54 protein-coding genes and 1 pseudogene (1 of these 55 running past the window's edge) are annotated in these 56,041 nt (G+C 72.6%); 33 read left to right on the forward strand and 22 right to left on the reverse strand.

Annotation, left to right across the window (positions count from 1 at the left end):
- The first annotated feature begins 206 nt into the window (after positions 1-206).
- From JK359_RS13540 to lnt, 5 genes are all read left to right on the forward strand, one after another.
- The gene (locus JK359_RS13540; RefSeq protein ID WP_201835324.1) at positions 207-386 is read left to right on the forward strand and encodes a hypothetical protein; all 180 of its coding nucleotides are present in this window, start codon (positions 207-209) and stop codon (positions 384-386) included.
- 52 nt (positions 387-438) lie between these two features.
- Entirely contained in the window at positions 439-939 is a 501-nt protein-coding gene (locus tag JK359_RS13545) for a hypothetical protein (protein WP_201835326.1), read from the forward strand.
- 177 nt (positions 940-1,116) lie between these two features.
- On the forward strand, positions 1,117-3,219 hold the full coding sequence (locus JK359_RS13550) for a restriction endonuclease (RefSeq protein ID WP_201835328.1): 2,103 nt from the start codon (positions 1,117-1,119) through the stop codon (positions 3,217-3,219).
- Between the two features lie 150 nt (positions 3,220-3,369).
- Positions 3,370-3,846, forward strand: coding sequence for a nuclear transport factor 2 family protein (locus JK359_RS13555; RefSeq protein WP_201835329.1), 477 nt, complete (start codon positions 3,370-3,372; stop codon positions 3,844-3,846).
- A 167-nt stretch (positions 3,847-4,013) separates the two neighbouring features.
- The gene (gene lnt, locus JK359_RS13560) at positions 4,014-5,612 is read left to right on the forward strand and encodes an apolipoprotein N-acyltransferase (RefSeq protein WP_201835330.1); all 1,599 of its coding nucleotides are present in this window, start codon (positions 4,014-4,016) and stop codon (positions 5,610-5,612) included.
- On the opposite strand, the gene JK359_RS13565 is transcribed toward lnt, so the two are convergent.
- Both JK359_RS13565 and JK359_RS13570 read right to left on the reverse strand, forming a co-directional pair.
- A complete protein-coding gene (locus JK359_RS13565; protein WP_201835331.1) occupies positions 5,530-6,441 on the reverse strand; it encodes a Gfo/Idh/MocA family protein in 912 nt (303 codons plus the stop codon). The two genes, lnt and JK359_RS13565, sit on opposite strands and share 83 nt — an antisense overlap.
- Positions 6,442-6,452: 11 nt before the next feature.
- Complete coding sequence (locus tag JK359_RS13570) at positions 6,453-7,628, reverse strand: FAD-dependent monooxygenase (RefSeq protein ID WP_201835332.1); 1,176 nt, start codon at positions 7,626-7,628, stop codon at positions 6,453-6,455.
- Between the two features lie 74 nt (positions 7,629-7,702).
- On the opposite strand from JK359_RS13570, the gene JK359_RS13575 reads away from it, so the two are divergent.
- Complete coding sequence (locus tag JK359_RS13575; RefSeq protein ID WP_201835333.1) at positions 7,703-8,293, forward strand: TetR/AcrR family transcriptional regulator; 591 nt, start codon at positions 7,703-7,705, stop codon at positions 8,291-8,293.
- Between the two features lie 319 nt (positions 8,294-8,612).
- Entirely contained in the window at positions 8,613-9,083 is a 471-nt protein-coding gene (locus tag JK359_RS13580) for a hypothetical protein (RefSeq protein ID WP_201835334.1), read from the forward strand.
- 37 nt (positions 9,084-9,120) lie between these two features.
- On the opposite strand, the gene JK359_RS13585 is transcribed toward JK359_RS13580, so the two are convergent.
- The 7 genes from JK359_RS13585 to JK359_RS13615 all read right to left on the reverse strand — a co-directional run bounded on the left by JK359_RS13585 (position 9,121) and on the right by JK359_RS13615 (position 15,260).
- Positions 9,121-9,633, reverse strand: a complete 513-nt coding sequence (locus JK359_RS13585; RefSeq protein WP_201835336.1) for a hypothetical protein — start codon at positions 9,631-9,633, stop codon at positions 9,121-9,123.
- 164 nt (positions 9,634-9,797) lie between these two features.
- Positions 9,798-10,481 carry a uracil-DNA glycosylase gene (gene ung, locus JK359_RS13590; protein WP_201835338.1) on the reverse strand — a complete coding sequence of 228 codons (684 nt, stop codon included), beginning with the start codon at positions 10,479-10,481 and terminating at the stop codon, positions 9,798-9,800.
- A gap of 98 nt (positions 10,482-10,579) precedes the next feature.
- Positions 10,580-12,157 (reverse strand): ABC transporter substrate-binding protein, encoded by a 1,578-nt coding sequence (locus JK359_RS13595; RefSeq protein WP_201835339.1) that lies wholly within the window; start codon positions 12,155-12,157, stop codon positions 10,580-10,582.
- A gap of 188 nt (positions 12,158-12,345) precedes the next feature.
- Positions 12,346-13,107, reverse strand: coding sequence for an SDR family oxidoreductase (locus JK359_RS13600; RefSeq protein WP_201835340.1), 762 nt, complete (start codon positions 13,105-13,107; stop codon positions 12,346-12,348).
- 21 nt (positions 13,108-13,128) lie between these two features.
- Positions 13,129-13,890: a 3-oxoacyl-ACP reductase FabG gene (gene fabG / locus JK359_RS13605; protein ID WP_201835341.1), complete on the reverse strand. Its 762-nt coding sequence runs from the start codon at positions 13,888-13,890 to the stop codon at positions 13,129-13,131.
- Between the two features lie 147 nt (positions 13,891-14,037).
- Positions 14,038-14,487 carry a DUF3037 domain-containing protein gene (locus JK359_RS13610; RefSeq protein ID WP_201835342.1) on the reverse strand — a complete coding sequence of 150 codons (450 nt, stop codon included), beginning with the start codon at positions 14,485-14,487 and terminating at the stop codon, positions 14,038-14,040.
- Positions 14,484-15,260 carry a HipA family kinase gene (locus tag JK359_RS13615; RefSeq protein ID WP_201835343.1) on the reverse strand — a complete coding sequence of 259 codons (777 nt, stop codon included), beginning with the start codon at positions 15,258-15,260 and terminating at the stop codon, positions 14,484-14,486. The genes JK359_RS13610 and JK359_RS13615 overlap by 4 nt, the downstream gene beginning before the upstream one ends.
- 170 nt (positions 15,261-15,430) lie before the next feature.
- Here JK359_RS13615 and JK359_RS13620 point away from each other — a divergent pair, with 170 nt between their 5' ends.
- Positions 15,431-15,925, forward strand: a complete 495-nt coding sequence (locus JK359_RS13620; RefSeq protein WP_201835344.1) for a Rieske (2Fe-2S) protein — start codon at positions 15,431-15,433, stop codon at positions 15,923-15,925.
- A 6-nt stretch (positions 15,926-15,931) separates the two neighbouring features.
- Here the strand turns inward: JK359_RS13620 and JK359_RS13625 are convergent, their stop codons facing one another.
- Positions 15,932-16,576 carry a cysteine hydrolase family protein gene (locus tag JK359_RS13625; RefSeq protein WP_201835345.1) on the reverse strand — a complete coding sequence of 215 codons (645 nt, stop codon included), beginning with the start codon at positions 16,574-16,576 and terminating at the stop codon, positions 15,932-15,934.
- A gap of 147 nt (positions 16,577-16,723) precedes the next feature.
- On the opposite strand from JK359_RS13625, the gene JK359_RS13630 reads away from it, so the two are divergent.
- On the forward strand, positions 16,724-17,185 hold the full coding sequence (locus JK359_RS13630; RefSeq protein ID WP_201835346.1) for a pyridoxamine 5'-phosphate oxidase family protein: 462 nt from the start codon (positions 16,724-16,726) through the stop codon (positions 17,183-17,185).
- 13 nt (positions 17,186-17,198) lie between these two features.
- Here JK359_RS13630 and JK359_RS13635 read toward each other — a convergent pair whose 3' ends face one another.
- Positions 17,199-18,101: a LysR family transcriptional regulator gene (locus JK359_RS13635; protein WP_201835348.1), complete on the reverse strand. Its 903-nt coding sequence runs from the start codon at positions 18,099-18,101 to the stop codon at positions 17,199-17,201.
- Positions 18,102-18,175: 74 nt separating this feature from the next.
- Here JK359_RS13635 and JK359_RS13640 point away from each other — a divergent pair, with 74 nt between their 5' ends.
- Positions 18,176-19,102 (forward strand): DMT family transporter, encoded by a 927-nt coding sequence (locus tag JK359_RS13640; RefSeq protein ID WP_236677742.1) that lies wholly within the window; start codon positions 18,176-18,178, stop codon positions 19,100-19,102.
- Positions 19,103-19,350: 248 nt separating this feature from the next.
- Here the strand turns inward: JK359_RS13640 and JK359_RS13645 are convergent, their stop codons facing one another.
- Positions 19,351-20,682: an aminotransferase class I/II-fold pyridoxal phosphate-dependent enzyme gene (locus tag JK359_RS13645; RefSeq protein ID WP_201835352.1), complete on the reverse strand. Its 1,332-nt coding sequence runs from the start codon at positions 20,680-20,682 to the stop codon at positions 19,351-19,353.
- Positions 20,683-20,731: 49 nt separating this feature from the next.
- Between JK359_RS13645 and JK359_RS13650 the strand changes: the two genes are divergently transcribed.
- Entirely contained in the window at positions 20,732-21,445 is a 714-nt protein-coding gene (locus tag JK359_RS13650) for a pyridoxamine 5'-phosphate oxidase family protein (RefSeq protein WP_201835354.1), read from the forward strand.
- Between the two features lie 52 nt (positions 21,446-21,497).
- Complete coding sequence (locus JK359_RS13655) at positions 21,498-22,970, forward strand: sugar transferase (RefSeq protein ID WP_201835356.1); 1,473 nt, start codon at positions 21,498-21,500, stop codon at positions 22,968-22,970.
- Here the strand turns inward: JK359_RS13655 and JK359_RS13660 are convergent.
- Positions 22,964-23,947: a GDP-L-fucose synthase family protein gene (locus tag JK359_RS13660; RefSeq protein ID WP_201835358.1), complete on the reverse strand. Its 984-nt coding sequence runs from the start codon at positions 23,945-23,947 to the stop codon at positions 22,964-22,966. The two genes, JK359_RS13655 and JK359_RS13660, sit on opposite strands and share 7 nt — an antisense overlap.
- A 103-nt stretch (positions 23,948-24,050) precedes the next feature.
- Between JK359_RS13660 and JK359_RS13665 the strand changes: the two genes are divergently transcribed.
- The 3 genes from JK359_RS13665 to gmd are packed head-to-tail and all read left to right on the forward strand — an operon-like array spanning position 24,051 to position 26,787.
- Entirely contained in the window at positions 24,051-24,572 is a 522-nt protein-coding gene (locus JK359_RS13665) for an LbetaH domain-containing protein (protein WP_201835359.1), read from the forward strand.
- On the forward strand, positions 24,569-25,750 hold the full coding sequence (locus tag JK359_RS13670; RefSeq protein ID WP_201835361.1) for a glycosyltransferase: 1,182 nt from the start codon (positions 24,569-24,571) through the stop codon (positions 25,748-25,750). The genes JK359_RS13665 and JK359_RS13670 overlap by 4 nt, the downstream gene beginning before the upstream one ends.
- A complete protein-coding gene (gene gmd / locus JK359_RS13675) occupies positions 25,729-26,787 on the forward strand; it encodes a GDP-mannose 4,6-dehydratase (protein WP_201835363.1) in 1,059 nt (352 codons plus the stop codon). Before JK359_RS13670 ends, gmd begins: the two co-directional genes overlap by 22 nt.
- Positions 26,788-26,928: 141 nt before the next feature.
- Here the strand turns inward: gmd and JK359_RS13680 are convergent, their stop codons facing one another.
- The gene (locus tag JK359_RS13680; RefSeq protein ID WP_201835365.1) at positions 26,929-28,191 is read right to left on the reverse strand and encodes a glycosyltransferase; all 1,263 of its coding nucleotides are present in this window, start codon (positions 28,189-28,191) and stop codon (positions 26,929-26,931) included.
- A gap of 126 nt (positions 28,192-28,317) precedes the next feature.
- Between JK359_RS13680 and JK359_RS13685 the strand changes: the two genes are divergently transcribed.
- The 5 genes from JK359_RS13685 (at position 28,318) to JK359_RS13705 (ending at position 35,490) form a co-directional block, all read left to right on the forward strand.
- Positions 28,318-29,898, forward strand: coding sequence for a hypothetical protein (locus JK359_RS13685; RefSeq protein WP_201835367.1), 1,581 nt, complete (start codon positions 28,318-28,320; stop codon positions 29,896-29,898).
- A 13-nt stretch (positions 29,899-29,911) separates the two neighbouring features.
- Entirely contained in the window at positions 29,912-31,888 is a 1,977-nt protein-coding gene (locus tag JK359_RS40120; RefSeq protein WP_201835369.1) for a hypothetical protein, read from the forward strand.
- Positions 31,885-33,426 carry an oligosaccharide flippase family protein gene (locus JK359_RS13695; protein ID WP_201835371.1) on the forward strand — a complete coding sequence of 514 codons (1,542 nt, stop codon included), beginning with the start codon at positions 31,885-31,887 and terminating at the stop codon, positions 33,424-33,426. The genes JK359_RS40120 and JK359_RS13695 overlap by 4 nt, the downstream gene beginning before the upstream one ends.
- 61 nt (positions 33,427-33,487) lie before the next feature.
- The gene (locus JK359_RS13700) at positions 33,488-35,008 is read left to right on the forward strand and encodes a fibronectin type III domain-containing protein (protein WP_201835373.1); all 1,521 of its coding nucleotides are present in this window, start codon (positions 33,488-33,490) and stop codon (positions 35,006-35,008) included.
- Positions 35,005-35,490 (forward strand): FAD synthase family protein, encoded by a 486-nt coding sequence (locus tag JK359_RS13705; protein ID WP_201835374.1) that lies wholly within the window; start codon positions 35,005-35,007, stop codon positions 35,488-35,490. Before JK359_RS13700 ends, JK359_RS13705 begins: the two co-directional genes overlap by 4 nt.
- Here the strand turns inward: JK359_RS13705 and JK359_RS13710 are convergent.
- A complete protein-coding gene (locus JK359_RS13710) occupies positions 35,465-36,136 on the reverse strand; it encodes a CDP-alcohol phosphatidyltransferase family protein (protein WP_201835376.1) in 672 nt (223 codons plus the stop codon). The two genes, JK359_RS13705 and JK359_RS13710, sit on opposite strands and share 26 nt — an antisense overlap.
- 96 nt (positions 36,137-36,232) lie before the next feature.
- On the opposite strand from JK359_RS13710, the gene JK359_RS13715 reads away from it, so the two are divergent.
- Positions 36,233-37,501: a glycosyl hydrolase family 28-related protein gene (locus JK359_RS13715; RefSeq protein WP_201835378.1), complete on the forward strand. Its 1,269-nt coding sequence runs from the start codon at positions 36,233-36,235 to the stop codon at positions 37,499-37,501.
- Between the two features lie 38 nt (positions 37,502-37,539).
- On the opposite strand, the gene JK359_RS13720 is transcribed toward JK359_RS13715, so the two are convergent.
- Positions 37,540-38,544 (reverse strand): EamA family transporter, encoded by a 1,005-nt coding sequence (locus tag JK359_RS13720; protein ID WP_201835380.1) that lies wholly within the window; start codon positions 38,542-38,544, stop codon positions 37,540-37,542.
- A gap of 69 nt (positions 38,545-38,613) precedes the next feature.
- Positions 38,614-39,261 (reverse strand): Clp protease N-terminal domain-containing protein, encoded by a 648-nt coding sequence (locus JK359_RS13725; protein WP_307788094.1) that lies wholly within the window; start codon positions 39,259-39,261, stop codon positions 38,614-38,616.
- A 261-nt stretch (positions 39,262-39,522) separates the two neighbouring features.
- Here JK359_RS13725 and JK359_RS13730 point away from each other — a divergent pair, with 261 nt between their 5' ends.
- Positions 39,523-39,951 carry a type II toxin-antitoxin system Rv0910 family toxin gene (locus JK359_RS13730; protein ID WP_201835387.1) on the forward strand — a complete coding sequence of 143 codons (429 nt, stop codon included), beginning with the start codon at positions 39,523-39,525 and terminating at the stop codon, positions 39,949-39,951.
- A 199-nt stretch (positions 39,952-40,150) separates the two neighbouring features.
- Here JK359_RS13730 and JK359_RS13735 read toward each other — a convergent pair whose 3' ends face one another.
- Positions 40,151-40,777, reverse strand: coding sequence for a PadR family transcriptional regulator (locus tag JK359_RS13735; RefSeq protein WP_201835388.1), 627 nt, complete (start codon positions 40,775-40,777; stop codon positions 40,151-40,153).
- Positions 40,778-41,397: 620 nt separating this feature from the next.
- Between JK359_RS13735 and JK359_RS13740 the strand changes: the two genes are divergently transcribed.
- Both JK359_RS13740 and JK359_RS13745 read left to right on the forward strand, forming a co-directional pair.
- A complete protein-coding gene (locus JK359_RS13740) occupies positions 41,398-41,760 on the forward strand; it encodes a MarR family winged helix-turn-helix transcriptional regulator (RefSeq protein ID WP_201835471.1) in 363 nt (120 codons plus the stop codon).
- Positions 41,757-43,190, forward strand: a complete 1,434-nt coding sequence (locus JK359_RS13745) for an MFS transporter (RefSeq protein ID WP_201835390.1) — start codon at positions 41,757-41,759, stop codon at positions 43,188-43,190. The genes JK359_RS13740 and JK359_RS13745 overlap by 4 nt, the downstream gene beginning before the upstream one ends.
- A gap of 158 nt (positions 43,191-43,348) precedes the next feature.
- On the opposite strand, the gene JK359_RS13750 is transcribed toward JK359_RS13745, so the two are convergent.
- On the reverse strand, positions 43,349-44,074 hold the full coding sequence (locus JK359_RS13750; protein ID WP_201835392.1) for a DUF2625 family protein: 726 nt from the start codon (positions 44,072-44,074) through the stop codon (positions 43,349-43,351).
- A gap of 74 nt (positions 44,075-44,148) precedes the next feature.
- On the opposite strand from JK359_RS13750, the pseudogene JK359_RS13755 reads away from it, so the two are divergent.
- A pseudogene (locus tag JK359_RS13755) lies at positions 44,149-44,430 on the forward strand (hypothetical protein); the annotation flags it as partial.
- 44 nt (positions 44,431-44,474) lie between these two features.
- Positions 44,475-45,287: a PhzF family phenazine biosynthesis protein gene (locus JK359_RS13760; protein ID WP_201835395.1), complete on the forward strand. Its 813-nt coding sequence runs from the start codon at positions 44,475-44,477 to the stop codon at positions 45,285-45,287.
- Between the two features lie 37 nt (positions 45,288-45,324).
- Here the strand turns inward: JK359_RS13760 and JK359_RS13765 are convergent, their stop codons facing one another.
- Together JK359_RS13765 and JK359_RS13770 are read right to left on the reverse strand one after the other, a co-directional pair.
- Entirely contained in the window at positions 45,325-46,125 is an 801-nt protein-coding gene (locus JK359_RS13765) for a CPBP family intramembrane glutamic endopeptidase (RefSeq protein WP_201835397.1), read from the reverse strand.
- Between the two features lie 172 nt (positions 46,126-46,297).
- Positions 46,298-47,815 carry a glutamate-cysteine ligase family protein gene (locus JK359_RS13770; RefSeq protein ID WP_201835399.1) on the reverse strand — a complete coding sequence of 506 codons (1,518 nt, stop codon included), beginning with the start codon at positions 47,813-47,815 and terminating at the stop codon, positions 46,298-46,300.
- 571 nt (positions 47,816-48,386) lie between these two features.
- Here JK359_RS13770 and JK359_RS13775 point away from each other — a divergent pair.
- The 7 genes from JK359_RS13775 to JK359_RS13805 all read left to right on the forward strand — a co-directional run bounded on the left by JK359_RS13775 (position 48,387) and on the right by JK359_RS13805 (position 54,327).
- Positions 48,387-48,971: a hypothetical protein gene (locus JK359_RS13775; protein ID WP_201835401.1), complete on the forward strand. Its 585-nt coding sequence runs from the start codon at positions 48,387-48,389 to the stop codon at positions 48,969-48,971.
- A 322-nt stretch (positions 48,972-49,293) separates the two neighbouring features.
- Positions 49,294-49,500, forward strand: coding sequence for a DUF5999 family protein (locus JK359_RS13780; RefSeq protein WP_201835403.1), 207 nt, complete (start codon positions 49,294-49,296; stop codon positions 49,498-49,500).
- 286 nt (positions 49,501-49,786) lie between these two features.
- Complete coding sequence (locus tag JK359_RS13785) at positions 49,787-50,317, forward strand: universal stress protein (RefSeq protein WP_201835405.1); 531 nt, start codon at positions 49,787-49,789, stop codon at positions 50,315-50,317.
- A 148-nt stretch (positions 50,318-50,465) separates the two neighbouring features.
- Positions 50,466-50,888 carry a hypothetical protein gene (locus JK359_RS13790; RefSeq protein WP_201835407.1) on the forward strand — a complete coding sequence of 141 codons (423 nt, stop codon included), beginning with the start codon at positions 50,466-50,468 and terminating at the stop codon, positions 50,886-50,888.
- Between the two features lie 408 nt (positions 50,889-51,296).
- Complete coding sequence (locus tag JK359_RS13795) at positions 51,297-53,255, forward strand: APC family permease (RefSeq protein WP_201835409.1); 1,959 nt, start codon at positions 51,297-51,299, stop codon at positions 53,253-53,255.
- 64 nt (positions 53,256-53,319) lie between these two features.
- Complete coding sequence (locus JK359_RS13800) at positions 53,320-53,715, forward strand: TOBE domain-containing protein (RefSeq protein WP_201835410.1); 396 nt, start codon at positions 53,320-53,322, stop codon at positions 53,713-53,715.
- A gap of 192 nt (positions 53,716-53,907) precedes the next feature.
- Positions 53,908-54,327 carry a TOBE domain-containing protein gene (locus JK359_RS13805; RefSeq protein WP_201835411.1) on the forward strand — a complete coding sequence of 140 codons (420 nt, stop codon included), beginning with the start codon at positions 53,908-53,910 and terminating at the stop codon, positions 54,325-54,327.
- A gap of 78 nt (positions 54,328-54,405) precedes the next feature.
- Here JK359_RS13805 and gcvP read toward each other — a convergent pair whose 3' ends face one another.
- Positions 54,406-56,041: the 3' portion of an aminomethyl-transferring glycine dehydrogenase gene (gcvP, locus tag JK359_RS13810; protein WP_201835413.1), read on the reverse strand. It continues 1,250 nt past the right edge of the window; 1,636 of the gene's 2,886 nt are visible here — the last part of the coding sequence; the start codon falls outside the window, past its right edge; its stop codon occupies positions 54,406-54,408.

Consider the following 56,041-nt stretch of genomic DNA (forward strand, 5'->3'; position numbering starts at 1 on the left):
TGTTTCCGACGGCCCTGCCCCCCGCAGCCCCGGTTTAGGACAACTTCCGGGCGCGGGCGGCACGCGCCCGACCTGCACAACACCCGGAGGCCGCCGAGCAGTTCGACGCCAGGAACCGGCTCCCGCCCGGCGCCGGTGACCAACCCCATACCTTCTGCGTAGCCACGCGGTAGCGCACGGTCAGTGCTTGCCCCTAGGCTGTCCGCATGTCCCCCGATTCCCTGCCCCCTGGTTCCGTGCGGTCTGCTGCCGAGGTCAACGAGCAGATCCGGGCGCTGTGGCTGCGTGCGGGCGGCACCCTGTCGGCCCAGGAGCGCGCGGAGTACGAGCTGCTGGTGATCGAGTGGGCCGCGGCGATCCGCTGCCAGGTCATCGAGGCGGCCTGACCACCTGCCAGGGCAAGGCACTTCGGTGAGGCCCGGCTGTCACACTGCCCTCATGGACACCACACCCGAGCAGATAAGCACCCGGACGGCGGCCGCATGGACCGTGGCGCTCGCCGTCCTCGGCGGATTCACCGGCCTCGCCTGGGACGGGCCGTTCCTCGCCGTGACCTGTGCCCTCTCCCTGGGCGGCGGCGCGGCCCTGGGAACGGCCCTGTCCCGCCGTCGCATGGTCGCGTCCATCCGGGAGGGCCAGGGCAGGGCCGCCGCTCTCGGATACGCCGACGGCATCGCGGACATGATGGTGCTGGGCATCACCGCGTACCGGGACTCCGTCTTCCCGCTGTCCGGCCCCGGCGCGGTGGACACCGCCGAGCGCGTGGCACGCCGTGAGGCCGCCTACCGGCTCACGGCCGCCGACGGGCTCCCCCACCACCTTCGCGAGGCCGCGGCCGCCGCCCTCGAAGCGATCGACGAAGGGCATGATCCCGACGCCACCCGGTCCGCCGTCGAGGACCTCATGAAGGCCGTACGGGAGCAGCGCCGGGCCCCGTGACCCCGGCGGGACCGGCGCCGGGCGTGAACGTGAAGCACGGTCCTGTCCCGCCCTCTCGGGAGTGGTGGCCCCCACTGTTGCCGAGCGGATATGCGAGACGGCCGTCGCTGACTAGAGTCTTCCCGTTACACCTGGTTGTGGGGACAGCCGGAGCGCGTTGGGGAGGGCCTGCAGCACATGAGTCGTCGTTCCACCGGCTTGGTCGGCATCTGGGCCGAAATGCAGCGGCAGCAACAGCGGCAGCTGGAGGCCGAAGCCAGACGACGCAGACAACAAGAGCAGCAAGCACGCGCACGACATCGACGAGCTGCCCAGGACTACCGGGACTACCGGCAGGCGGAGGCACTGCGCCGCACCCAGGAGCTGGACGCGCAGGTCGTGTCGCTGCAGCACCTTCTCGCCACGGGTTGCCAGGCTCCGCCCTTCAGACCTTCCTCACTCATGCGCCCTGAAGAACTCGAGCCCTTCACGCCGGGCGCCCTGGCGCAGCCCGTGCCCCTGCCGGACATCGATCACTACCAGGCGCAGAGCGGGTGGACTGCCGGCCGCCGCGCCCAGGCACAGGCGGAGGCTCGGGCACGCTTCGAGCGGGACCGGCAGGCGGCCCAGGCCGCGGAGGCCCAGCGGCTGCGGCAGTTGGCGGCGTACCAGAGGCAGTACCAGCAATGGGCGGACGCCCGGCTGGCCGAGGTACGACAGCACAACGCCGGTGTCGTCGAGCTGACCGAGGGCGTCCGGCGCCGTGATCCCGACGCCGTGGTGGAGTACTTCTCCGCCGCGCTGTACGCCTCGACGGCGTGGCCGGAAGGCTTCCCCCGGCAGGTGACCGCTGCCTACGACGCGGCGGCAGGACAGCTGGTGCTGGACTGGGAGCTGCCCGCCTACGACGTCGTACCCGAGGCCAAGTCCGTTCGGTACGTGTCCGGAGCGGACCAGGACAAGGAGACCGCCCGTCCGGTGGGCCAGCGGCGGGCCCTGTACCGGGACGTGCTGGCGCAGTGCATGCTGCTCGTTCTGCACGAGCTGTTCACCGCGGACGACTCGGGCGCGCTCGCCTCGGTGGCACTGAACGGGTTCGTGGACGGCCATGACCCCACGACAGGGCGGCCGGGCCACATCTACCTGGCCACCGTGCTGGCCGCGCGCTCGACCTTCGGCGACCTGCACCTGGCCCAGGTGGACGCGGGCAGTTGCCTGGCCGATGCCCTGCGCGGGCAGCTCTCGGCCCGGCCCGACCAGCTCGCGCCGGTGCGTCCGGGCCGCCGGCCGCAGGAGGCCGGGAACCGTGTCGTCACGCACGGCGGCGACGGCGAGCCCGACCTCCTCGAGATGGATCCGATCGCCTTCGAGAATCTCGTCGCCGATCTCTTCCGGGCCATGGGGATGCAGGCGGTCACCACCCAGCGCTCGAACGACGGCGGCGTGGACGTCGACGCGGTGGATCCGACGCCGATCCGAGGCGGCAAGATCGTCGTGCAGGTGAAGCGCTACCGCAACACGGTGCCGCCGACCGCCGTGCGCGACCTGTACGGAACCGTCCAGGACGCCGGTGCCAACAAGGGTGTGCTGGTGACGACATCAGGGTTCGGGCCCGGCTCGCACACCTTCGCCCAGGGCAAGCCCCTGGAGCTGATCCCGGGAACCGAACTCGTCGACCTGCTGCACCGCCACGGACTGCGTGGCCGCCTGGGCGACGGGGCAGATCGCGCCGCGCAACAGCCGCAGCCGGCACCGGCACCGGCACCGGCACCGGCAGGGGCATCTACGCCGACGGCTCCGGACACCCGATCGTCCGACGACCACGTCATCCTGGGGATGTCGTGGACCGGAAGCGTCGCGCTGGACGTGTGCGCGCTCGTCTGCCGTGGCAACCGTGTGCTCGGCGACGACCACTTCGTCTTCTACAACAACCCGCAGACACCCGACGGCTCCGTACGCACGCTTCCCGCCACCGCCCCCGACAAGGCGGCCGTCCGCGTCTCCTTCGACGCGCTGCCGGCCGAGGCCGACCGGCTCGTCCTGGTGGCGGCCGTCGACCCGGAGGCCGACCCGGAAGCCGACCTCTCCGGCTTCACGGACGCCCGTGTCCGCCTGCTCGACCCGACGCGGGCCGAGGTGGACCGTCTGGAGGTCTCCGACGGCCGACCGGGCGAGACCGCGCTGGTACTCGGCTCCTTCCGGCGCAGGTCGAACGGGGACTGGACCTTCGTGCTGGGCGGCAGGGGCTACCCGGGAGGGCTGGAGGAACTGGTGCAGGATTTCGGCATCCAGGTCGACTAGGAATCCCCGCACTCGCGCTCAGGTGCGGGGCGCTCGTGACGGATCCGGCGCCGTGAAGCGGCGCGGAGCCGGAGCCGGAAGCCGTGCGACACCCCATATTCACCTCGCACACCTCTTGGCTCCGCGTCCGCCGTGCCCAACACTGTGCCGATGACGCAGCGTGCGGAGTTCGCGACCGTGAGGGACCGACTGGCCGTGGACGACCTGGTCACCGCGTATGCGGTGGCGGTGGACGACGGCGACTGGGCGGCGTACCGGAGGCTGTTCACGGCGGACGGGAGAGCCGACTACCGGTCGGCGGGCGGCATCGAGGGCGACGCCGAACGGATCGCCGTCTGGCTCGCCGAGAGCCTGGCCCTGTTCGGCATGCGCCAGCACCTGATCGTCAACCGGCAGGTGCGGTTCGGGGCCCTGGAGCACGACACCGGGGACACCGCCCGGGTACGGGCCGACTATCTCAACCCCATGCGCTTCGCCGGCCCGGGCGGCGCTGCCGCACCGGACCTGGTGTGCGGTGGCCGTTACGACTTCGGACTGCTGCGCACCACGGACGGCTGGCGGCTGCGCGAGGTCGTCGTGCACGAGAAATGGCGCGAACTACGGGCCGCGAACGCGCCGGTTCCCTGAGGGACGTGAGGGGTAGCCGGCCCCGGCCCTGAACGCGCCGCAGGCGCCCCGTCACGCCGTGCACGGCGACGCGGCCCACCACCACCTGCACAGCCCCTCGCTCCGAGGCGCAACGGTGACGTCCCGCGACGCACACTGGAGGCAGGTGCTGGGTAGGAAGGGTCCCTATGAGGACGTTCGACCACTGGCTGACCTCCCCCTGGCGGCGTTCCGGCGCCGCCGCCCTCGTGGGTGCCCTGCCCGTACTCGCCTTCCCCGCACCCTCGCTGTGGTGGTTCGCGTACGTGGCCCTGGTTCCCTGGATCCTGCTGGCCCGCTCGGCGCCGACCGCGCGACGGGCGGCCTACGACGGCTGGTGGGGCGGCTTCGGCTTTCTGGTGGCCGTGCACCACTGGCTGCTGCCGAGCCTGCACGTGTTCATCTTCCTGATAGCCGTCCTGCTGGGCGCGCTCTGGGCGCCCTGGGGCCTGCTGGTGCGCCGGTTCCTGGGCGGGGTGCCGTCGGCGGGCCGGGGTGCCGCGGCGCTGCTGGTGCTGCCGTCCGGCTGGCTGCTGGTGGAGCTGGTGCGCTCCTGGCAGGGGCTCGGCGGGCCGTGGGGGATGCTCGGCGCCAGCCAGTGGCAGGTGGGTCCGGCACTGCGGCTGGCGTCGGTGGGCGGGGTCTGGCTGCTCAGCTTCATGGTGGTGATGGTCAACGTGGCGGTGGCCGTGCTGGTGTCCGTCCGTGCGTGGCGGGCACCCGCCCTTGCCTCGCTCCGGGCCACGGCCGCCGCGGCGCTGGTGGCCACGGTCGCCGCGGCCTGTGCTGCCTGGGCGTGGGCGCCGCGCCCGGACATGGCAGGGCGGGTCCGGGTCGCCGTCGTACAGCCGGGTGTCGTGGCCGGGCAGGACAGCGGTGACAGGCGGTTCGACCGGGAGGAGCAGCTGAGCCGGCGGCTCGCCGGGCAGGGTGTCGACCTGGTGGTGTGGGGCGAGTCCAGCGTCGGCTTCGACCTGGGCGACCGGCCCGACCTGGCCCGGCGGCTCGCCGCCCTGTCCCGCGAGACCGGCGCCGACGTCCTGGTGAACGTGGACGCCCGTCGCTCCGACCGGCCCGGGATCTACAAGAGTTCGGTGGTGGTCGGCCCGGACGGAGCGACCGGCGACCGGTACGACAAGATGCGGCTGGTCCCGTTCGGCGAGTACATACCCGCCCGTTCGCTGCTCGGCTGGGCCACCTCGGTGGGCCGGGCCGCCGGTGAGGACCGTCACCGCGGCACCGGACAGACGGTGATGAACGTCGGGCACGGGCTGCGGATCGGCCCGCTGATCTGCTTCGAGACCGCGTTCCCCGACATGAGCCGGCATCTCGCCGAGGACGGCGCCGACGTCCTGCTCGGCCAGTCCTCCACCTCCTCGTTCCAGGGCAGCTGGGCGCCGGAGCAGCACGCCTCGCTGGCCGCGCTGCGGGCCGCGGAGACCGGCCGCCCGATGGTGCACGCCACCCTGACCGGCGTCTCCGCGGTGTACGGCCCCGACGGCGGGCGCCTCGGCCCGTGGCTCGGCACGGACGCGAGCGCCGCCCGCGTGTACGACGTACCGCTGGCGCACGGCAGCACGCCGTACGTCCGCCTCGGCGACTGGCCGGTGCACGGCGCGCTGCTGGTGCTGGCCGCGCTGGGCGTCGCCGAGGGGGTGCGGGCGTTCAGGCTGCGGCGGGGTGGTCCTGAACCGCTCGTACCACCCGCTCGCACAGCTCATGGGTCGCCAGCGCGTCACGGGCGCTGAGCGGCTTGCCGGCCCGCACGGCGTCGAGGAAGGCGAGGACCGCCTGCTCGATGCCGCGCTGACGGGCCACCGGCACCCAGTCGCCGCGCCGCCGCACGGTCGGCTGCCCCTTGTGGTCGATCACTTCGGCGAGGTTGACCACCTGGCGCTTGGTGTCCTGCCCGGAGACCTCCAGGATCTCCTCGTTGGAGCCGCTGAGCCGGTTCATCACACCGAGCGCGGTGAAGCCGTCGCCGCCGAGCTGGAGCACGACGTGGTGGAGCAGCCCGTCCTCCACGCGGGCGCGCACGGTCACGTCGTCGACCGGGCCGGGCACCAGGAAGCGCAGGGTGTCGACGACGTGGATGAAGTCGTCCAGGATCATCGAGCGCGGTTCCTCGGGCAGTCCGATCCGGTTCTTCTGCATGAGGATCAGCTCGCGCGGGTGGTCCAGGCACTGCGCGTACCCGGGGGCGAGGCGGCGGTTGAAACCGACGGCCAGCGGGACACCGCGCTGCTCGGCGAGGGCCACCAGCCGCTCGGAGTCGGCGAGTTCGTAGGCGAGCGGCTTGTCCACGTACGTCGGGACGCCGGCCTCCAGCAGCCTGGTGACGATGTCCGGGTGGACGGCGGTGGGGGCGTGCACGAAGGCCGCGTCGAGTCCGGCGCCGAGCAGCGAGTCCAGGCTCGTGTGCCGCTGCTCGCGGGGCAGGTGGAGGGTGTCGGCCACCCGGTCCAGCGTGGCCGGCGTGCGGGTCTGCAGGTGCAGGTCGATCCCCGGCCGTGTGCCGAGCACCGGCAGGTACGCCTTCTGCGCGATGTCCCCGAGTCCGATGCAGCCGACCTTCACGTGCGCTCCCTCTACCGCTGGCCTGCGTGTTCCCTGCCGGAAGCATACGGGGGCCGCCAGTCGGCGATGCCGTCGAAGCCACGCAGGAAGAGCGCCGGTCCGGCCTTCGAGAGGACGGCGACGGCGGTGTCGCGTACGACGACGGCGGCGCGGTTGCCCGCCATGTTCAGGCGGGCGACCCGGACGGCCCGGCGGGCGACGGCGGTCGTCCGCGGCAGGCGGGCGGCGGAGTAGGCGGACGGTTCGGCGGCGTGGTGCGCGAGGACGACCGCGTCCTCGATGGCCTGGTTGCCGCCCTGCCCGAGAGTCGGGGGCATGGCGTGGGCGGCGTCGCCGAGGAGGACGGTGCGGCCCGAGTGGTGGGCGGGCAGCGGCCGGTCGATGTGGTGGACGTCGTGCCGGAGCACGTCCTCGGGGCGGGCGGCGGCGAGGACGGCGGGGATCGGGTCGTGCCAGTCGCCGAAGCGGCGCAGGAGTTCGGCCTTCTCGTCGTCCGGCGCCCGCTCCCCCGCCGGTGCCACGGCCGCGGCATAGGCGTAGACGCGGCTGTCCTTGAGGGGGTGCGTGCCCCAGATGCGCCCCAGCCCCCAGGTCTCGTGCGAGGCGAACTCCGCGCCGGGCACCGGGATCAGCACCCGCCAGGTGGTGAATCCCGCATAGGCCGGTCCGGGGTGGGACGGGAACAGTGCGCCCCGGACCCGTGAGTTGATGCCGTCCGCGCCGACCACCAGCTCCGCCTCCAGCTCCTCGTCCCCGGCGGTCACCCGGGCGGGGCGGGCGCGGTCGCCGGGATCGGCCAGGGCCGCGGTGGCTCCGGTGCGGACGGCGCCGGGCGGCAGCAGGGCGGCGAGCCGGTCCAGGAGGGTGGCCCGGGGCAGCAGCACCAGCGGGCCGCCGAAGCGGGCGGCGGCGGCCTCGGCGTCGGCCCGGGACAGCCAGCGCCCGCGCGGGGTGCGCAGTCCCCCGTCGCCCTGCCAGGCGGCGAGGTCGCGGATCTCGTCGCCGACGCCGATGACGTCCAGGGCGCGCAGGGCGTTCGGGGCGAGTGAGATGGCCGCGCCGACGGGCTCCAGGGAGGGAGCGCGCTCCAGCACGGTCACGGTCCAGCCCCGCTGGTGCAGCGCCGCCGCCGCGGTCAGACCTCCGATACCGCCGCCGATGACGATCACACGCTCCGACCGTGCCATGACCCCTCCTTCGAACTACATCTGTAGTGAGGACGACGTTACTACAGTCGTAGTGAGGTGGGTAGGGTCAGCTCATGCCCGCAGTCACGCCCGGCCCCTCCCGCGCCGATCTCGTCGCCGACACCGCCCTCGCCCTGCTCGCCGAGCGCGGCATGCGCGGCCTCACCCACCGGGCGGTGGACGAGGCGGCCGGACTGGCGCAGGGTTCGACGTCGAACGTGGCGCGCACCCGGCAGGCCCTGCTGGAACTGGCGGTACGACGGCACGCCGAGCGCGAGGCGCGGGTGCTGGCGGTGGAGGGGATGCCGGACCCGAGCGGCGGACTCGACGCGCTGGCCGAGGGCCTGGCGCTCGCGGTCCACCGGTCCCTCACCGACAACCGCGACCTGTTGATCGCCCGCTACGAACTCGCCCTGGAAGCCACGCGCCGCCCCGAGCTGCGCGCCTTCTACGACCGCACCGGCGCCGTCTTCAGGGAGCAGCTGGCCGCCCTGCTCACCGCGGCCGGCTCCGCCGATCCGGACCGCCACGTCCTGTCCCTGGTCGCCTGGGCGGACGGGCTGATGTTCTCGTGCGCGGCGGGGTCCTTCGGCGCATGGACACCGGGCCCGGACGAGATCCGCACGGGCCTGCGGGAACTGCTGACCGCACTGCTGGGCCGGTGACGGCTCCGGACGGAGAACCCGTCCGGAGCGGGAGCGGCCGACCGGACGACCGGTCCGGTGAGAGAACTGCTCGCCGGCCTGCTGGGCGATGAGCGCTCCGGGCGGAAGACCGGTCCGGTGTGATCTTCGGTGAGGAAGGCCTCGCCCGACGGCCTGATCACCCCGGCCGGCAACGAGACGGCGGACGGCTGCACGGGCGGCTGGTTCGTCACCCTCGGCGCCGCGCAACCCCTCGCAAGGGGCACGAGATCACCCGTGCGGGGTCACATCGTCCGCTCCCTGCTGCCGAACGGGGCGGCGACCCAGCAGAGTTGCGTGGGTGCATCGAACGACGACCACCGCAGCGCTCCTGGTCACCGTGGCCGTCTCGGCCCTCTCCGGCTGCGTGACGGTGCAGCGCCCGGCGGTACCGGAACCGCAGCCGGACAGCGCGCCCTCCCAGCCGACGGCGCCCCGTCCGGAGGGCGGCGCGCAGCCCCGCGTGGTGCAGGCACCCGTCCGGGAGGCGCTGGAGATGGCCGTCCCGTCCCGGCGGCCGGGGCCGTCCACGCCGTCCGCCCGGCACCGGCCCCCGGCCACGCCGGAGGCCACCCACCGCCGGCCGGCCCCGGCCGAGGCTCCACGCCCGGCCCCACGCCCCGGCCCCACCGGGCGGCCGGTCACCGACACCCCCGGCCCGGTCCCGGCGGTACCGGGCGCCCCGGACGTGTGCGCCCTGGGCAGGACGTACGGCGGCTGGCACCAGGACAGCCCCGAGGCGCGGATCTGCGCCCAGGCGTACGGGCGGTGATACGGGCGGTGACCCGTGCCCGGAACCCGCGGAGCGGCTACCGCTGGCGGGGCGGCCCCCAGCCCTCGCCCTGCGGGGTGCCGTCCTCCCCCAGCCGGAGTTCCAGACGGCTGATCGCGGACCGGACCCCGTCGCCGTAGCCGTCGTCGGCCAGGGCGACCGCTGCCGTGCGCGCCCGGCGCAGATGGCTGCGAGCCGCCTCGGCCCGGCCCAGCTTCACGTAGTCGGCGGCCAGGTTGAGGTGCAGGGAGGGGAAGAAGCCCCGGAGGCCCGAGGGGTCGCCGTCCGCGCGGCCGTCGGTCAGTTCCTCCGCCGCCGACAAGGCCCGCAGGTCCCAGGCGAGTTCGTCCGCCGGGTCGTCCTGGGTGTCGGCCAGGTAGTGGGCGAGGGTGCAGCGGTGCAGCGGGTCGCCGCTCTCGCCGATCTCCGCCCACAGGTCCAGGAAGCGACTGCGGGCCTCCTCGCGGTCGCCGCCGTGGTGCAGCATCACGACCTGCCCGATCCGCGTCAGAACGGCATCCGGTGCCGCCTGCTCCTGTCGCTCCGCCACGGTGCCCTCCGGGCCGTCGTTGGGTGTCCGTTCCCGACGCTAGCCGGGAGCGTCGGGATTCCCGGTCAGGCGGCGCCGGTGTGCGGTGCGGCGGGACCGGCCCCGGTGTGCGGTGCGGCGGGACCGGCGGCGGGCGTCCGCGCCGGTCCCGCTGCGCGCACGCGTCAGCCCAGGTTCGGGATCCGCCAGTCCACCGGGTCGTGGCCCTGGGCGGCGATCGCCTCGTTGATCTGCGTGAACGGCCGGGAGCCGAAGAACTTCTTCGCGGACAGCGGCGAGGGGTGCGCGCCCTTGACCACTACGTGCCGGGTCTCGTCGATCAGCGGGAGCTTCTTCTGGGCGTAGTTGCCCCACAGGACGAAGACGGCCGGGTCGGGGCGGGAGGCCACCGCGCGGATGACGGCGTCGGTGAACTTCTCCCAGCCCTTGCCCTTGTGCGAGTTGGCCTCGCCGGACCGGACCGTGAGGACCGCGTTGAGCAGCAGGACGCCCTGCCGGGCCCACGGCATCAGATAGCCGTTGTCCGGGACGGGCAGGCCCAGCTCCTCCTGCATCTCCTTGTAGATGTTCCGCAGGGAGGGCGGGGTCTTCACCCCGGGACGGACCGAGAAGCACAGGCCGTGGCCCTGGCCCTCGCCGTGGTACGGGTCCTGGCCCAGGACGAGGACCTTCACCTGCTCGTACGGCGTCGCGTCCAGCGCGGCGAAGACCTCCTCGCGCGGCGGGTAGACGGGACCCTTCGCCCGCTCCTCCTCGACGAACTCGGTCAGCTCCTTGAAGTAGGGCTGCTGCAGCTCGTCGCCCAGAACCCCGCGCCAGGACTCGGGCAGCATGGCGATGTCGGTCACGTCAACGTCCTCACGATGTCAATCAGCTACGGCCTGCGGTCACTTCCAGCATTCAGAACCTACAGGCGACCACTGACAATCGCTGCCGCGAGGGCGGCTCACCAGCTGGTCTTGCGGTGCAGCGCCCACATCGTCATGATCGTCGACGGGTCCAGGGCCTGCTCGCCGCCGGAGATGTCGTCGCTGGCCGCGACGAACTGCCGGCCCTGCCACAACGGGATCAGCCGGGCGTCGTCGACCATGATCTGCTGGGCCTCCTCCATGTCCTTGACGGTCTTGGCCCGGTCGCTCTCCGCGCGCGAGTGGGGCACCAGCCGCTCGGTGATGTCCTTGGACGGGTACGGCGTGCCGAGCGCGTTGTGTTCGCCGACGAACGGGGCGATGAAGTTGTCCGCGTCCGGGAAGTCCGGGAACCAGCCGCGGCCGAACACCGGGTACTCGCCCTTCTGGAAGCCGACGACATAGGTCTTCCAGGGGCGGCTCTTGAGGGTGACGGTGAACAGGCCGGAGTCCTCCAGCTGCCGCTTCAGCTCCTTGAACATCAGGGCCGTCTCGGAGCCGTAGCGGTCGGTGGTGTACCAGAGGGTGAGCGGAACCCGCTGGGTGATGCCCGCGCCGGAGAGGATCTTGCGGGCCTTGGCGACGCTCGGGTTCCCGAAGTCGTCGAAGAAGTCGGTGGTGTGCCCGGTCAGGCCCTTGGGGACCATCGAGTACAGCGGGTCGACGGTGTCCTTGTAGACGTTGTGCGCGATCGCGCCCCGGTCCACGATCTGGGCGACCGCCTTGCGCACGGCGGGCTGCCTGGCCCAGGAGTCCTTGGGGTTGAACACCAGGTAGCTGATGTCGGTGCCGGTGCCGTCGACCAGCTGCAGGTCCTCGGTGCCGTGCTGCTGCAGGGCGAGGATGTCGTCGGCGGCGAGGCCACGGTAGGTGACGTCGATCTGCTTGTCCCGCAGCGCCTTGACCATGCTGGCGGAGTCCTGGAAGTAGCGGATGGTCACCGCGCTGTTCTGCCGGTTCGCGAAGCCCTCGTAGTTGCCGTTGCCGACCAGGACGGCCTGCTTGCCGTCCTCGTAGGACTCGAGCTTGTAGGGGCCGGAGCCGTAGACCTTGGTGTCCTTGCGCAGCGAGTTCGCGGGGTAGTCGTCCGGGTCGACGATCGACATGGCGGGGGTGGCGAGGACGAACGGGAAGGTGGCGTCCGGCTTGTTCAGGTGGAAGACGATGTCGCGATCGCCGGAGATCTCGACGCGGTCGAGGCTGCCGAGCAGCCCGGCCGGCCCGCCGGCGGCGTTGATCTTGCGGATGCGGTCGATGGAGTGCCGGACGGCCTCGGCGGTCAGCGGGTCGCCGTCGGCGAACTTCATGCCGGCGCGCAGCTTGCAGTGGTAGGTGCGGCTGCTGGAGTCGGTGAAGGAGCAGCTCTCGGCGGCGTCGGGCTGGGGGGTGGTGGCGCCGTTGGGGTAGGCGAGGAGCGTCTGGAAGATGTTCCGGTACAGCTCCCAGGAGCCGTCGTAGGCGCCGGCCGGGTCGAGAGTGCTGGGTGCGCTGGTGGTGCCCACGACGATCGGACCCTGGCTGTCGGGATCACTGTCGGACAGCAGACTGCATCCGGCCACCAGCGATATGGACGCGATCGCCGCGACTCTCCGCAGGAATCGGTTCCGGTTGAACACGCGCACGCTCCTCGATCTGCCATACCAAGGGTCGGCAGACCATACCGCAGCGCTCGAGCCCGTGAACCTCCCCGGAAACATGACTTCTTGATCGATTTCGCGATGACGACGTTGTCATTCCGCTGAGCGGGTCCGGGACGGTGTTCCGGGCGCCGATCTGTCCGAAAATCGGCGCCCGGACGAGATGCTCAGCCCACGCCGGCGTTGAGGAAGATGCCGCCGTCGACGACGAGCGTCTGGCCGGTGATCCAGTCGGACTGGCCGGAGGTGAGGAACGCGGCGGCGCCACCGATGTCGGAGGGCACGCCGAGCCGGGCGAGCGGGTAGGCGGAGGCCGCCTCCTCCTCGCGGCCCTCGTACAGGGCCTGGGCGAACTTGGTCTTGACCACGGCGGGGGCGATGGCGTTGACCCGTACCTTCGGCGCGAACTCGTGCGCCAGCTGCTGGGTCAGGTTGATCATCGCGGCCTTGCTCACGCCGTAGGCGCCGATGAACGGCGAGGGCGCGAGGCCCGCGATCGAGGCGATGTTGACGATCGCGCCGCCGTTGTCCTTCTGCCAGGCGTGCCAGGTCTTCTGCGCGAAGCCCAGCGCGGAGATCACGTTGGTCTCGAAGACCTTGCGGGCGACGTCGAGGTCGAGGTCGGCGATGGGGCCGAACACGGGGTTGGTGCCCGCGTTGTTGACCAGGAAGTCCACCCGGCCGAAGGCCTCCATGGTGCGCTCGACGGCCTCGGTCTGGTGGCCGAGGTCGTGCGCCTTGCCGGCGACGCCGATGACCCGTTCGGCGCCGAGCTTCTCGACGGCCTCCTTCAGGGCCTCTTCGTTGCGGCCGGTGATGCACACGCGGTCGCCGCGGGCCACCAGTGCCTCGGCGACGCCGTAGCCGATGCCGCGGCTCGCGCCGGTGACGAGGGCGACCCGGCCGGACAGCTCGGGGAGTTCGGTCATGTCAGTGCTACCTCTGCATCCCTAGTCGAGCGGTCCGCCGGCCACGTACAGCACCTGGCCGGAGACGAAGCCGGCCGCCTCGCCGGTGAAGAAGGCGATGGCGTTGGCGATGTCCTCCGGCTCACCGACGCGCTGCACCGGGATCTGGGTGGCCGCGGCCTTCTTGAAGTCGTCGAAGCCCATGCCGACGCGGTCGGCGGTGGCCTTGGTCATCTCGGTGGCGATGAAGCCGGGGGCCACGGCGTTGGCGGTGATGCCGAACTTGCCGAGTTCGATGGCGAGGGTCTTGGTGAAGCCCTGCAGGCCGGCCTTGGCGGCGGAGTAGTTGACCTGGCCGCGGTTGCCGAGCGCCGAGGAGGAGGAGAGGTTGACGATCCGGCCGAAGCCCGCGTCCACCATGTGCTTCTGCACGGCCTTGGTCATCAGGAACGAGCCGCGCAGGTGCACGTTCATGACCATGTCCCAGTCCGAGACGGTCATCTTGAACAGCAGGTTGTCGCGGAGCACACCGGCGTTGTTGACCAGGATCGTCGGGGCGCCCAGTTCCTCGGCGATCCGGGCGACGGCCGCCGTGACCTGCGCTTCGTCGGAGACGTCCGCGCCGACCGCGATCGCCTTGCCGCCGGCCGCGGTGATCTTCTCGACGGTGTCCTTGCAGGCGGCCTCGTCCAGGTCGATCACGGCGACCGCGTGACCCTCGGCGGCCAGGCGTACGGCGGTTGCGGCGCCGATGCCGCGCGCCGCGCCGGTGACTACCGCGACCCGCTGTTCAGTGGTGGACATTGCTGCTTCTCCTCGCCCTTGAGAGAACTGTCGGCGCTCTCGGAGAGAGCCCCGCATGCGGTGAGCGACCGCTTAGTACCTTCAGCACCCGTGACGCTAGAAGCCCTGGCACCCGGTGTCAACGGCACATCCGGCCGGTGTGATCCATTACCTCACCAGGAGGTCCAGCAATCGCTCCGTCTCGGCGGCCGGGTCGACGGTCAGGCCGGTGTGCACGGGACCGGGCTGCACCACGGTGGAGCGGGGGGCGATCAGCCAGCGGTAGCGCCGGCCCGCGTCGTCGCCGGCCGCCTGTCCGGCCTCCTCCCCGCCGGCACAGTGCCGCTCGATCGCACCGAGCGCGGCCCGCACCCCGGCCACGTCCGCGGCCGGGTCCAGCGCGAGCAGCCGCGCCTCGTCCAGATGGGTGCGGGCGCCGACGTAGCCGCGGGCACGGCAGTAGAGGACGACGCCCGCGTTGATGCACTCGCCCCGCTCGACCCGCGGTACGACCCGCAGCAGCGCGTACTCGAACACGTCCCGGTCGCCGCCCTGGCCCGCTCGGGTGATGTGCCGTTCGGTGACGTGGCCGGCCATGTGGATGTGCCGCTCGCTCACTTGCCCTCCTCCTGTCCGGCGCCGATGCCGGTGATGCGCTCGGCGACGACGGCCGCCCGTGCGAGCAGTGGCCGGGCGTAGGCCCGGCGCAGGTCGTCCGGGGTGTCGAAGCCGGGCTCGTCGGCGAGCCAGGCCTCGGGCACCTCGGCGGTGACCTCGGCGAGCAGGTCCTCGGTGACCTGCGGCGCCAGGGCGGCCGCGGCCGCCGCCACGTCCGGGGCGAAGCGGGCGAGCGCATGGTCGCGGGCGTCGTACGGGCGGGCGGCCGATGCCTCGGCGGAGGGCCAGTTGTGGTGCCAGATCATGGTGGCACCGTGGTCGATGAGCCACAGTTCGCCCTGGTGCACGAGCAGGTTGGGGTTGCGCCAGGACCGGTCGACGTTGTTGATCAGTGCGTCGAACCAGACGATCCGGCCGGCCTCCGCGGGGTCGACCGGGAAGGCGAGCGGGTCGTAGCCGAGTGCGCCGGAGAGGAAGTCCATCCCGAGGTTGGTGCCGCCGCTGCCCCGGAGCAGGTCCTGCACCTGCTGCTCGGGCTCGCCGAGCCCGAGGACCGGGTCCAGCCGGACGGTGACCAGCCGGGGCATCCGGAAGCCGAGGCGCCGGGCGAGTTCGCCGCACACCACCTCGGCGACCAGTGTCTTGCGGCCCTGTCCGGCGCCGGTGAACTTCATGACGTACGTCCCGAAGTCGTCGGCCTCGACGAGCCCCGGCAGCGAGCCGCCCTCACGCAGGGGCGTGATGTAGCGGGTGGCGGTGACTTCCTTGAGCATCGCCCCAGGTTACTGGCGTCGGGCGGGCGTTCACCGACAACCGGCGCACGGCCCCGGCTCACGCCGGGCAGGGCACCGGCCGGCAAGGATCTGGGCGCCGTCTGAACGGCTGCCGCCGTACGGCCGTACCCCATGACGGACGACGAGAAGCTCCGCGGAAGGGAACCCACATGACCAGCGCTTCGTTCCAGCCCTCAGCGGGACCGGCCCGCCGTACCGTGATGGCGGCCGCCGGCGCGGCCGGGCTCGCCGCCGCGCTGACCGCCTGCGGTTCGGGCGACGACGCGTCCGGCTCCGCCGACACCGGGTCCGCCTCAGCCGGTTCGACGGGCTCGGCGGGCTCCTCCGGGTCCGCGCAGGGCGGCGGTTCCGCCGGTGGCGCCGCGCTCGCCAAGACCGCCGACATCCCCGAGGGCGGCGGCAAGATCTTCAAGGACCAGGGTGTCGTGGTCACCCAGCCGACCGCGGGCACCTACAAGGCGTTCTCGTCCAAGTGCACCCACCAGGGGTGCGCGGTGGGCAGCGTGGCGAACGGCGTGATCGTCTGCCCGTGCCACAACAGTGAGTTCTCCGTGACGGACGGCAGCGTGAAGAAGGGGCCCGCCACCCAGGCGCTGCCCGCGGCGAAGATCTCCGTCTCCGGCGACGAGATCAAACTGGCCTGAGCCGGCTCAGCCGCGCCCGCACGCCGCTTGGAGGCGGCCGAGCACCTCGTCGGTGGTCGCGACCGTGGCGACCAGCGCGAGGGTGTGGCGGATCATCGCGGGGGTGTACTCGGCGGGCACCCCCGCGACGGCGTCGGCCGGGACGACGACGGTGTAGCCGAGGTTGACGGCGTCGAAGACGGCGTTGGGCACGGCCACGTTCGCCGAGACCCCGGTGACGACCAGCGTGCGGCAGCCGAGGTTGCGCAGCAGGGCGTCGACGTCCGTGCCGTGGACCGGGGACAGCCCGTGCAGCCTGCGTACGACGATGTCCTCCTCGCCGACCTCGATCGGCGGTGCGACCCGGACCGCCGTGCTGCCGGTCAGCTGCTGCACGGGGAGCCGCGCGGCGGCCCGGAACAGCCGGGCGTTGCGGCTGGCGCCCCGGCCGTCCGGGCGGCGTTCGGCTATCGCGTGGATCACCTGCACGCCGCTCGCGTGGGCGGCGGCGACCAGCCGGGCCACGTTGTCCAGGGCGCCGGAGGTGCGGGCCTCGCGGGCGAGTTCGGGCAGGGCGCTGTCCGGGCCGACCACTCCCCGCTGGCACTCCACGGTCAGCAGGACGGTACTCGCGGGATCGAGGAGTTCGCCGAGTCGCTCGTACGACGGCATGGCACGTCCTTTCGCCGAGTCCGGGCGGTGAGAGTAGCCACATCCGGTCGCGGGCGGAAGCCGGACCATTCCATTTTCTGACGTGATGTCAGAGGATCACCGCAGCAGGGGATGTCTCTGGCACGACGTGGGAGAAGAGGGGGCCGCATGACCGTCACTGAGCAGCGCCGGGGCCGGAGGATCATGATGACGCCCGGTGAGCTGGACGTGTTCCTGACCACCCAGCGCACCTGCCGGGTCGCGACCGTGTCCGCCGACGGCACACCGCACGTCAGCGCGCTGTGGTTCGCCTGGGACGGGACCTCGCTGTGGCTGTACTCCGTGGTGCGCAGCAGGCGCTGGGCACAGCTGCGGCGCGATCCGCGGGTGGCCGTGGTGATCGACTCCGGCGAGGAGTACGACCAGCTGCGCGGGGTCGAGCTGTCCGGCCGGGTGGAGTTCGTGGGCGAGGTGCCGCGCACGGGCGAGCTGTGCGCCGAGCTGGACACGGCCGAGACGCTGTTCGCGCGGAAGAACTTCGGCCTGGACGAGATGCCCCACGACGGCCGCCACGCCTGGGCCCGGCTGACCCCGGAGAAGATCGTGTCCTGGGACTTCCGCAAGCTGTAGCAGCCGCCGGCGCTCAGTCGAGCTGCTGGGCGGCACCGCGCAGGGCCTCCACCGCCGCGCGGATGGAGGGGCGGCGGTCCGCGTCCGCTCGCCAGACCACGTAGACGTGGCGGCGCACGCGCTGGCTGAGCGGTACGAGCACGACGCCCTCGGGCACCGGCCGGCGGCCCAGCAGCGGGGCGATGCACACGCCCAGCCCGGCTGCCACCAGCCCGAGCTGGGTGTGGCTCTCGCCCGCGCGGTGGCCGACGATCGGCTCGACGCCCTTGGAGCGCAGGGTGAACATCAGCCACTCGTGGCAGAACTCGCCCTCGCCCCAGGTGATCCACTCGTCATCCGCGAACTCGGTGAGGTCCACCTCGTCCCGGTCCGCGAGCCGGTGCCCCACGGGCATGGCGACATCGGCGGGGTCGTCCAGCAGGGGCGCCTTGACCAGGCCGTCGGGCACGGGCATCGGCTTGTTGTACCAGTCCAGGACGACCGCGAGATCGAGGTCGCCGCGGACGACCCCGGCGATGCCCTGCTCCGGCTCCAGCTCGCTGGAGCGCACCCGCAGCCCCGGGTGCTCGGAGCGCAGGGCGCCGAGCGCGGCGGGGAAGAGGCCGCGGGCGGCCGTGGGGAACGCCGACAGCCTCAGTTCGCCGGCGACCTGGCCGCGGTGTGCCTCCAGGTCGGACTCGGCCAGCTCGACCTGGGACAGTATGCGGGCCGCGTGCTCCGACAGCAGCCTGCCTGCGTCCGTGAGCCGCACGCCCCGGCCGTTCTTGGCGAGCAGTTGCTGGCCGACCTCCCGCTCCAGCTTGCCCAACTGCTGCGAGACCGCGGACGTGGTGACGTGCAGGGCCTCGGCGGCGGCACTGACCGAGCCGTGCCGGGCCAGGGCGTCCAGGGTGCGCAGGCGCTCCAGGTTCAACATGTAAGCGATTCTAAGAGGTACCGAGTGGGAAGTCTCGCTTGTCCTACGAGGTTGTGTCCAGCATCGTTGCGGTCATGAGCACGGTCACCGCATCCCCGACCCGGTCCCCCGCCCCCGCCCGTCCCCGCGCCCGCCTCGACTGGCGGCTCCGCTTCGGCGCCCTGTCGTTGATCTGGGGCTTCAGCTTCCTGTTGATCAAGGTGGGGACGGACGGGTACGCGCCGTTCCAGGTCACGCTCGGGCGGCTCGTGTTCGGTACGGCGGTGCTGGCGGCGGCGATGATCGTGAAGCGGGAGCGGCTGCCGCGCGGGGGCCGTCTGTGGGCTCACATGACGGTCGCCGCGTTCTTCCTGAACGCCTTGCCGTTCTCCCTCTTCGCCTACTCGGAGCTGACGATCCCGTCCACGCTGGCCGGCATCTGCAACGCGACCTCGCCGCTGTGGGGCATGGCCCTGTCGCTGGTCGCCCTCTCCGAGGACCGGCCGACGCGGGTCCGTGTCGCCGGGCTCGGGCTGGGCTTCCTCGGGGTCCTGACGGTGCTGGGGGCGTGGCAGGGTTTCCACGGACTGGACGCCACGGGGACGGCGATGGCGCTGCTCGCCTCGCTGAGCTACCCGGTGGGCTGGATCTACGTCCGGCGCACGCTCGCCGGGACCGGCAACTCGCATCTGGCCATGACGGGAGGGCAGCTGCTGCTGGCCACCGTGCAGCTGGCCGTCGTGACGCCCCTGTTCACCGGCGTGCCCCGGCATTTCCCGCTCGTCCCGCTGCTGGCCGTCGCCGCGCTGGGCACGCTGGGCACGGGGCTGGCAGTGCTGATCCAGTACGGGCTGGTGGCCGAGGTCGGGCCCACCACGGCCCAGATGGTCACGTACTTCATCCCCGTCATCGCGACCGCCGCAGGCGTGGCGCTCCTCGGGGAGTCGCTGCGCTGGACGACGCCGGTGGGAGCGGTGATCGTACTCGCCGGGGCGGCGCTCACCCAGGCCCGACGCGGGTGAGTGAGGCACAGACCGACGGGGGGCGCGGGTGCGAGTGAGGCACAGACCGACGGGGGGCGCGGGTGCGTGTGCGGGGTGCCGGCCGGTGGTGGCCGGTCGCGCAGTTCCTCGCGCCCCTTTTGTGTGCCGTCGGCCGTGGACGCCCACCGGGGTGGGGCGCGGGGTGCGTGGGCGGGTGGCAGGGCGGTGGTGGCGGGCGCGTGTTCCTCGCGTCCCTTTGAGTTCGCCGCGCGCCTTGGGGGGTGGTGTCAGGCGTAGGCGCGGGGCGGGGAGGGGCGTACTGCTGTGGCGATCGCGTCGGCCAGGGGGGTGATGTCCTCTGGTGTGAGCGGGGAGATCGTGATGCGGACGCCCGGCCGGGAGGCGAGGCGGAAGCGGGCGCCTGGGGCGACCGCCCAGCCCGACTGGAGGAGGCGGGCCACCGCGCCGGTCTCGTCGGGGACCGGCACCCAGACGTTCATGCCGCTGCGGCCGTGCGCGCCGACCCCGCGCTCCGCCAGCGCGTCGACCAGGGCGTCCCTGCGGGCACCGTACGACCGCGCCACCGCCGCCCGGTCCACCGCGCCCTCCGCCCAGAGGCGGACCACGGCCCGCTGCAGGAGCAGGCTGACCCAGCCGGGCCCCAGGCCCAGGCGGCCCCGGACCCGGTCGACGGTGACGGGGTCCCCGGCGAGCACGGCGAGCCGCAGGTCGGGGCCGTAGGCCTTGGCGGCCGAGCGGACGAAGGCCCAGTGGCGGGTGGCCCCCGCGAGGGGATGCAGCGGCAGGTCCACGATGCCGTGGCCGTGGTCGTCCTCGACGAGCAGGGTCTCGGGATGGTCCCGCAGCACCGCGCGCAGGGCACGCGCGCGCGTGGCGGTCACCGACGCGCCGGTCGGGTTCTGCGCCCGGGCGGTGACGATCAGCGCGCGGGCTCCGGACTCCAGGGCCCGGCGCAACTCGGCGGCGCGCGGCCCCTCGTCGTCCACGCCGACGGGGGCCGCCTGCAGGCCCAGGGCGGGGATCAGGTCGAGGAGACTGCCCCAGCCGGGGTCCTCGACGGCGACCGTGTCGCCGGGCCGCAGATGCGCGGTCAGGATGCGTTCGATGGCGTCCAGGGAGCCGGAGGTGACGGCCAGCGGGCCCGGCGGGACGCCGTCGGCGTCGAGTTCGGCGCGGGCCGTACGGGCGAGGTCCGCGTCGACGGGCTCGTCGCCGTAGCGGACGGGCCGCCGGTCGCCCTGGCCCGCCGCCGCGGCGAGCGCCGGGGCCAGCCGGGGCAGCAGGGCGGGGTCGGGGTTGCCGGTGGACAGGTCGCGGGCACCGGCAGGGACCTCCACGCGCAGTTGCTCCCGGCCGGTGGTGGCCGGCTTGGGGCGCACACGACTGCCCCGGCGGCCGGCCGTCTCGATCACCCCGCGTTCACGCAGGGTGCGGTACGCGGCGGCGACCGTGTTCGGGTTCACCCCCAGCCGGACCGCCAAGTCCCGCATGGGAGGCAGGGGTTGGCCGGGTTGCAGCTCTCCGGTGCCGACCGCCCGCTCCACGTCGGCCGCGATCTCGGCTGCGCCCCGCCCTCGGATCCTATATTCTCCTAGCACAAACAACATTATGCACTAGTGCAAAAGATTCCGCCAGGAGAGGACCGCCATGCAGGCCACGACCGAGGCAACGCAGGCCGCCGCCTACACGCCGACCGACCGGACCGTGCCCACACGCTCCGCGGACCGCGCGTCGTACGACAAGGAGCTGGTGCACGCGATATTGGACGAGGGGTACGTCTGCCACCTCGGCTTCGTGCGGGACGGCGCCCCGGTGGTGCTGCCCACGCTGTACGGCCGGGTCGGTGAGCGGCTCTACATCCACGGCTCCACCGGTTCCCGCCCGCTGCGGATGACCGGTCAGGCCGACCCGGGACTGCCGGTCTGCCTGACGGTCACCCACGTCGACGGACTCGTGCTGGCCCGCTCCGCCTTCCATCACTCGATCAACTACCGCTCGGTCGTGGTGCACGGCGTCGCGCACGAGGTCACCGACCCCGAGGAGCGGCGGACGGCCCTGGACGCGCTGGTGGACCACGTCGTGCCGGGCCGGGCCGCCGACTCCCGGCCCGCGAACAAGAAGGAGCTGGCCGCCACCGCGGTGATCCGCCTGGACCTGGACGAAGTCTCGGCCAAGGTCCGCACCGGCGGCGCCAACGACGACCCCGAGGACCTGTCCCTGCCGCACTGGGCCGGCGTGGTTCCGCTCCGCAAGGGCTACGACGCGCCGGTCCCGGACGCCGGTCTGACGCCCGGCATCGAGCTGCCGGACTACCTGGCGGCGCGAGGGACCGGCCTCGCGGCGCCAATGTCCGGAATCTGAAGATCGCTGGGTTAAACAGGACCGGGGGGACGTCCCGGGAGCAGGGAGAGCCATGCATGGGTCCAGCGTCGACGCATCGCGGCAGGCGGCCACGGTTGCGCGCCCCCGGCCGGCCGTGGGCACCGCGGCGCAGGTCCGGCGGTTCGGATTCGTCGCCGCCGGTGCCGACGTGGTCGCCGCGGCCCTGCCGGTCGCGGCGGCCCTCCGTGCGCTCCAGGAGACGCACGCCGCGCAGCAGACGGCCGTCGCGGCCCTCACCTGGCTGCTCGTGGGCGTCGCCGGCAAGCGCTACGCCCACTGGGTGTGGAGCGAGGGCGGCCCGCTGGGGCCGCTGGTCCGGGACTGGCTGGTACTGCTCGGCGTCCTGGCGCTGCTGCGGACCCTGCTCGGTCTCGGCGGCCTGTCCGCCGCGGTGGTCATCGCGCTGCTGCCCTCCCTCCTCGCCGCCGCGACGGTCCGCAAGGTGATCCACCGGTATCTGCGGGCTCAGCGCCGCAACGCCCGCGCACTGCGCCGGGTCCTCGTCGTCGGGGAAGCCGGCACGGTGGACGCCGTGGTCGGGGCGCTCGCCCAGCGCACCGACCACGAGTACGTGGTGGTCGGTGCGTGCACCGTGGGCACCGGCGAGGTCGCGTCCGGCGTGCCGGTGCGCGTGCGGCTGCGGACGGACGAACCGGACGCGGCCGGCGAGGGCGACGCGTCGGTGGTCTCGGCGGCCGAGGAACTCGGTGCCGATCTGGTCCTGCTGGCCACGGGACGCCATCTGTCGGGGGAACGGCTCCGGCGGCTGTCCTGGGCGCTGTACGACCGGGACTGTCCGCTCATGGTGCTGCCCGGTGTCGTCGAGGTGGCCCGCCGCAGGATCCGGCTCACGACGGCGGCGGGACTCACGCTGCTGCACATCGCGCCACCCACCCGCCAGGGCACGCAGACGATCGCCAAGGCCGCTGTGGACCGGCTGGGCGCGCTGGTCCTCATCGCCGTCCTGCTCCCGTTGTTCGCGGCCCTGGCCGTCGCCGTCCGGCTGGGCTCGCCCGGCCCCGCCTTCTACCGCCAGACGCGCGTGGGCAGGGACGGCGTGCCGTTCCCCCTGTGGAAGTTCCGGACGATGGTCGCCGGCGCGGACCGCATGAGGGCCGGCCTGGAAGAGGCCAACGAGAACGACGGCCACATGTTCAAGGTGCGCCGCGATCCGCGCGTCACGCCCCTCGGCCGCTTCCTGCGCCGCCACTCACTGGACGAGCTGCCCCAGCTGGTCAACGTCGTCCTCGGCCACATGTCGCTGGTCGGCCCCCGTCCGCCCCTCCCGGAAGAGGTCGCCCGCTACGACGAGAGGGAGCGGCGCAGACTGACGGTCAAGCCGGGCCTGACCGGACTGTGGCAGGTGAGCGGACGGTCGGACCTGTCCTGGCACGAAGCCGTCTCGCTGGACCTGCGGTACGTCGACAACTGGTCGTGCGGCTGGGACCTGAGCGTGCTGGCCCGTACCGTCCGCGCCGTGCTCGACGGACGAGGCGCCTACTGAACCGGCGCGGCCGGCCGGCCCGGCCGCCCGGCGAGGGCGGCCTCCGCCGTGCCCAGCCATGAGGCGTAGGTCGCCGCGATGCCGTCCCGCAGGGCGATCCGCGGCCGCCAGCCGAGACCGGTCATGCGCGAGACGTCGAGGAGCTTGCGGGGCGTGCCGTCGGGTTTCGTGAGGTCCTGGATGATCCGCCCCTCGAATCCCACCACCTCCGCGACGATCCCGGCGAGTTCACGGATCGTCAGGTCCTGTCCGCACCCGACGTTGACCGGCTCGTCGCCGTCGTAGCGGCGCAGCAGCGTCACGCAGGCGTCGGCGAGGTCGTCCACGTGCAGGAACTCCCGGCGGGGGGTGCCGCTGCCCCAGAGCACGACCTCGTCGAGCCCGTCGTGCCGTGCCTCGTGGAAGCGGCGGACGAGCGCCGGCAGGACGTGTGAGGACTCAGGGTCGAAGTTGTCCCCGGGACCGTACAGATTGGTCGGCATGGCGCAGATGTAGGAGGCACCGTACTGCCGTCGGTAGGACCGGACCTGGACGACACCGGCGATCTTGGCGAGCGCGTAGGCCTCGTTGGTCGTCTCCAGGGGGCCCGTGAGCAGGGCGTCCTCCGGGATCGGCTGCGGTGCCCGCCTGGGATAGATGCAGGACGAGCCGAGGAAGAGCAGCCGCCGCACCCCGGCGGCACGGGCGGCGGGGATCACGCTCAGCTGGATGAGCAGGTTGTCCTCGAGGAACTGCACCGGGTGCGTGCTGTTGGCGAGGATGCCTCCCACCCTGGCCGCGGCCAGGACGACGGCGTCCGGCCGGGTGTCGCGCAGGAACGCCGCCGTGGCGGCCGCGTCGCGCAGGTCGAGCCGGGACCGGGTGCGGGTGACGACCTCGTACCCGTCGGCCCGGAGGCGGCGCACCAGGGCGGAGCCGACGAGCCCCCGGTGACCGGCGACGTACACACGGGCGGGTGGGGCCAGCAGATCTTCCATACGGCCGAGTCTGCCAGCAACACACCGCATTTCTACCGATATGGGTCCATAGTTCCTGGAGACTCCCCCGGAGACCTGATGTCGACTGGGAAGGACCGTCGCCGTGGAGCGTTCCCTGCGCGGGTTCACCGGAGCCGGTTACGACAAGGGACGCCCACTAGCCGTTCGGGTGGCCTGGTTCGCCGTGCTCCACCTCGTCTTCGTCAAGTGGTGGTTCCCGGCCCGCTGGCGGCCGGCCGTGCTGCGGGCCTTCGGCGCACGCGTCGGACGGCGGGTGCTGATCCGGCACGGGGTGCGCGTGCACTGGCCGTGGCGGCTGGAGACCGGCGACGACGTGTGGATCGGCGAGGGCGCCTGGCTGCTGAACCTGGAGCCGATCAGCATCGGCAGCGATGTGTGCGTCTCCCAGGGGGCGTTGCTGTGCACCGGCAGCCACCGGCGGGGCAGCCGTACCTTCGAGTTCGACAACGGGCCCATCCGGCTGGAGCCGGGTGCCTGGGTCGCGGCCCGGGCGGTGGTGCTGCGCGGCGTCACGGTCGGGTGCGGCGCGGTGGTGGGCGCCGCGGCGGTCGCCCACCGCGACGTGCGTCCGGGCACACTGGTCGTGGCGGGAGCCGTGGCATGAGGATCGTCCACGTGGTGACGCTGCTCGGTGACGACGGCGCGTTCGGCGGCCCGGCCAGCGTGGCCACGGCACAGTCGGAGGAGTGCGCGGCACGCGGCCACGAGGTCACACTCGTCTCCCTGTGGCGGGGCGGGAACCGGGCACCGGCGCGCATCGGCGGGGTGCCACTGCGCACCCGTCCGGCACGCTCACTGCTCCCGGGGCGCTTCACGGGGCTCATGCATCCGCTGCTCGCACGGGACCTGTGGCGCACCCTGGGCCGGGCGGACGTGGCGCACCTGCACACCGGCCGGGATCTGGTCTCACTCACCGCGCTCGCCGTGGCCGTGCTGCGCCGGACGGGGTTCCTGGTCCAGACGCACGGGATGGTCGAGCCCCGGCGCCGGATCGTGGTCCGGGCCTTCGACCGCCTGTTCGTGCCCCTGCTGCGCCGGGCACGCGGCCTGCTGGTGCTCACCGAGCGGGAGCGGCTGGCCCTGGCGCGGGTGGTCGGCCCGGACGGCCCGCCGCTGCTCAGCCTGCCCAACGGGGTACGGCCCCGCCCCCGTTCCGGGCCGCGGGAGCCGGACGGCCGTCACCCGGAGATCCTGTTCCTCGCCCGGCTCCACCCCCGCAAGCGCCCCGAGGCGTTCGTGGAGATGGCGGCGCTGGTCCACCGGCGCATGCCCCAGGCACGGTTCCGGCTGTACGGGGCGGACGAGGGGATGCTGCCCGCGGTGCGCCGGCTCGTCGCGGAGCGGGGGCTGCGGGACGTCGTCACCTACGGCGGAGCCCTGTCGCACGAGGACGCGCTGCGCGCCCTGTCGAGGGCCGCCGTGTACGTGCTGCCCAGCGTCGACGAGCCGTTCCCGATGACGGTCGTCGAGGCCCTCGCCCTCGGCACCCCCGTGGTGTGCACCGACAGCTGCGGGATGGCGCCGGAACTGGCGCGCCGGCGCGCGGCCGTGGTCACCGACGGAAGCCCGCGGGCCCTGGCCGACGCGGTGCACGAGGTGCTGGCCGACGAGGACGGACGGCGCTCTCTGGTGGCCGAGGGCCGGCGCGCGGTCGAGGAGGCCTATTCCATCCATGCGGTCGTCGACCGGCTCGAGTCCTTCTACCGGCACGCCCGGTGTGTCGACGGCCGGTGCGGGACCTCCCAGAGCGAGGAGAGCGGGTGCCTGTCAAAACAGCGCTGATCACGGGGATCACGGGTCAGGACGGTTCGTACCTGGCCGAGCTGCTGCTGCGCAAGGGCTACCGGGTCCACGGGGTCGTCCGCCGTGCGTCCACCTTCACCACCCAGCGCATCGAGCACCTGTACCGGGATCCCCACGACCCCGCCGCGCGGCTGTTCCTGCACTACGGCGATCTCACCGACGGGACCCGGATGGCGGGCCTGCTGGAACAGGTGCGGCCGGACGAGGTGTACCACCTGGCGGCCCAGTCGCACGTGCGGGTCTCCTTCGACGAGCCGGAGTTCACGGGCGACACCACCGGTCTGGGCACCACCCGGCTGCTGGAGGCGATCCGCAGGACCGGCCTCGGCTGCCGCTTCTACCAGGCCTCCAGCTCGGAGATGTTCGGCGCGACCCCGCCGCCCCAGCACGAGGGCACCCCCTTCCATCCCCGCTCGCCCTACGGGGCGGCGAAGGTGTACGCGTACTGGGTCACCCGCAACTACCGTGAGGCGTACGGCCTCTACGCCGTGAACGGCATCCTGTTCAACCACGAGTCCCCGCGCCGCGGTCCCACGTTCGTGACCCGGAAGGCGGCCGTCGCCGCCGCCCGGATCAAGGCCGGCCTGCAGGACGTCGTCCACCTCGGCAATCTCGACGCCCGCCGGGACTGGGGCTATGCCGCCGAGTACGTCGAGGCGATGTGGCGGATGCTGCAGCAGGACGAGCCGGACGACTACGTGATCGCCACCGGTACCAGTTACAGCGTCCGTGACTTCGTGGAGCAGTGCTTCGCCCACGTGGGCCTGGACTGGCGGGCGTACGTGCGCTTCGACGAGCGCTATCTGCGGCCGGCGGAGGTCGACGACCTGGTGGGGGACGCCGGCAAGGCGGAGCGGGTCCTGGGCTGGCGTGCGACCGTGCACACCCCGGAGCTGGCCCGGCTGATGGTGGACGCGGAGCTGACGGCCCTGGGACTGACCGCGCCGCGCGGTGACGCGGCGGCCACCGCCGTGGCAGCCGCCGCCCCCGCCGTGCCCACGCCCGCCCGGCGGTAGCCGGCACGATCGGAGGGGCGCCGCCCGGACGGGGCGCCCCCCTTCCCGGCGGAACCCGGTGACACGGCCTCCCGGCAGAGAGCCCGACGACTCGTGTTCCCGGCAGGATCCGGCGCCACGTCTACCCGACGCAGCCCGGCGTCACGGCGACCGCCGGGGCGTGGGCCCGTCGGCCAGGGCCTCGCAGAGCAGGGCCGTGATCCGGCCCAGGCCGGCCTGCGGGCTGAGCCGTTCCCGGACGTAGGCGGGGCCGCGGGCGCCGAGCGCGGCGGCGCGGGCGGGGTCGCGGGCGAGGTCCAGGACGGCGCCGTGGATGGCCACGGGGTCCTCCGCGGGTACCACGACGCCCGCTCCCGAGCGCCGCACCTCGCCGGCCGTGCCCCCGGACGCGGCGACCGAGGCCACCACCGGGCGCCCGCTGGAGAAGTACGAGGTGAGCTTGCTGGGCAGGCTCATGTCCAGTACGGAGGCCCGCTGGGTGACGACCAGCACGTCGGCGGCGTTCAGCACGGCGGCGAAGTCGGCGTCGGCCGCGGGCGGCAGCAGGTCCACGCCGGGCACGCCCGCGGCCAGGGACGCCAGGTGTCCTCGCCGGCTGCCGTCGCCCATGAGCACCACCCGGATCCGGGGGGTGGCGCGGGCCGCGAGCCGCGCGGTGTCGATCAGCACCTCCAGCCCCTGTTTGAGGCCCATGTTGCCGGCGTGCAGCAGGACGCAGTCCTCCTCGGCCCAGCCCAGTCGCGCCCGCACCGCGCGCCGGTCGCCGGACGCGGCCGTCGCCAGGCTCCAGTTGGGCACGACCCTGGTGCGCGCGGCCGGCACACCGGCGGTCGTGACGCGGTCCACGAACGACTCGTGCACCACACCGACCAGGGCGGCCGACCGCAGGACCCGCGACTCCACGCCGGCGGCCAGCGACGCCACGCGTCCGCCGCCCGCGATGCCGCTCTGCGCGGCGGCGGCCCCCATCAGGTCCTGGACCACGACCACGTGCGGGACCCCGTGGCGCCTCGCGATCCGGTTTCCGATGACACCGCCGGCCAGGGACGGCAGTTGGCTCAGCACCACGTCCGGCCGGACCGCCGGCGGCCGGACCGCTCCGTGCGCGACGATGCTGAGTTCGTAGGCGGCCCGGCGCACTGCGGTCTGCCGCGCGGGCACGTAGCCGAGGCGCCGGTGGACGCGGACACCGTTGCGGTGCTCCAGCATGCGCCACCGTCCCCGGTAGTCGTCGGGGATGCGCCAGGCAGGGTAGTGCGGCATTCCGGCGAGGACGTCGACCTCGGCGCCGCCGGCCGCCAGGTGCTCCGCGACCGCCGTGGAGTAGGGCCCGATGCCTGCGTGTTCCGGTGCGTAGTTCGTCGACACCAGGAGAACCTGACGATCAGCCAGAAGTTCGGACATATAGCCACATTAATCGGCACTCTCGGCTCCCTGGCGAGCGAAACGCGACACCGCCCGGCCGGGAAGCACCTGACAACGAGCTATAACTGACATGCCCGTAATGCCCCAATTTCCCGAGGAGTCCAGGTGCGGCACGGTCAAGTCCGCTGCGTGCCCGCCGTGTGCTGCTGGGCCCTCGTCCTCACCGGCCTGCTGCCGCTGCTGATCCTGCAGAGCCCGGACGTGCGCTTCGGCGCGGCGCCGGCCCTCCAGTACGTCGTCGTCGCGCACAGCGGCGGGGCGCTGACCCGCGTCCTCACCGACACCCGGGTACGGCTGGCCGCCCTCGGCTTCTGGCTCTTCACCTACGTGTGGCTCGGGCTGGCCCCCCTGGCCATGCTCGCCACCGGCGCCTACCCCCACGAGTACCGCGCCGACGACAGCACGTCCTTCGCCGCCACCGCCCTCATCGAACTGGGGCTCCTCGCCTACAGCGGCGGCGCGGCGCTCGCCGGACGGCGCCCGCACGGCGGACGGCGCCTTCACGGCGCACGGCGCTCCCACGGCGGTCCGGTGTCGTTCGAACGCCTGCTGTCACGCAGGCTCGCCCCGTGGCCGGTACTCCTGCTGTCCGCCCTGGTGGCCGGGGCCGGGGCCGTGCTGATTCCCCGACTCGGCGGGGTGGGCGCCTTCTTCACGAGCAGACAGGCGGTCCGGGAGACGGGCGCCGCTGAGGAATGGACGCGGGCCCTGGCCATCTGGGCACTCGCCGTGCCCGCGTTCTGGGCGCTGGTGGGTCTGCTTCACCTGCGCCGCGCTGCTGCGCCGGGTGACCGCCTGCTGCGCAACCTGCGTCTGCTCCTCCTCCCCCTGCTCGTCGTACTCAACGCGATCGTCAACAATCCGATCAGCAGACCGCGCTTCTGGGCGGGAACGGTCCTGCTGGTCCTGCTGTGCACCACCCCCCGGTTCAGCGGCCCCACCGCCTTCCGGCGCATCGCCGCGGGCCTGACCGTGGCGGTGCTGCTCGTCTTCCCCTACGGCGACTACTTCCGCTACGACGACCGGGAAGCCGTCCGCGTGGTGTCCCTGACCGAGCAGTTCACCGCGAACATGGACTACGACGCCTACCAGCAGGTCCAGACCGGAGTCGACCGCGTCGCGGAGACCGGCTTCGCGCCGTCGGCCGCGCTCGGCGCGGTGCTCTTCGCCGTTCCCCGCTCGGTGTGGCCCGAAAAGCCCCGCGACACCGGCATGGCCCTCGCCGACTGGGCCGGCTACGCCTTCAAGAACCTCTCGGCACCCCTGTGGATCGAGAGCTACCTGTGGGCCGGGCTGCCCGCGGTGGCGGCGGTCTTCACGGCGCTGGGGGCGGCCGGACGCAGACTGGACGACATCCGGGACCGGGCGCGCGACGGGCGGCCGACGCTCGCGCTCCTGCTCGTACCGGCTTTCGCCGTCTACCAGATGATCCTCCTGCGCGGCAGCCTGATGGGCGTGGCCGGGCCGCTGATGCTGCTGCTCGGGCTGCCCCTCTTCCTCACGTCGCGCGCTCCCCGGAGCACGTCGCGCCTCCCGCGGACCGCATCGCGCGTCCCCCAGAACGCATCGCGCGACCTCCGGACCGCATCGCGCGGCTCCCGGACCACGTCGCGCGGCTCCGGGAAGTCCCGTCTTCCCTCGCCCGTGGGGTCGCTCGCCGGCCCCGCCCGCACCCCGATCCCCTGAACAGGAGGCGTCCGTGACGCATCCCGACAGCTTCGATGACCGGTACGGCTTCGCGGACCGGTACGACGAACCGGACCGGCTCCGGGACCAGTTGCGCAGGCTGCTGAGGTACCGGACGGCCCTCGCGCTGGGGATCGGCCTGGGCCTGGTGGGCGCGACGCTGTTCGGGGTGCTGCGCGGCGACAGCTACACCTCCGCCGGTGAGGTCCTCGTCCGCTCGACCGTCGACCCGTTCAGCCCCTTCGGGGTGTCCGTCGACAACCAGGTGAGCATGGGCACGGAACGGAGGATCGCGCTCGGCGCCGACGTGGCGGCGCGTGCGGCCCGGTCGCTGCACGAGCCGTCCCGTGCCGGCGCCCTGAGCCGGGGCCTGAGCGTCAGCTACGCACCCGACACCCAGGTTCTGAAGTTCGCGTTCTCGGCCGGCAGCCCGGCCCGCGCGGCCCGGGTGACCAACGCCTTCCTCGACGCCTACCTCACCGACCGCCAGGCCAGGATCAAGGGCATGGCGAGCCGGGTGACGCAGGGCCTGCAACAGCAGCTCACTCCGCTGCTCGCCGAGCAGCAGAAGGCCCGCAAACCCGACCCCGTCCTGGGCGACCGCATCACCACGCTGCAGAAGCGGATCGCCGACATCCGGGCCCATGACACCACCGGCGGCGACATCGTCCGCAGCGGCACGCACCCGACCCGGCCCTCGGGTCCCGGACCCGTGGACCTGCTCGGCCTCGGCCTGCTCGGCGGCCTCCTCCTGGGGGTCGTACTCGCCTGGCTGCGTTCCACCCTCGAACCGCGGGCCCGGTCGGCCGCCGAGGTCCAGGACGCGCTCGGCGCACCGGTCCTCGCCGTCCTCCCGGACCGCCGGCGCGGCGCCGGCCCGCGGGGGCCGGACGGGACCGACGGCCTGGCCGGAACCTACCGGGCGCTCGCCTTCCGCCTGCGGCACCGCACGGGCGCGAGTGCGCCCACCAGCCTGCTCGTGGTGGCCCCGAGGCAGGACGGCCGTACCGAGGGCGACCGTACCGAGGCCGCCGCGGCCGGCCTCGCCGCCGCCTTCGCCGAGTACGGCGACGACGTCACGCTCATCGACGCCACCGGCCGGACACCGGGCCTCGCCGCGCGCCTGCCGCTGGCCCGCCCGGACGACGACGCCGACCACCCGGCCGACAGCGACGCCCGCCCGGCCGACACCGCTCCCGGCACCCGGGACCCGGCCGCGAAACAGGTCGCCGACGCGGGCCCGCCCGAGGAGCAGACCCCCGACGCGGACCGACCGGAAGAACAGACCAGCGACACAGACCGGGCCGCGAAACAGGTCGCCGACGCGGGCCCGCCCGAGGAACAGACCCCCGACGCGGACCGACCCGAAGAACAGACCAGCGACACAGACCGCACCGACGAACAAGCCCCCGGCCCAGACCCGACCGAAGAACAGACCCCCGACCCGGACCGACCCGAAGAACAGACCAGCGACGCAGACCGGACCGAGGAACAGACCCCCGACGCAGACCGGACCGACGAACAAGCCCCCGACGCAGACCCCACCGAGGAACAGAACCCCGACGCAGACCGACCCGAAGAACCAGCCCCCGACGCGGGCGCTCCCGGGCGGATCACCCTCGTCTCCGCCGCGCCCGGAACCGCGTACGGCACGGCCACGCGGCTCCTGGAGGGTGCCGGTGCCGGGCGCCCGGTGCTCGTCGTGACGGGGCCACTGCTGGAGCACACCGACGTCCTCCCGGTCGCCCAGCGCGTGGCCGGGGTCCTCGTACTGGCGAGCCTGGACCGGACGCACCGGGACGACCTGCGGCGGGTGCGGGAACTCGTCGCCTGCTCGGGCGGGCACGTCTTGGGCGCCGTCGTCGGCAGTGGCGCGGGCAAGCGGGCCGGGCGCGCACACCAGAGCCGGCCGCGACGGGCGCGGGACCTGCCGGCCCAGGTGCAGCCGGGATCCGCGTCCGGCGTCACGGCCGCCCGCTCCGCCCCGTGAGCGCTCCGGACGCCGCCGCGCCCGCCATCGGCGGAAGACCGCCCGCGAGCGGGGTCACGGCCACCGCGCGCGGCGGACGGTGGGGCCTGGTGGGCTCGGCCGTGAACGCCGTCTTCGGATATCTCCTCGTCACCCTGGTCACCCGCGCGCTCGGCGCTCACGGCGCGGGGGCGGTGTTCACCGGTGTCGCGGTCTTCACCGTCCTCGGCAACACCTGCAAGCTGGGCGCAGACACCGGTCTGGTGCGCTTCATCGCCCGGGACGTCGCCGTGGGCGGGGGCCGCCAGGTGGGTGCGCTCCTGCGCACCGCCGTGATCCCGGGCGCCGTGGTGAGCACGGCCGCGGCCGCGGTGCTGTTCCTGTGGTCCCCGGCCGCCGTGGCACTGCTGCCCGACGTGGCCCCGGACGACGCGGTCACCCTGGTACGGATCTTCGCGGTGTTCCTGCCGCCGGCCACGGTCACCCTGATCTGGCTCGGCGCGACCCAGGGGCACGGCACGGTGATCCCGTTCGTCGCCGTCGAGCAGATCGGCAAGCCGGTGCTGCGCGTGCTCCTCGCGGTGCCCGTGGCGCTCGTGGCGCCGGGCGTGCTCAGTCTGGCCGTGGCGTGGCTCCTGCCCACCCTGACCGGCGCCCTGGCCGCCTGGCTGGCGCTGCGCCGCTGCCGCGCCGGACGCCCCGCCCCGCCCGGACCCGGCACGGCCGCAGTGCGGCGCGGGTTCTGGGCGTTCTCCGCGCCCCGGGCCGTCTCCTCCGTCTTCGACATCACCGCCGTCTGGATCGGCGTCGTCCTGCTGTCCGGCCTGAGCACGAGCGAGGAAGCGGGCATCTACACCGCGGTCGGCCGTGTCGTCGCCGCCGCGACGCTGCTGCAGCTCGCCGTCCGGCTCGCCTTCGCACCGGAGATCAGCCGGCTGCTCGCCCTGGACCTGGTCGACGAGGCCTGCCATCTGCACCGCGTCTCCACGCGCTGGATCGTCCTGTTCTCCTGGCCGCTGCTGGTGCTCCTCGCGCACTTCCCGGGAACGGTCCTGGCGCTGTTCGGGCCGGAGTTCACGCGGGGCTCGGCGGCACTGATCGTCCTCTGCGCCGCGTCCGCGATCAACGTCGGGGTGGGCAACGCCCAGACGGTGCTGCTCATGGCCGGCCGCAGTTCCTGGCACCTGGCGCTCACCGGCGCGGCGTTCGCGGTGCAGCTGACCGTCGGCGTCCTCACCGTCCAGCACTTGGGCGCCCTGGGAGCCGCGCTGGCCTGGGGCGCGGCGATCGTCGTGGAGAACCTGGTGGCAGCGGTCCTGGTGCGCCGCCATCCCGGCTTCACGACCGTCGACGGCGGCTACCTCGCCGCGACCGGCGCCGGACTGGGCCTCACCGTGGCCGTCGTGCTCCCGGTCCGGCTGCTGGCAGGCGACACGGGGGCCGGCCTTGCCCTCGGAATCACCCTGGCGGCGTGCGTGTTCGCTGCGGTTCTGCGGCCGTTTCGTACGACGCTGGGCGTGAGCGATCTCGTCGAGGTGCTGCGAGCACGCATCGGCTGAAGCCGCGTCACCTCCTCGGCCCGTTCCCCGTTCCCACCGATCCGCACCCCTGGGATGTTCCATGCGCCTGCGCCGCCTCACGGCAAGGACCGCCGCCGCCGCTTCCGCCGTGCTGCTCCTCGCGACGGCCTCGCTCACCACCGCGTCGGGCGCGCCGCGCGCCGGCGGACCGGCCTTCAGCGCCGCGCCCTTGGCGACCTGGCAGACGAACGGCACCGTGTGGTCAATCGCTTCGGCGCACGGTGTCGTGTACGTCGGCGGAACCTTCGACAAGGTCCGCCCGCCGGGCGCCCGCCCCGGCGAGAAGGAGGTGGAGCGCAGGAGCTTCGCCGCGTTCGACGCCGTCTCCGGCGAACTGCTGCCGTGCACCCACTTCTTCAACGGCGGCGAGGCGACCGTCCGCGCGATGAAGGCCTCGCCCGACGGCAAGGTGCTCTATGTCGGCGGCTCCTTCGGCAAGGTCGACGGCAAGGGCGTGGCCAACACGGTCGCGATCGACACGGCCGGCTGCACGCTGCGCGACGACTTCCGGCCCGAGGTGGCGGCTATCGTGCGGGCCGTCGACGTCACGAAGGACACCGTGTACCTGGGAGGCGACTTCACCCGGGTCGACGGCCGGCGCAGGAGCCACATCGCCGCGTTCACCCGCGCCGGGCGCCTGCTGCCCTTCCAGGCGACTCTCGACCAGCCGGTACGGGCCGTCCTCGCGGCACCCGACTACGGGAAGGTCCTCGTGGGCGGTGACTTCGACACGGCCAACGGCGCGCCGCAGCACGCGCTGGTCGCCCTCGATCCGGCGACGGGCGCGACCGTCTTCTCGTACCCGGGCTGGATCCCCCCGCGGTCACGGGTGAAGGCGCTGGCACGTGAGGGCTCCGTCTTCTACCTGGGTGCCGAGGGGGAGGGCGGCGGCGCCTTCGACGGACGCCTCGCCAACCCCCTCGCGGACGACCGGATGTTGTGGAGGGACTTCTGCTACGGCGCCACGCAGGCCGTCGTCCCCTACAAGGGCGTGCTCTACAGCGCCGCCCATGCCCACGACTGCAGCCAGACACCCGGAGGCTTCCCGGAGCACGGGAAGATGTGGCACCTGCTGGCCCAGTCGGCCACCGACGAGACCCTGTTCCACTGGTACCCCGACACGGACGGCGGCCTCGGGGAGGGAGTCGGCCCGCGGGCCCTGGGCGTGGCCGCCGGTGTCCTCTGGGCCGGAGGTGAGTTCACCCGGGTCAACGGCGTCCCGCAGCAGTCCCTCACACGGTTCGCGGCCACCGGTGACGCCCCGGTCGAGGAGCCTCCCGCCCTGTCGCTCGACGGCGTCCGGGACGGCCGCGTCACGTTCGGCTGGTGGGCGACCTGGGACAGGGACGACGCGGTGCTGACCTACAGCGTCTACCGTGACGGCAAGCGCGTGGGCTCCATGAAGCGGCGTTCCGCCCCCTGGGACCGGCCGTGGATGACCTACACCGACACGGTCGCCCCCGGCTCCCGCCACCGCTACACGGTCACCGTCGGCGACGGTACCGGTGCCACCGTCAAGTCCCGGCCCCTGACGGTCACCGCGGCGGCCGGCACGCGATGAACGGACGCGCCGCGAGGAGGCACCGCCTCGGGTACGCGCCCGGGGTCTACGACCTGTTCCACGTGGGCCACCTCAACATCCTGCGCCGCGCCCGGCAACAGTGCGACCGTCTCGTCGCCGGCGTCGTCGCCGATGAGCGGGTGCTCCAGCAGAAGGGCAGGCGGCCCGTCGTGCCGCTCGCGGAGCGGCTGGACATCGTCCGCAGCCTCCAGTGCGTCGACGAGGCCGTGGTCGAGGCCACCACCGACAAGATGGAGATGTGGAAGGAGATCGGCTTCGACGTCGTCTTCAAGGGGGACGACTGGCGCGGCACGGAGCTGTGGAACACGCTGGAGCACCGGTTCGCGCAAGTCGGCGTGAAGGTCGTCTACTTCCCCTACACCCCGCACACGTCGAGCACGCTGCTGCGCACCGCGCTGGACGTCCTGGCCGGGCAGCCTGCGGACCGGACCGGGCTCAGCAGAGCCGGCGGAAGCTCCTGACCAGGAAGCCGGGCAGGAACAGCACATGGGCCGCGAGCAGGGTGCAGTACACGCCGAGGAAGAGGCCCTGGCGCGACAGGAACAGGAAGCCGAGACAGGTCGTGCCGTAGTCGACCGGCAGCAGGAGCACTGACCGCACGGCCGGGCAGCGCCTCGCCACCGTTGCGCGCCCGCCCTGGTCCAGCTTCTCCGTGAGGACGGTGACGAAGAAGATCAGCACCGCCGCCAGCTGGAAGACCAGGGGGGCCAGCAGGAGGACCGGGCTCGGCAGCCGGAAGAAGCGGTAGAACGCCACCAGCACCGCCGCGTGGACGCCGAGCAGTTTCACGCAGTCGAGAGCGTGGTCGAGCCACTCCCCGGCGGGGCTGCCCGACCGGCGGCCCCGGGCCAGCTGTCCGTCGGCCGCGTCCAGGGCGAAGCCCACGGCCAGCGCGACGCACACGCACACCGACGTACCGGGGCCGGGCGGCACGAGCGCGACGGCGGCCAGCGCGGGGAACGTGAACAGGGCGCTGAGACAGGTCACCTGGTTGGGCGTGGCCCCGATCCGGTAGGCCACGGCCGCCAGCACCCGGCCCGCCGGGCGGTTGACGAACCGGCTGTAGAGCGACACACCGGCGGGCGGCTTCTGAACGGCCGACAGCATTCTGTACGCCTCCGCGAACGCTGTCACTTCGTCCCCCTGGGGCGGTCCTGTCGGCGGCTTACGGAATGGCACGATAGGGATGTGATGGATGAAATCATGACATATGAGCATGGCAAGTCGGGTCACGTGAGCCGGAGACATCTGTTGTGCGGCTGTGCCTCGGTGGCGGTGGGAACCGCCGCACCGGGCTTCGACAGGAGCCGCGGCCCGCTGCCCGGCGTGGTCGACGTCGTGACGGACCTGGGGGCCCGGGGGGACGGGCTCGCCGACGACACGGAAGCCTTCCGGCGAGCCCATCGGCACGCCGCCCTCCGGGCCCAGGAGGGCGTGGGCCGCACAGTGATCGACATTCCTCCGGGCACCTATCTCGTGAAGTCCCCGGACACCTTGCTGGACGGCAGGGCGCCGATGCGGCCGGTGAACGGACTGCGCTTCCGCGGGGCCGGCAAGCGCATCACGACGATCGTCTTCCGGCCCCAGGCCGGACCGGGCTCCTACCTGTGCCGCAACGAGGACGTCTGGTCCAACGTGTCCTTCGAGGGCATGCAGTTCCGGTCGGCCACCCCGGGGGCCTCGTTCTTCTACTCCTGCTCGACCGGCCACGCCCAGGACTACCGGTTCTCGGAGTGCGAGTGGACGGGCGAATGGGAGTACGGTCTCGCGCTGGACGGCACCGACACCAACTCCGAGATGCGGTGGGAGGCCTGCCGGGTCGGCGGTTCGTACCGCAGGGCGTTCCTGTACTCCGGGCTCTCCGGGAAGGCCCCGGACCCGCAGCGCCAGGACCAGTTCCTCAACTACTGGTTCGACGACATGAAGGTCGAGTACGAGTGGGGGAACTTCCTGGAGTTCCGCTACGGCGGGTCGATCACCTGCCGCGGCGGGTCGTACATCGTCACCGGCCAACGCCCCGCCCCGACCGGGGAGTACGGCGGGACCAGCACGTTCTTCCGCTTCCCCCACCCGTACCACCACGACTCGGTACAGCGCTTCCACGCGGAGGACATCCGCTTCGAGGTCCGCGATCCCGACGTGAGGATCATCGACTGCGCCTGGACCGGCGGCACGGTCACGTTCAACGACTGCGACGACACCGCCCTCGCCTTCAAGGACTTCTCCTCCGAGGTCCGCCCCCACCGCTACACGGTCGGCCCGCGCGGGCCCCTGGTCCGCTACGAGTCGTGCCAGCTGGTCGGCCGCCACGAGTACCGGACGACCGCGCCGGGCCTGCGTCTTCCGCGGACGGTTCGCTACGACATGTGCCTCCTCAGGAGCCACGGCGAGAGGGACTTCGTGGTGTCGCAGGAGAGGGGCCGCAGGGACTTCGTCAGGTTCGTGGACTGCATCGCACCGGAGCGCGCGTGACGGGCGGCCCGGCCACCGCGTGCACGACCACCGGCGTCCTACGCGGCGCTGCCCCGCGCCGACAACTCCCGCTCCGCGCCGCCCGAGGCGACCGGCTCCGCGGATCCCTTGCCGGGGGTGGAGGACTGGGCGATGAAGGCGCCGACCAGGACGACCGCGCCGCCGACGACCTGCGGTGCGGACAGGTGCTCGCCGAGCAGCACCCAGGCCAGCACGGTCGCTATGACCGCCTCCAGGCACGCGACGACACCGGCGACCTGCGGCGACAGCCGCCGCACGGACAGCACGCCGGTGACGTAGGCGATGACGGTGGCGACGAGCACGATCCAGGCGAGCAGGGCGACGGCCGGTACGTCGGTGCCGTTCAGGTCCGCGGAGCCGCCCAGCACCGACCAGTGCATGTTCCAGGGGCGGGCGACGACCGTCAGCACGGCGGCGCCGGCGAGCAGGCCGTAGGCGATGACGCCGAGCGGGTCCGGCGCCGCGTCACCGGCGTCGCTGCCCTGGTCGGACAGGACGAAGTACCCGACCTGGCAGCAGGCGGCGCCCAGCGCGAGCACCAGGCCCAGCGCGTCGAAGCTCAGGCCCGACCACACCTCGACCACGCAGGCGAGGCCACCCGCCGCGAGGACCACGCCGAGTGCGGCGGCACGGGTCACGGGCCGCCGCTGCACGAACCGCACCCAGCCCAGCACCAGCGCGGGGGCCAGGTACTCGACGAGCAGTGCCACGCCGACCGGGATCCGGGAGAGCGCGGCGAAGTAGCAGGCCTGGACACCGGCGACGGCGAGCAGTCCGAACCCCGCGAGCAGCGCGGGCCGGCGGCGCGGCAGGGCGCGGTGCCGTACGGCGACCGGCAGCATCACCAGTGCGGCGCCGGCTACTCGCAGCCACACCACATGCAACGGGTCGAGGCCCGCCTCGATCAGCGGCTTCGCGGCCACCCCGGACCCGCCGAAGGCCAGCGCCGAACCGAGCGCGAGACCGAGCCCGACCCCCTTGCCGGGGCTGCCCTGACTGCTCACAGACGTATGCACCGGCACATGATGACAGGCGGCGACAGCAGCGTCACCCCTGTTGACACCTGTCTCAGCAGGTGGACGGCCCGGAAGTCAGCAGGCCGCCCCGCCGTCGGCGGCCTGTTCCCCGCTCCCGCCCTCGATCCGGGCGGCCAGCCCGACGACGTGGACGCCGGCGTGCTCGAGGACCTCGACGGCCCGGGTCCGCGGGTCCGCGACGAGTGCCGCGAGCAGGTCGGTGCCGTTGACGAAGGCCGCTCCGCGCCGCCGGGCCCGCGCCCGGGCGTCCGCGAGGGCGGCGGCCGCGGCGGGAGACCAGCCCCCGGCCTCGTCGACCGGACCGCCGCCGGGACCGGCCGGCGCAGGTGACGGAGCCGTGGCCCGGCCCTCGCCCTCCCCGTCCCGCCCTTCCCGGCCGGCCTGCGCAGGTATGGCGGAGATCACCCCGGAGTCCTCCACCCTGCCCTGCCAGCGCAGGCCGTAGCCGATGCTGCGCTGCACGAGGTAGCCGAAGAGGCGGGCGAGTTGCGGGGGGCCACCGACGGCGGAGCGGGCCTCGGGGTCATGCTCCAGCAGGGAGTGGAGCAGGTGCGCGGTATCGGTCTGCCGGTCCCTGTCCCGGACGGCCCTGCGGCGGGCACCGGCGATCACCGCTGCCAGCTCGGCACCGAGCCCTGCAGCGCCGTCCGTGCGCGGATCCGTCTCGTCGCCGACGGTCCGGTGGGCTGTACGGGGTTGCACAACCTCTACCTCATCAGCCTCACCGACGTGGGTCATCCACGAGGGGAACCATCTTGGCGTCCCACGCAGAGTGGACACCGGCGTCCGGAATCTCATCCCTGCGGAGGAGATCTGGCCGATCCCACGCTGCGGGACACGGTGCGTGGGCAGCCCCGGCCGCCGGAGGATTCCTGACGGTTCATCAGTATTGAATGTTCACGCCCCTGCGGCTACGTTCCGCGACACCGTAGCCCGATGCATCCGAGCCGAAGGGGTGGCCCCATGGCCGAAGTCAGCGCGGAGACCCGCATCCAGGCGCCGGCCGAGAAGGTGTGGGCACAGCTCACCGACTGGCCGTCGTACGGAGAGTGGAACGCGACCCACACCAGCTTCCCCCGGGGCGGCCCCAAGGCCCTGGCGGTGGGCGGGACGTTCCAGGAGAACATGAAGCTGATGGGCTTCCCGGCGGAGGTCGACTGGACCATCGAGGAGCTGGAGCCGGCCCGGGTGCTGGCCATCCGCGGCAAGGGCCCGATGGCGGTGACCGTGGCCACCCGCTACACGCTCACCCCGGAGGGGGACGCCACGTCGGTCCGCATCGACGGTGAGTTCACCGGCGCCGCGGTGTCACTGATGGCGGGCAAGCTCAAGGACTCGGCGACCGCGGCACTGAACGAGTCGCTGCGCAAGCTGGCCGGTCTGGTGGCCTGAGCCCGGAAACGGCCCGGCGCCCCGCGCGGACACCGCACGGGGCGCCGGACCCACGACCGCCAACACCCGCCGACCAGCACCGGGCACCGCCGGTTCAGCACTCGCCGACGAGGAGCAGGCGCAGCCGGTTCAGCGCCCGCCGACCAGCACCGGGCACCGCCGGTTCAGTGCTCGCCGGCCGCGACCGGGCGCAGCCGGTTCAGTGCTCGTCGGCCAGGATCAGGTACAGCTTCTTGCGAGCGTCGTTGATGACGGCCAGCGCCTTGTCCCGCTGCTCCTTGCTGCCGGTCTTCCAGACCTGGCCGAAGGCCTCCATCAGACCGAAGCCGGCCTGGCGGATCTCGCCGAGCGCCTCCCAGTCGACCCCGCGCGAGGCCTCCTCCCAGGGGGCGTCCGGCCCCTCCTCGGCGGCGCCGCGACCGCCCTCGGTCAGGGCGAACAGCTTCTTGCCGCCTTCACTCTCGCTGGCGATCAAGCCCTCGTCCTCCAGCAGCTGCAGGGTGGGGTAGACCGAGCCGGGGCTGGGCTTCCACGCGCCGCCGCTGCGTTCGGCGATCTCCTGGATCATCTCGTAGCCGTGCATGGGCCGTTCTTTGAGCAGTGCCAGGATCGAGGCGCGCACGTCACCCCGCCGGGCCCGCCCCCGCGGGCCTCCTCGCCCTCGCGGCCCCCAGGGTCCCGGCCCGAATCCGGGTCCGCCGGGGCCGAACCCCGGGCCGCCCGGCCCGAAGGGCCCGAAAGCGGCCCGCCGACCCTCGAAGCCGCCCATGCCCCGGTGCCCGGGGCCCTCGTGCCGATGTCCACGCTCGTATCCGTGGGTACGCATCGCGATCACTCCATTCCATCGCTGATCAGTCACGTCTGCATCGCGTATCGTTCGCGATGCCTCAACGATATATCGGAACCGATCGCACGACAAGGCCCCTTCCCAGGGGACCCGTGCCCCGCCTCAGACGACCTGGCCCCTGTCTCAGGTGATCTGATCCGGTGCGCTGGTCGTCTCAAGCACCCGATGGTCGCCTCAAGCACACGATGCTGCGGACGTGGGTTCGAGTCCTGACTGGTGCGTGATCACGCGATCTCGATGGACTTCGACCCTCGAATCCCGTGGTTCGCGTCGCAGCCGTTCTGGCTGTTCCGGACGTCAGCGGCGAGATCCGCGCCGGCTACGGCCGAGTCCATCGGCACCGCCGGGCCGCCCTCCGGCAGGGAGCATGTCGTTGCGGGTCCATCGGCCAGGACAAGCGCAGTGGGAGCCCCTGAAACGCCACCGGCACCCAGCGGGCGAGGCCGCCCGCGCCCGTCGGCCATTCCCATAACCTATGAATATAAAAATGTTATGCTTCCGGCATGAGTCGTCAAGACACCACTCCTGGCGCGTCCGCCGCCATCGGGGCAGCCCTCTACGGCCTGGCCACCAGGGCCGCGAGACGCCTGCCCCGGGACATGAGCCTGACGTCCGCCGCCACCCTGGCCACCCTGGACCGGACCGGTCCGCGGCGCATCACCGATCTGGCCGCAGTCGAGGGCGTCACCCAGCCCGCGATGACCGCCCTGGTCCGGGTGATGGAGGAGTCCGGCCTGGTCGAGCGGCGGGGCGACGCGTCCGACAAGCGGGTCACGCTGGTGTGCCTGACCGAGGCCGGCGCCTCCTATGTCCGGACGCGGCGCCAGGCGGGCGTCCACGCGTTCGAGCGGTTGATCGGCGGGCTCACCGGCGACGAGGTCGAGGCGCTGGTGGCGGCCCTTCCGGCGCTGAAACACCTGGCAGAGCTCGAAAGCCAGGACCGCGAAGGGCCGAAGCAGTGACAGGGCAGCCGGTCGACGGGGAGGCGGTGAAGACGCTCCGGGTGGCGCGGTCCGAGGCGCGGCTGCTGGTGCCCGCCCTGATGTTCATCGCTCTGGTCGTGGCCGCGGTCGCCAGCCTCGGGACGCCGCTCATCACCAGCGTGGCGACCTCGTTCCACGTCTCGCTCGGCAGCGCGCAGTGGACGCTGACCGTCGCGCTGCTCAGCGGCGCCGTCGCCACGCCGGTCCTGGGCCGGCTCGGAGCCGGCCCGCACCGGCGGACCACGATCCTCGCCACGCTGGCGGTCGTCGTCGCCGGCAGCGCGCTCACCGTGCTGCCGCTGCCGTTCGCGTGGCTGCTGGCCGGCAGGGCGGCCCAGGGCGTCGGGCTCGGACTGACGGCGCTGATGATGGGCGTGGCCCGGGACCACCTCCCCGAAGAGCGTAGCGCGGCCGTGATCGCCCTGATCTCGGTGGTCTCGGTCATCGGGGCCGGCGTCGGCTACCCGCTGGCCGCACTGCTCGCCCAGCTCGGCGGGGTACGGGCCGCCTACGGCCTCGGCCTGGTCGTCACCGCCGCCGCCCTGTTGACCGCGTGGCGCTCCATGCCCGAAGCCCCCGAAGGCCGCTCCGCCCACCTGGACGTGGCCGGCGCGGTCGTCCTGGCCGCTGCGCTGCTCCTGGTGCTGCTCCTCGCCGGCGAACGGAATCTGTGGAGCCGGCACCTCGCCGTGGCGGCGGGTCTCGCCGTCGTCGCGGTGGTGCTGCTCTGCGTCTGGGCCGTCATCGAGCTGCGCGGCACGACGCCCCTGGTCGATGTGCGGGCGGTGCGGCACCCGGCGGTCGCCGGGGCGAACCTCGCCATGTTCGTCGGCGGGATCGGCATGTACCTCCTGCTCACGCTCATCACCCGGTACGCGCAGACGCCGCACGGCGCCGGCTACGGCTTCGGGCTGACGACCTTCGTCGCCGGGCTGGTCCTCATCCCGTTCTCGGTGCTGGGGTTCGTCGCCGGCAAGCTCACGCCGCGCATCCGGACGCGGATCGCCGACCCCCTGCTCCTGGCCGGCAGCGCCGTCGTGGTCGGCGGCGGATTCGCCCTGTTCGCGGCGGCCCGCTCTGACCTGGCCGAACTGTTCGCGGCGATGGGCGTGCTCGGCTTCGGCGTCGGCGGCTTCTCGGCCGCGATGCCCGGCGTCATCCTGGCCGTCACCCCCAAGAGCGAGACGTCGAGCGCCATGAGCTTCAACTACGTCGTCCGCAGCGTCGGGTACTCCCTGGGCAGCGCCGTCGGCGGCCTGATCCTCGCCGCGGGCACCGGCCCCGGCCGCCTCTTCCCCGACGACAGCGCCTACACCACCGCGGCGCTGGTCGGCATCGGCGCCATGGCGATCACGGCGCTGACGAGCCTCGCTCTCGCCCGCCGACGCTCGTCCGAGACCAACCCGTAAGTCGGATGCACTCACCCCGACACCGGAGGCTCCAGGCCCAGGGCTACTGGGTCAGGCCCAGGGCTACTGGGTCAGCGGGTGCTCGTGCCGGTCGTGGGCCGATTGCGAGCCGGTTCGCGGACGGTCCGGACGCGGTCGTCTTCGCGCGGCGAACCCGGTCACACGTCGCCGAGGAACCCGGGGTCGGCCGGTCCCATCTGCCGGGCGAAGTCCGCGGCGACTCCGATGACCTCGCGCATCGGCACAGGCCGTCGGCTCGTCGCCGCGAGATCGGCGTGGGCCTCCTCGGACCACAGGAACGGATACACGGAAATGCCCTGCGACAGGTCCAGGGCCGCGGTTTCCTCGCGCCAGCCGGGCCACCGCAGCCCGTCGTAGAACGTCTCCAACCGGTCCGAGAGCAGCCAGGAGACCCACTCGGAGTGGCCCATCTGCATCTCTTCCCATGTGAGAGTGTCGGGCGCGAAGTACGTCATCTGTCCCGGCACCCCGGGCCGGCCCCCGCCCGCAGGATCCCCACCGTTCAGCGCGAAGACTCCACCGACGACGTCCTGGCCGACGACAAGACCTGTGGCGGGATACCACAACGGATCGAAGTCCGCGGGGAAGCGGTTGGCCCGCGCCAGACTCGGAAGCCCTCCACCCGTGCCCGGACCCCCGCCGAACACTCGCACCCACCCGTCGTCCAGGAGCAGTCCGCCGGTGTTCAACGCCAGAGCCCCCAGCGCCGATCGCGCCGTGACCTGCATCTGCAGAAGGCACCGGCGACCCTCGTCGGCATCGGCAGGCAGCACCTGAACGGGAACGGTGCTCGCCGAGAGCATCTCCCGAAGCTCCGGCCACGCCGGATCGCCCACATTGACCAACTCGTCGATCTCTCGCATCCGAGGATGGTCGCACCCCTGGTCACCGCCTGATCACGCGGGCTCGGCCGCGCGCAGGGGGCAGCCGGTGCCGGCCCGCGCTCAACCCGGTGCAGACCCTGTACGCCAACCTGATGGGCTCCGTCGTGGTGGTCCGGTCCCTCCTGCGGGTGGTACGGCCGCTCCCGCTGCACGGGCTCCTCGACGGCGTCGCGCGCGTGCTGTTCTCACTCTGGCAGGCCTACGCACCGGCGCACGGCGGGCCGGCGGTGCTGTGGCCGTTCCTCGTGCCGGAGGTGTCGTTCGGTGTGGCCCGGCTCGCCCCGTGGCCGATGGCCCGGGGCGAGCGCGGCACGGAAGCAGTCCGGGACTCGTGAATTGGCCTTGGGCCGCGAGCCGCAGGAACCACTAGCGTCGGGCCATGCGCATTCGAATCGTGGACGCCTTCACCGACCGCCCCTTCGCCGGGAACCCGGCCGGGGTACTGCTCCTGGACGACGTCTTCCCGGACGACGACTGGCTCCAGAACGTCGCCATGGAGGTCAACCACGCCGAGACCGCCTTCGCTCACCGGCTGGCCGAGGACGGCGAGGCGGACTGGGCGCTGCGCTGGTTCACGCCCGTCGCCGAGGTCGCGATGTGCGGGCACGCCACGCTCGCCACGGCCCACGTCCTGCACACCACCGGCGCTCACCGGGGGCCGGTGCGGTTCGCCACCCGCAGTGGCGTACTGATCGCCACGCCCGGCGCGGACGGCTCGATCACCCTCGACTTCCCGACCGCACCGCTCACCCCGGTCGAGATCCCGGCCGGGGTCGGCGAGGCGCTCGGCGCCGAGCCGGTCGCCGCCTTCGACACCGGCCCGAACGTCGGCGACCTGCTGGTGGAGCTGGCCGACGAGAAGACGGTCCTCGGCCTCTGCCCCGACCTCAAGGCCCTCGGTGCCCACTCCTCGCGCGGCATCATCGCCACCGCCCGCGCCGACGACCCGTCCCGCGGCCACGACTTCGTCTCGCGGTGCTTCTTCCCGAACGTCGGCATCGACGAGGACCCGGTCACGGGCAGCGCGCACACCGCGCTCGCGCCGCACTGGGCCGCCCGCCTCGGCCGCGGCGAACTCACCGGGCTTCAGGCGTCCCGCCGCACCGGGCTGGTCCGCACCACACTGCACGGCGAACGCACGCTGCTCACCGGCCGCGCGGTCACCGTCATCGAGGGCGAGCTGCGCGCCTGACGGCCGCCTCGGGCGGTCGGCCCGGGCCGTGGCTGTCTCAGGCGGTGGGCAGCCAGCCCACCTTGCCCGCGAGGAGGGCGTAGCCGACGAACGCGCCGATGTCGAGCAGCGAGTGCGCGACGACCAGGGGCCCGACCCGGCCCCAACGGCGGTACAGCCAGACGAACACCACGCCCATGGCCATGTTGCCGAGGAAGCCGCCGATGCCCTGGTAGAGGTGGTACGAACCGCGCAGGACCGCGCTGGCCACCAGTGCGGTCCCCGGCGTCCAGCCCAACTGGCCCAGCCTGCGCAGCAGGTAGCCGACGACGATCACTTCTTCGAGGATCGCGTTCTGCATCGCCGAGAGGATCAGCACGGGGTACTTCCACCACACGTCGGGGAGTGCCTCGGGTACGACGGTGAGGTTGAAACCGAGGCCGCGGGCGGCCAGGTAGAAGGCGATGCCGGTGCTGCCGATCACGGCCGCGATGCCGGCGCCCCGGGCCAGGTCGGGCCAGGGGCGGGTGCGGTCGAAGCCGAGGACGCGCAGGCTCGTGCCCTCGCGCAGCAGCAGGTGGGCGACGAGGGCCACGGGGACCAGGGCGGAGGCGATGCCGAAGAGCTGCCAGGCCAGGTCCAGCCAGGGACGGCCCGGCGCGGCCGAGGCGTTGAGGGTGGCCGCCTGGTCCTTGAGACCGCCGGGCTTGGTCACCGAGCCGATGAAGCTGATCAGCGCGGACACCCCACTCGCGCCGAGGGAGAGCGCCAGCACGATCACTGTCTCGTCCCTCAGCATCTGCCGCGGGTCGCGCTCCCGCGCCGAGGAACCGGCCACCGAGTCAGCCTCCACCTGCACCCCTGCCTCCACCCGCCTCACGGGCCCCTGGCCCACCTCTGCCAGGCAAGGATCGCAGAAACACCCACCAAACCTGCCCCCAGCCCACCCCCACCAACAGCCGACCCCCTCGCCAGAGCTGCCTCCCCCGAGCCCCGGTGGCGGTGGTGTTGCGGCGGCCGCGAGGCCTGGCTCAGCCCAGCCGCGCCGGCTCGGGCAGCCCCACCGGCCAGGTGTGCACCGGCTCCCCGACGTGCATCAACTCGGCGTACCGTCGCGTCGTGGCCGCCAGAGCCGCTTCGCGGGACAGCCCCTGCTCCAGTGCCCGGTGGAACGTGGCCGCCTGCCACGACGCCCCGTTGACCCGGCGCCGGCAGCGTTCCTCGATCACACCGAGGTAGAAGTCCCGGTCGGCGGCTTCCACACCCCACGCGTCCAGCCCGGCCGAGGCGAGCGGCAGCAACTCGTCACGGACCAGCGTGACCGCGTCGACCTCGCCCGTGCCGCCGTACCGTCCCCGCCGCGGCCAGACGAAGCGCGCGTCGATGCCGTACCGGCACGCCGCGTCGAAGTTGGCCTCCGCGGAGGCGAACGGCAGCCGGGTCCACACCGGCCGGGACTCCTCGGCGAGGGCCCGGACGAGGCCGTAGTAGAAGGCCGCGTTGGCGATCACGTCCGTGATGGTCGGCCCGGCCGGCAGCACCCGGTTCTCCACCCTGAGGTGCGGAACCCCGTCCGCGATGCCGTACACCGGCCGGTTCCAGCGGTAGATCGTGCCGTTGTGCAGGACGAGTTCGGCAAGTCTGGGCACCCCGCCCGCCTCCACGACCTCTAGCGGTTCCTCGGCGTCGCAGATCGGCAGCAGGGCCGGGAAGTAGCGCAGGTTCTCCTCGAAGAGGTCGTACGCGGAGGTGATCCACCGCTCTCCGAACCAGGTGCGCGGCCGTACGCCCTGCGCCTGCAGCTCGGGCGGCCGGGTGTCGGTGGACTGGAGGAACAGCGGGGGCCGGGACTCCCGCCACAGTTCATGGCCGAAGAGGAAGGGCGAGTTGGCACCCACGGCGATCTGCGCGGCGCACGCCACCTGGGCCGCGTTCCACACATCGGCGAACCGGGCCGGGGTGACCTGGAGATGCAGCTGTACGGAGGTGCAGGCGGCCTCGGGCACGATCGACTTCGAGGTGCACACCAGGTGCTCCACGCCCTCGATGTCGAGCCGGAAGTCCTCTCCGCGGGCGGCGACGATCTGGTCGTTGAGCAGCGTGTAACGGTCGACCTCGGAGAGGTTGGAGGAGACCAGGTCGTCCCGGTCCAGCGTGGGCAGGATGCCGATCATGACGATGCCGGCGTCGACCTCACCGGCTTTCCGGTCGGCGTAGGCGAGCGATGTGCGCAGCTCCTCGGCGAGCCGGTCGAACACCCGGCCGCCCAGCCGGTGCGGGGCGATGTTGACTTCCAGGTTGAACATGGCCAGCTCTGTCTGGAAGTCCCGGCTCGCGATGCGCTCCAGTACCTGCCCGTTCAACATTTTCGGCATACCGTCGGGCCCGGCGAGATTCAATTCGATCTCGACGCCCATGAGGTTCTTGGGGCGGTCGAATCGCTTCTCGCGCAGCAGCCGCTCCAGTCCCGTGAGGCACTTCTGGAGCTTTTCACGGTATCGCTGGCGATCGGACAGGTCGAACTGCCCTGCGACGACCTTCTCCCCCATCTAAGTGTCCTTCCTCGGATGGGCGGGCCGACGATCCGGCCGCCGGGCTCCCAAGTCAGGTGGGATGATGCCCAGCCGAAGCGATCGATAACGTCCCGCGCGAGCCCTCCGCCCGCTACCCTGTCGGATTATTCCCGGCGGCACATTCACGAGGCATGCCGCAGCTCGCATCTTCGGGTGCCCCGCGAGCCTCGTGAAAAACGCCGACTACATTTGGCCGACCGCTACCGGCGCGTACGCCGAGGTCAGCAGCGAGGCACCCGTCCGGAAATCGGGATGAGTTTCGTAAATCAGCGACCTAATTCCGCCTTGCCAGAATCTCCGGGTTGAGATAGACGAAAGATCGACCGAACACGCGTCGTATAAACTTCGTCCACAAGGCACAAGGTTGGCGCCCTCGGTCCCGGTTTCCGCCGTGTTTCTGTCGTCCCGGTTGACGGGCGGCAGAGCGAGCCTCACCCTCGTTCACACCCGACCCGGGCCCCCACCTCTCCGGCCTTCCGTGAGCAGACAGCGCCGTCCGCCCCACCTTTCTCGCGCCGCCGCGCCTGTCGACTGAGAGGCGACCCACATGCCGCTGCACGTGCCCCCTGCCCCTGCGCCTGCCCTGCGCTCCGTCCTCACGGCCCTCGGTTCCCCCACCGCGGTCCGTGAGGCCCGTACCCCCTCCCTGCGCGCCGCGCAGGGTCCCGTGACACCAGAGCTCCCACTGCCGGTCCACGTACTGGACCGGATAACCGCGCAAGGCCTGTCCGCGACGCGGCTGGCCGGCTGGCGCTTCCTGATCCGCTGCGGCGACCGGGCGGTGGCCGCCGCCGACACCATGCTCACCCCGGACGGCTGGGCCTTCTCGCACTTCTTCGAGGGCCCGTACGTCACCTCCACCGAGCGCGCCCTGCAGCAGGCCGAGGGGCTGCAGCAGTCGTACCAGGCCCGGCTGCTCTCCGTGCCCGGCCTCTACATGCTGACCCTGTGGCTGCACGGCGAGTGCACCGGCGACGGCACCGAGGGGCATCCGGCCGCCACCGACCTGCTCGTTCCGCTGGCCCCGGCACCGCCCGGCATTTCGGCGCACCGGCCGTTCCGGGTCGCCGAACTGCTCCCGGTGCTGACCCATCGGGCGACTCCTCTTCCCCTGCTCGGCTCACCTGCCTGACAGGGGCCCGCGTACCCCGCCGCCCGGAAGGGAAGCGGGGTACGCGTGATTTTCCGGAGGACGGCGGACCCGCGCCGACAGGCATATGCCAAGGATTCTTTCGCCCCTGCCCCGGGGGACTAGCTCTTTCCGGTCAGTGCAAACCACCCAAAGGGACAGTGCAGTTGGACTGAACCGTCCGCGCGGGTGACGCGTCATGAACCAGTGAGAAGCGGTGCTGTGAAATCCCTGCGGAATCACCCGCGGAGGACAACACTGGTTTCGGACCGACTCATCATCACGGGGGACGGACATGATCACGACAGACCGAAAGATCCCGCCCATGTGCCAGCACCAGACGCCCTGCCCACCTGCCGAGTCCGCCGACCGGGAGTCCGCCCGTCTCGTGGCGCACCACCCGGAGCAGGGATGGAGCCTGCTGTGCAACGGCGTCCTGCTCTTCGAGGACACCGGTGAACTGCTGCCCGACGGCAGCATCATCGCCCCGCACCGCCCGCTCGGTACGGACAGGGTGATGACCGCCGCCTGAACAGCACAGTGACCTGAGGGGCCGGCCGCACACACTCGATGCGCACCGGCCCCGACGCATACCCGGGGCCGACTGCGGAGGGTAGCGGGACGGTTCGCGCAACGGGAGCGGTCCTGGGGCGCCCGCCCCGCGCGGTGCGGCGCGGACACGGCTTCCGACCAGCGACAGCGCCGCCCGGCTGGTCGAATCGGCGGTGCAGGAGTGGGATGGAAGGAAGCGAGGCCCTCGCGGACGAGCCCGCCTTCGGGAGCCGTCCCGTCGGTGCCTGTGCGGAACGGGTGGAACCATGTCCGGTTACGACGTCTCGGCGGTCGCGCGCGTGGTGGTCGGGGTGAGCGGCTCCCTGGGCAGCGTCACGGCCCTGCGGCGGGCCACCTCGCTGGCCCGCCGGCTGGGAGCCGAGCTGTGGCCGGTGCTGGCCTGGGAACCGCCGGGCGGCGATCCAGCGGCACGCCGCAGCCCCGAGGCCGGCCCGATGGCCGCCGAGTGCCAACGGCTGGCCAAGCAGCGGCTGGCCGCGGTGCTGGACGAGATCTTCGGGGCGGACGGACCCGGGGTGCCGATGCGCGCCGTCGTCGTCCGCGGCGCACCGGGCCGGGCGCTGGTGGCGACCGCCGACCGGGAGAACGACGTCCTGGTCGTGGGCGCGGGACGACGCGGACTGCAGCGGGCCTTCTCGGGCCGGGTCTCCCGGCACTGCCTCGCCCACGCGGTGTGCCCGGTCCTGGCGGTGCCCCCGTCCCCGCTGGAGTCCGAACTGCTCTCCGTCCACCGCCGCAACACCTGGCATCTGCGCATCGACCCACGGGGCCTGTGAGGCCAGGCACGCGTACCTGCGAGGGCCTGCACGCACGGTCCGTGAGAGTCCGGGCCGCCGCTGCCGTTCCGTCAAGAACCGTCCCCCGGCCGTCAGGGCACCGTCAACGCGGGGTGCGGCGGACCGCCGTCCGACTACCGTTTCCCTCATGGAGCGCAGCCACGACGCACACCCCCGGGCGACGGGCCCGGCCCCCGCGCCCTCCACCGCCGCGACCGTGGTGCACGACCGCAGCTGGGCGGAGGATCTGCGCCGTTCGGTCTGCTGCGCCGGAGCGCTGTTCGGACTGCTGCTGTGCGTCGACCGGGTCGCCGGCTCGCTGACCTGGTGGCGGGCCGGCCTGTGGCTGCTGCTGGCCCTGATGCTGCGCGACGCCCTCGGCAGCCGCGTCGAGATCGACCCCGAGGTGCTCGTGCGCAACCCGGACCTCTGGCACCGGCTGGACGAGGGCGCCCGCAGGTCCGAGGCGACCGGATCCCTCCGGTGCGGCACGTCGGCCCTGCACCGCTTGGAGCGCCGCCTGGACCGGGAGACGGCCCTGGCCGTCTTCCGCACCTCGGGAATGGAGTGAGCGGGCCGGAGCGGGAGTGCACCGGCCGGGTCCGGACGGACAGGCCGGCAGTGTGCGGACCGGGACCGGACGGACGGACGGGCCGAGGGTATGCGGACCGGGACCGGATGAACGGGCCGCGTGGAGGGGGCGGGTTCCGAGGCGGCGTAGGTCATGACGCTCGATGTCCACGGCCGCGCCCCATGCCCGCCCGGCGACGGACGGGTCACCCGACCGGCCGCGCCGGCCCCGACCACCCGCGGCCTCCGCTTCTTCGTGCGGCCTCCCCTCGTCCGCACCATTCTTAACGCAAGCTTGACGCCTCGCGCCCCCTGATCCATGGGCCCGGGCGTCACGCTCTGCTTACGCTGGTGCCGCCGTCCGCGTGATGGCCGGAAAGAGCTGAGCCGCATCACCAGGAGCACGCCGATGGCCACGACCGAGCGCCCTCCCAGTACCAGCCGCCTGCGCGCCTGGATGCTGGAAGGACTGTCCGACATGGGCAAGGGCGGTGGCCACACCGGACCGCACGCCGAGCCGGAGCCCGCGCACCAGGGACAGCGCTGGTGGCGGGTGATGTGCCTGACCGGTGTCGACTACTTCTCCACCCTCGGCTACCAGCCGGGCATCGCGGCCCTGGCGGCCGGACTGCTCTCCCCGGTGGCGACCATCGTGCTGGTCATCGTCACCCTGGCCGGTGCGCTGCCGGTCTACCGCCGGGTGGCCGACGAGAGCCCGCACGGCGAGGGTTCCATCGCGATGCTGGAGCGGCTGCTGTCGTTCTGGCAGGGCAAGCTCTTCGTGCTCACGCTGCTGGGCTTCGCGGCCACCGACTTCCTGATCACCATCACGCTCTCCGCCGCCGACGCCTCCACCCACCTGGTGGAGAACCCGCATCTGACGGAAGCCCTGGACGGCAAACAGATGCTGATCACCCTGTTCCTCGTGGCACTGCTGGGCGCCGTCTTCCTCAAGGGCTTCCTGGAGGCGATCGGCGTCGCGGTCGCGCTGGTCGGCATCTACCTCGCGCTCAACGTCGTCGTCGTGGTCTCCGGCCTGTGGCACGTCGTCACCGCCGGCCATGTGATCACCGACTGGGGCAGCGCCCTGACGGCGGAGCACGGCAACGTGTTCGTGATGATCGGCGTCGCCCTGATCGTCTTCCCGAAGCTCGCCCTCGGCCTGTCCGGATTCGAGACCGGTGTCGCCGTCATGCCCCACGTCAAGGGCGACCCCGACGACACCGCCGAGCGGCCGGCCGGCCGGATCAGGGACACCAAGAAGCTGCTGACCACGGCCGCGCTCATCATGAGCTGCTTCCTGATCGCCACCAGCTTCATCACCACGCTGCTGATCCCGGAGAAGGAGTTCGAGACGGGCGGCCAGGCCAACGGCCGCGCGCTCGCCTACCTCGCGCACGAGTACCTGGGCAACGTCTTCGGCACGGTGTACGACGTCTCGACCATCTGCATCCTGTGGTTCGCCGGCGCCTCCGCCATGGCCGGTCTGCTCAACCTGATGCCGCGCTACCTGCCCCGGTACGGCATGGCCCCGCACTGGGCGCGCGCGGTGCGCCCGATGGTCATCGTCTTCACCCTGGTCGCGTTCCTGGTCACCTGGATCTTCGACGCCAGTGTCGACAAACAGGGCGGCGCCTACGCGACCGGTGTGCTGGTGCTGATCAGCTCGGCCGCGATCGCGGTGACCATCGCCGCGCGCAAGGCGGGGCAGCGCGGCTGGACCATCGCGTTCGCGGTGATCTCGGCAGTGTTCCTGTACACGACCGTGGTGAACGTGATCGAGCGCCCGGACGGTGTGAAGATCGGTGCCTGCTTCATCGCGGGCATCATCCTGGTCTCGTTGCTATCCCGGCTGGCCCGCGCCTTCGAGCTGCGCGTGACCAGCGTGACGCTCGACCCGATGGCGGAACGATTCATCCGGGACATGGCCAGCCGGAAGATACGGTTCATCGCCAATGAACCGGACCATCGTGACAAGGCCGAGTACCGCGACAAGCTCGAGCAGATCCGCGCCGACAACGACATGCCGGAGCAGGAGGACTTCGTCTTCGTCGAGGTCACGGTCACCGACCCGTCCGAGTTCGAGGCGGGCCTGACCGTACGCGGCGAGGTGCTGCACGGCCGCTACCGTGTGCTGACCCTGGAGTCCGCCTCCATCCCGAACGCCCTCGCCGCACTGCTCCTGCACGTCCGTGACGCCACGGGCTGCACGCCGCACATCTACTTCGAGTGGACCGAGGGCAACCCGTTCGCCAACTTCCTGCGCTTCTTCCTCTTCGGCCAGGGCGAGGTCGCCCCCGTCACCCGCGAGGTGCTCCGCGAGGCGGAACCGGACCGGGTCCGCCGGCCCCGGGTGCACACCGGGTGACGACGCGCCCGATGCACGGCCCCCGCATCCACGGGTCCCGGTGCATGGCCCTATCGTGACCGGCATGCAGTCCTACACGATCGGCCAGGCCGCGCGGCTGCTCGGCGTCAGCCCGGACACCGCCCGCCGCTGGGCCGATGCCGGCCGGGTGACCACCCACCGCGACGAATCCGGGCGGCGCCTCATCGACGGCAGGGATCTCGCCGCGTTCTCGGTCGAGCTGGCCAAAGGCGGAGTCGGCGAGGAGGGCGCCTCGCACACCTCCGTCCGCAACGCCTTCCCGGGCATCGTCACCGCCATCAAGCTCGGTGACGTCGCCGCCCAGGTGGAGATCCAGGCCGGCCCGCACCGGCTGGTCTCGCTGCTGACCCGGGAAGCCGTGGAGGAACTGGGCCTGGAGGTCGGCATGGAGGCCACCGCGCGCGTGAAGTCCACCAACGTGCACATCGACCGCCCCTGACGAGCGGAACACCGTACCCCGCAGCACCCCACCGGGCCGATGCCCGGCTGTCCTCCACCGGACCGGTGCCCGGCTGTCCCCCGCCCGGACCGGTCGCGGCGCTGCTCCGTGCACCGGTCCGGGCGACGGCCGGAACGACCCGTACCCGCACATACCCTTCCCGGCCCTCCCCGCGCACTACGGTGAGGGACCATGACCCTGAGCATCCGCAACCAGCTCCCGGGCACCGTCACCGAGGTGCACCCCGGCGAAGTCATGGCCACTGTCAAGGTCCGGCTGGACGGCGGCGGGGAGCTGACGGCCGCCGTCACCCGCGAGGCCGTCGAGCAGCTCGTCCTCGCCCCCGGCAGCCCCGTCCGCGCGCTGGTGAAGTCGACCGAGGTCTCCCTCGCCACCAGCCGTGTCGAGGGCCTGTCGATCCGCAACCAGTTCGCCGGCACCATCACCCAGCTGTCCACCGGCGAGGCCATGGCCTCGGTCAAGGTCACCATGGAAGCCGGCCAGCTCACCGCCGTGATCACCAGGGACGCGGCCGACGACCTCGGCCTGTTCGTCGGCTCCGACGTCATCGCCCTGATCAAGGCGACCGAGGTGTCCCTGGCGACGGCGTAGGCAGCGAGAACGCCGGCCGGCCGGGAACGGCCGAGGGCCCCGTCCGTGGCACGGACGGGGCCCTCGGCCTCGTTACGCTCAGTCCTCGTAGGCGTCCAGCGGCGGGCAGGAGCACACCAGGTTGCGGTCGCCGAAGGCCTGGTCGATGCGGCGCACCGGCGGCCAGTACTTGTCGGCGGTCGAGACACCGGCCGGGAAGACGGCCTCCTCGCGGCTGTAGGCGTGCTTCCACTCATCGCCGAGCGCGGCGGCGGTGTGCGGGGCGTTGCGCAGCGGGTTGTCCTCCGCGGGCCACTCGCCCGCGCCGACCTTCTCGATCTCCGCGCAGATGGCGATCATCGCGTCGCAGAACCGGTCCAGCTCGGTGATGTCCTCGGACTCCGTCGGCTCGATCATCAGCGTGCCGGCCACCGGGAAGGACATGGTCGGCGCGTGGAAGCCGTAGTCGATCAGGCGCTTGGCCACATCATCGACGCTCACGCCGGTCGCCTTGGTGAGCGGGCGCAGGTCGATGATGCACTCGTGAGCGACCAGGCCGCCGGGGCCGGTGTAGAGCACCGGGTAGTGCGGCTCCAGGCGCTTGGCGACGTAGTTCGCCGACAGCACGGCCACCTGGGTGGCCCGCTTCAGGCCCTCGCCGCCCATCAGACGGACGTACGCCCACGAGATCGGCAGGATGCCGGCCGAGCCCCACGGAGCCGCCGAGATCGGTCCGACGCCCGTCTCCGGGCCGGCCTCCGGCTGCAGCGGGTGGTTCGGCAGGTACGGCGCCAGGTGCGACCGTACGGCCACCGGGCCGACGCCCGGGCCGCCACCGCCGTGCGGGATGCAGAACGTCTTGTGCAGGTTCAGGTGGGAGACGTCACCGCCGAAGTGGCCCGGCTTGGCCAGGCCGACCAGGGCGTTCAGGTTGGCGCCGTCGACGTACACCTGGCCGCCGGCCTCGTGCACCTGGGCGCAGATGTCGGCGACGTGCTCCTCGAACACACCGTGCGTCGACGGGTAGGTGATCATCAGGACCGCCAGTTCGTCGCGGTGCTGCTCGATCTTCGCGCGCAGGTCCTCGACGTCGATCTCGCCGTCCTCGGCGGTCTTCACGACGACTACCTTCATGCCGGCCATCACGGCACTGGCCGCGTTGGTGCCGTGCGCGGAGGACGGGATGAGGCAGACGGTGCGCTGCTCGTCGCCGTTGGCGCGGTGGTAACCGCGGACGGCCAGCAGACCGGCCAGCTCGCCCTGCGAGCCCGCGTTCGGCTGCAGTGAGACCTTGTCGTAGCCGGTGACCTCGGCGAGCCGGTCCTCCAGCTCATGGATGAGCGTGAGGTAGCCCTGGGCCTGCTCGGCGGGCGCGAACGGGTGCAGCTGGCCGAACTCGGGCCAGGTGACCGGCTCCATCTCCGTGGTCGCGTTGAGCTTCATCGTGCAGGAGCCCAGCGGGATCATGCCGCGGTCGAGCGCGTAGTCACGGTCGGCCAGCTTGCGCAGGTAGCGCAGCATCGCGGTCTCCGAGCGGTGCTGCTGGAAGACCGGGTGGGTCAGGTACTCGTCGGAACGGAGCAGGGCCTCGGGCAGCGTGTCCTCGGCGGTCGCGTCCAGCGTCTCGATGTCGCCCGCCACACCGAAGGCGGCGAAGACGGCCTCCAGCTGGGCCCGGTTGGTGGTCTCGTCGCAGGCCGCGGAGACGTGGTCGGCGTCGACCAGGCGCAGGTTG

It is taken from the genome of Streptomyces actinomycinicus, assembly GCF_016741775.1.
GTDB classification, from domain to species: Bacteria; Actinomycetota; Actinomycetes; order Streptomycetales; family Streptomycetaceae; genus Streptomyces; species Streptomyces actinomycinicus.

Bases quoted from the DNA above. Each gene is read 5' to 3' on its own strand.
- JK359_RS13740 (WP_201835471.1), top strand. From the start codon at position 41,398: ATGAGCCTGACGTCCGCCGCCACCCTGGCCACCCTGGACCGGACCGGT.
- JK359_RS13775 (WP_201835401.1), top strand. From the start codon at position 48,387: ATGCCGCTGCACGTGCCCCCTGCCCCTGCGCCTGCCCTGCGCTCCGTC.
- JK359_RS13575 (WP_201835333.1), top strand. From the start codon at position 7,703: ATGCCCGCAGTCACGCCCGGCCCCTCCCGCGCCGATCTCGTCGCCGAC.
- JK359_RS13680 (WP_201835365.1), bottom strand. From the start codon at position 28,191: ATGTCCGAACTTCTGGCTGATCGTCAGGTTCTCCTGGTGTCGACGAAC.
- JK359_RS13540 (WP_201835324.1), top strand. From the start codon at position 207: ATGTCCCCCGATTCCCTGCCCCCTGGTTCCGTGCGGTCTGCTGCCGAG.
- JK359_RS13555 (WP_201835329.1), top strand. From the start codon at position 3,370: ATGACGCAGCGTGCGGAGTTCGCGACCGTGAGGGACCGACTGGCCGTG.
- JK359_RS13780 (WP_201835403.1), top strand. From the start codon at position 49,294: ATGTGCCAGCACCAGACGCCCTGCCCACCTGCCGAGTCCGCCGACCGG.
- JK359_RS13570 (WP_201835332.1), bottom strand. From the start codon at position 7,628: ATGGCACGGTCGGAGCGTGTGATCGTCATCGGCGGCGGTATCGGAGGT.
- JK359_RS13550 (WP_201835328.1), top strand. From the start codon at position 1,117: ATGAGTCGTCGTTCCACCGGCTTGGTCGGCATCTGGGCCGAAATGCAG.
- JK359_RS13600 (WP_201835340.1), bottom strand. From the start codon at position 13,107: ATGACCGAACTCCCCGAGCTGTCCGGCCGGGTCGCCCTCGTCACCGGC.
- JK359_RS13660 (WP_201835358.1), bottom strand. From the start codon at position 23,947: ATGGAAGATCTGCTGGCCCCACCCGCCCGTGTGTACGTCGCCGGTCAC.
- JK359_RS13710 (WP_201835376.1), bottom strand. From the start codon at position 36,136: ATGCTGTCGGCCGTTCAGAAGCCGCCCGCCGGTGTGTCGCTCTACAGC.
- JK359_RS13625 (WP_201835345.1), bottom strand. From the start codon at position 16,576: ATGCCGTCGTACGAGCGACTCGGCGAACTCCTCGATCCCGCGAGTACC.
- JK359_RS13800 (WP_201835410.1), top strand. From the start codon at position 53,320: ATGCAGTCCTACACGATCGGCCAGGCCGCGCGGCTGCTCGGCGTCAGC.
- lnt (WP_201835330.1), top strand. From the start codon at position 4,014: ATGAGGACGTTCGACCACTGGCTGACCTCCCCCTGGCGGCGTTCCGGC.
- JK359_RS13630 (WP_201835346.1), top strand. From the start codon at position 16,724: ATGACCGTCACTGAGCAGCGCCGGGGCCGGAGGATCATGATGACGCCC.
- JK359_RS13730 (WP_201835387.1), top strand. From the start codon at position 39,523: ATGGCCGAAGTCAGCGCGGAGACCCGCATCCAGGCGCCGGCCGAGAAG.
- JK359_RS13635 (WP_201835348.1), bottom strand. From the start codon at position 18,101: ATGTTGAACCTGGAGCGCCTGCGCACCCTGGACGCCCTGGCCCGGCAC.
- JK359_RS13770 (WP_201835399.1), bottom strand. From the start codon at position 47,815: ATGGGGGAGAAGGTCGTCGCAGGGCAGTTCGACCTGTCCGATCGCCAG.
- JK359_RS13735 (WP_201835388.1), bottom strand. From the start codon at position 40,777: ATGCGTACCCACGGATACGAGCGTGGACATCGGCACGAGGGCCCCGGG.
- JK359_RS13805 (WP_201835411.1), top strand. From the start codon at position 53,908: ATGACCCTGAGCATCCGCAACCAGCTCCCGGGCACCGTCACCGAGGTG.
- JK359_RS13640 (WP_236677742.1), top strand. From the start codon at position 18,176: ATGAGCACGGTCACCGCATCCCCGACCCGGTCCCCCGCCCCCGCCCGT.
- JK359_RS13615 (WP_201835343.1), bottom strand. From the start codon at position 15,260: ATGCTCAAGGAAGTCACCGCCACCCGCTACATCACGCCCCTGCGTGAG.
- JK359_RS13785 (WP_201835405.1), top strand. From the start codon at position 49,787: ATGTCCGGTTACGACGTCTCGGCGGTCGCGCGCGTGGTGGTCGGGGTG.
- fabG (WP_201835341.1), bottom strand. From the start codon at position 13,890: ATGTCCACCACTGAACAGCGGGTCGCGGTAGTCACCGGCGCGGCGCGC.
- JK359_RS13545 (WP_201835326.1), top strand. From the start codon at position 439: ATGGACACCACACCCGAGCAGATAAGCACCCGGACGGCGGCCGCATGG.
- JK359_RS13620 (WP_201835344.1), top strand. From the start codon at position 15,431: ATGACCAGCGCTTCGTTCCAGCCCTCAGCGGGACCGGCCCGCCGTACC.
- JK359_RS13795 (WP_201835409.1), top strand. From the start codon at position 51,297: ATGGCCACGACCGAGCGCCCTCCCAGTACCAGCCGCCTGCGCGCCTGG.
- JK359_RS13790 (WP_201835407.1), top strand. From the start codon at position 50,466: ATGGAGCGCAGCCACGACGCACACCCCCGGGCGACGGGCCCGGCCCCC.
- JK359_RS13760 (WP_201835395.1), top strand. From the start codon at position 44,475: ATGCGCATTCGAATCGTGGACGCCTTCACCGACCGCCCCTTCGCCGGG.
- JK359_RS13700 (WP_201835373.1), top strand. From the start codon at position 33,488: ATGCGCCTGCGCCGCCTCACGGCAAGGACCGCCGCCGCCGCTTCCGCC.
- JK359_RS13750 (WP_201835392.1), bottom strand. From the start codon at position 44,074: ATGCGAGAGATCGACGAGTTGGTCAATGTGGGCGATCCGGCGTGGCCG.
- JK359_RS13650 (WP_201835354.1), top strand. From the start codon at position 20,732: ATGCAGGCCACGACCGAGGCAACGCAGGCCGCCGCCTACACGCCGACC.
- JK359_RS13715 (WP_201835378.1), top strand. From the start codon at position 36,233: ATGACATATGAGCATGGCAAGTCGGGTCACGTGAGCCGGAGACATCTG.
- JK359_RS13705 (WP_201835374.1), top strand. From the start codon at position 35,005: ATGAACGGACGCGCCGCGAGGAGGCACCGCCTCGGGTACGCGCCCGGG.
- JK359_RS13655 (WP_201835356.1), top strand. From the start codon at position 21,498: ATGCATGGGTCCAGCGTCGACGCATCGCGGCAGGCGGCCACGGTTGCG.
- JK359_RS13670 (WP_201835361.1), top strand. From the start codon at position 24,569: ATGAGGATCGTCCACGTGGTGACGCTGCTCGGTGACGACGGCGCGTTC.